The organism is Paraburkholderia podalyriae (assembly GCF_014397785.1).
GTDB classification, from domain to species: Bacteria; Pseudomonadota; Gammaproteobacteria; order Burkholderiales; family Burkholderiaceae; genus Paraburkholderia; species Paraburkholderia podalyriae.
In genome coordinates this window covers 1-56383 of sequence record NZ_VZQQ01000027.1, presented here as the reverse complement: position 1 = coordinate 56383, position 56383 = coordinate 1, and the positions used below count along the sequence as shown (strand labels likewise).

54 protein-coding genes (1 of these 54 cut by a window edge) are annotated in these 56383 nt (G+C 64.0%); 26 read left to right on the top strand and 28 right to left on the bottom strand.

What is annotated here, in order from left to right; translation table 11 throughout:
• Positions 1–241, bottom strand: the start of a protein-coding gene (locus F6X42_RS26560; protein WP_187637047.1) for a DUF2252 domain-containing protein. 1172 nt of this gene lie to the left of the window's left edge; only the first 241 of its 1413 coding nucleotides appear in the window; the start codon lies at positions 239–241; its stop codon lies off the left edge, out of view.
• Positions 242–529: 288 nt separating this feature from the next.
• Between F6X42_RS26560 and F6X42_RS26555 the strand changes: the two genes are divergently transcribed.
• Both F6X42_RS26555 and F6X42_RS26550 read left to right on the top strand, forming a co-directional pair.
• Complete coding sequence (locus F6X42_RS26555) at positions 530–1213, top strand: Pr6Pr family membrane protein (protein WP_187637046.1); 684 nt, start codon at positions 530–532, stop codon at positions 1211–1213.
• 181 nt (positions 1214–1394) lie between these two features.
• Positions 1395–1661, top strand: coding sequence for a CsbD family protein (locus F6X42_RS26550; RefSeq protein WP_187637045.1), 267 nt, complete (start codon positions 1395–1397; stop codon positions 1659–1661).
• Positions 1662–1767: 106 nt separating this feature from the next.
• Here the strand turns inward: F6X42_RS26550 and F6X42_RS26545 are convergent, their stop codons facing one another.
• Positions 1768–2577 carry an exodeoxyribonuclease III gene (locus F6X42_RS26545; protein ID WP_187637044.1) on the bottom strand — a complete coding sequence of 270 codons (810 nt, stop codon included), beginning with the start codon at positions 2575–2577 and terminating at the stop codon, positions 1768–1770.
• 42 nt (positions 2578–2619) lie between these two features.
• The gene (locus tag F6X42_RS26540; protein WP_187637043.1) at positions 2620–2847 is read right to left on the bottom strand and encodes a hypothetical protein; all 228 of its coding nucleotides are present in this window, start codon (positions 2845–2847) and stop codon (positions 2620–2622) included.
• 294 nt (positions 2848–3141) lie between these two features.
• Between F6X42_RS26540 and F6X42_RS26535 the strand changes: the two genes are divergently transcribed.
• The 8 genes from F6X42_RS26535 to F6X42_RS26500 all read left to right on the top strand — a co-directional run bounded on the left by F6X42_RS26535 (position 3142) and on the right by F6X42_RS26500 (position 12793).
• Positions 3142–3861 carry a 2Fe-2S iron-sulfur cluster-binding protein gene (locus F6X42_RS26535; protein ID WP_187637042.1) on the top strand — a complete coding sequence of 240 codons (720 nt, stop codon included), beginning with the start codon at positions 3142–3144 and terminating at the stop codon, positions 3859–3861.
• Positions 3862–3872: 11 nt separating this feature from the next.
• Entirely contained in the window at positions 3873–4841 is a 969-nt protein-coding gene (locus F6X42_RS26530; RefSeq protein WP_187637041.1) for an FAD binding domain-containing protein, read from the top strand.
• Entirely contained in the window at positions 4838–7051 is a 2214-nt protein-coding gene (locus F6X42_RS26525; protein ID WP_187637040.1) for a xanthine dehydrogenase family protein molybdopterin-binding subunit, read from the top strand. Before F6X42_RS26530 ends, F6X42_RS26525 begins: the two co-directional genes overlap by 4 nt.
• An 88-nt stretch (positions 7052–7139) precedes the next feature.
• Positions 7140–7727, top strand: a complete 588-nt coding sequence (locus tag F6X42_RS26520; RefSeq protein ID WP_187637039.1) for a nucleotidyltransferase family protein — start codon at positions 7140–7142, stop codon at positions 7725–7727.
• 142 nt (positions 7728–7869) lie between these two features.
• Entirely contained in the window at positions 7870–8577 is a 708-nt protein-coding gene (locus F6X42_RS26515; RefSeq protein WP_187637038.1) for a PIG-L deacetylase family protein, read from the top strand.
• A 128-nt stretch (positions 8578–8705) separates the two neighbouring features.
• The gene (locus F6X42_RS26510) at positions 8706–8858 is read left to right on the top strand and encodes a hypothetical protein (protein WP_187637037.1); all 153 of its coding nucleotides are present in this window, start codon (positions 8706–8708) and stop codon (positions 8856–8858) included.
• A 323-nt stretch (positions 8859–9181) separates the two neighbouring features.
• Positions 9182–10723 carry a methyl-accepting chemotaxis protein gene (locus F6X42_RS26505; RefSeq protein WP_187637036.1) on the top strand — a complete coding sequence of 514 codons (1542 nt, stop codon included), beginning with the start codon at positions 9182–9184 and terminating at the stop codon, positions 10721–10723.
• 330 nt (positions 10724–11053) lie between these two features.
• Positions 11054–12793, top strand: coding sequence for a peptidoglycan D,D-transpeptidase FtsI family protein (locus tag F6X42_RS26500; protein WP_187637035.1), 1740 nt, complete (start codon positions 11054–11056; stop codon positions 12791–12793).
• Positions 12794–12825: 32 nt separating this feature from the next.
• On the opposite strand, the gene F6X42_RS26495 is transcribed toward F6X42_RS26500, so the two are convergent.
• Positions 12826–13932 (bottom strand): GGDEF domain-containing protein, encoded by a 1107-nt coding sequence (locus F6X42_RS26495; RefSeq protein ID WP_187637034.1) that lies wholly within the window; start codon positions 13930–13932, stop codon positions 12826–12828.
• 347 nt (positions 13933–14279) lie between these two features.
• Here F6X42_RS26495 and F6X42_RS26490 point away from each other — a divergent pair, with 347 nt between their 5' ends.
• A complete protein-coding gene (locus F6X42_RS26490) occupies positions 14280–14534 on the top strand; it encodes a DUF2866 domain-containing protein (protein ID WP_187637033.1) in 255 nt (84 codons plus the stop codon).
• 26 nt (positions 14535–14560) lie between these two features.
• Here F6X42_RS26490 and F6X42_RS26485 read toward each other — a convergent pair whose 3' ends face one another.
• Positions 14561–15190: a 2-hydroxychromene-2-carboxylate isomerase gene (locus F6X42_RS26485; RefSeq protein WP_187637032.1), complete on the bottom strand. Its 630-nt coding sequence runs from the start codon at positions 15188–15190 to the stop codon at positions 14561–14563.
• Between the two features lie 16 nt (positions 15191–15206).
• Positions 15207–15833: a LysE family translocator gene (locus F6X42_RS26480; protein WP_187637031.1), complete on the bottom strand. Its 627-nt coding sequence runs from the start codon at positions 15831–15833 to the stop codon at positions 15207–15209.
• A gap of 169 nt (positions 15834–16002) precedes the next feature.
• Between F6X42_RS26480 and F6X42_RS26475 the strand changes: the two genes are divergently transcribed.
• The 4 genes from F6X42_RS26475 to F6X42_RS26460 all read left to right on the top strand — a co-directional run bounded on the left by F6X42_RS26475 (position 16003) and on the right by F6X42_RS26460 (position 19294).
• A complete protein-coding gene (locus tag F6X42_RS26475) occupies positions 16003–16587 on the top strand; it encodes an IMPACT family protein (RefSeq protein WP_512699629.1) in 585 nt (194 codons plus the stop codon).
• 228 nt (positions 16588–16815) lie between these two features.
• A complete protein-coding gene (locus F6X42_RS26470) occupies positions 16816–17397 on the top strand; it encodes a hypothetical protein (RefSeq protein ID WP_187637029.1) in 582 nt (193 codons plus the stop codon).
• 108 nt (positions 17398–17505) lie between these two features.
• Positions 17506–18126 (top strand): LysE family translocator, encoded by a 621-nt coding sequence (locus tag F6X42_RS26465; protein WP_187637028.1) that lies wholly within the window; start codon positions 17506–17508, stop codon positions 18124–18126.
• 190 nt (positions 18127–18316) lie between these two features.
• Positions 18317–19294: a 2-dehydropantoate 2-reductase gene (locus F6X42_RS26460; protein ID WP_187637027.1), complete on the top strand. Its 978-nt coding sequence runs from the start codon at positions 18317–18319 to the stop codon at positions 19292–19294.
• Between the two features lie 84 nt (positions 19295–19378).
• Here the strand turns inward: F6X42_RS26460 and F6X42_RS26455 are convergent, their stop codons facing one another.
• From F6X42_RS26455 to oxlT, 3 genes are read right to left on the bottom strand one after another with little or no spacing between them, the layout of a single operon-like run.
• Positions 19379–20830, bottom strand: coding sequence for an aldehyde dehydrogenase family protein (locus tag F6X42_RS26455; protein ID WP_187637026.1), 1452 nt, complete (start codon positions 20828–20830; stop codon positions 19379–19381).
• Between the two features lie 20 nt (positions 20831–20850).
• Positions 20851–21831 (bottom strand): LysR family transcriptional regulator, encoded by a 981-nt coding sequence (locus F6X42_RS26450; RefSeq protein ID WP_187637025.1) that lies wholly within the window; start codon positions 21829–21831, stop codon positions 20851–20853.
• A 33-nt stretch (positions 21832–21864) separates the two neighbouring features.
• Complete coding sequence (oxlT, locus tag F6X42_RS26445; protein ID WP_187637024.1) at positions 21865–23214, bottom strand: oxalate/formate MFS antiporter; 1350 nt, start codon at positions 23212–23214, stop codon at positions 21865–21867.
• Between the two features lie 378 nt (positions 23215–23592).
• On the opposite strand from oxlT, the gene F6X42_RS26440 reads away from it, so the two are divergent.
• A complete protein-coding gene (locus tag F6X42_RS26440) occupies positions 23593–24540 on the top strand; it encodes a LysR family transcriptional regulator (protein ID WP_187637023.1) in 948 nt (315 codons plus the stop codon).
• 96 nt (positions 24541–24636) lie between these two features.
• Positions 24637–24966 (top strand): HAD family hydrolase, encoded by a 330-nt coding sequence (locus F6X42_RS26435; protein ID WP_187637022.1) that lies wholly within the window; start codon positions 24637–24639, stop codon positions 24964–24966.
• Positions 24967–25118: 152 nt separating this feature from the next.
• On the opposite strand, the gene F6X42_RS26430 is transcribed toward F6X42_RS26435, so the two are convergent.
• From F6X42_RS26430 to F6X42_RS26410, 5 genes are all read right to left on the bottom strand, one after another.
• Positions 25119–25934 carry a fumarylacetoacetate hydrolase family protein gene (locus F6X42_RS26430; RefSeq protein WP_187637021.1) on the bottom strand — a complete coding sequence of 272 codons (816 nt, stop codon included), beginning with the start codon at positions 25932–25934 and terminating at the stop codon, positions 25119–25121.
• A gap of 9 nt (positions 25935–25943) precedes the next feature.
• Positions 25944–27191: a formyl-CoA transferase gene (gene frc / locus F6X42_RS26425; protein ID WP_187637020.1), complete on the bottom strand. Its 1248-nt coding sequence runs from the start codon at positions 27189–27191 to the stop codon at positions 25944–25946.
• A gap of 24 nt (positions 27192–27215) precedes the next feature.
• The gene (locus tag F6X42_RS26420) at positions 27216–28979 is read right to left on the bottom strand and encodes a thiamine pyrophosphate-binding protein (RefSeq protein ID WP_187637019.1); all 1764 of its coding nucleotides are present in this window, start codon (positions 28977–28979) and stop codon (positions 27216–27218) included.
• A gap of 458 nt (positions 28980–29437) precedes the next feature.
• Positions 29438–30157 carry a GntR family transcriptional regulator gene (locus tag F6X42_RS26415; RefSeq protein WP_187637018.1) on the bottom strand — a complete coding sequence of 240 codons (720 nt, stop codon included), beginning with the start codon at positions 30155–30157 and terminating at the stop codon, positions 29438–29440.
• Positions 30135–30353: a hypothetical protein gene (locus F6X42_RS26410; RefSeq protein ID WP_187637017.1), complete on the bottom strand. Its 219-nt coding sequence runs from the start codon at positions 30351–30353 to the stop codon at positions 30135–30137. The genes F6X42_RS26415 and F6X42_RS26410 overlap by 23 nt, the downstream gene beginning before the upstream one ends.
• A gap of 370 nt (positions 30354–30723) precedes the next feature.
• Here F6X42_RS26410 and shiA point away from each other — a divergent pair, with 370 nt between their 5' ends.
• The 3 genes from shiA (at position 30724) to F6X42_RS26395 (ending at position 33950) form a co-directional block, all read left to right on the top strand.
• Positions 30724–32043 (top strand): shikimate transporter, encoded by a 1320-nt coding sequence (gene shiA, locus F6X42_RS26405; protein WP_187637016.1) that lies wholly within the window; start codon positions 30724–30726, stop codon positions 32041–32043.
• Between the two features lie 364 nt (positions 32044–32407).
• Entirely contained in the window at positions 32408–33811 is a 1404-nt protein-coding gene (locus F6X42_RS26400; RefSeq protein WP_187637015.1) for an L-lactate MFS transporter, read from the top strand.
• Positions 33812–33821: 10 nt separating this feature from the next.
• The gene (locus F6X42_RS26395) at positions 33822–33950 is read left to right on the top strand and encodes an MFS transporter small subunit (protein WP_187637014.1); all 129 of its coding nucleotides are present in this window, start codon (positions 33822–33824) and stop codon (positions 33948–33950) included.
• A 104-nt stretch (positions 33951–34054) separates the two neighbouring features.
• Here F6X42_RS26395 and F6X42_RS26390 read toward each other — a convergent pair whose 3' ends face one another.
• The 3 genes from F6X42_RS26390 to F6X42_RS26380 form a co-directional block, all read right to left on the bottom strand.
• Positions 34055–35089, bottom strand: coding sequence for an SGNH/GDSL hydrolase family protein (locus F6X42_RS26390; RefSeq protein WP_187637013.1), 1035 nt, complete (start codon positions 35087–35089; stop codon positions 34055–34057).
• Positions 35090–35211: 122 nt separating this feature from the next.
• Positions 35212–35637, bottom strand: a complete 426-nt coding sequence (locus F6X42_RS26385) for a DUF3830 family protein (protein WP_187637012.1) — start codon at positions 35635–35637, stop codon at positions 35212–35214.
• Between the two features lie 301 nt (positions 35638–35938).
• Entirely contained in the window at positions 35939–36850 is a 912-nt protein-coding gene (locus F6X42_RS26380; RefSeq protein ID WP_187637011.1) for a helix-turn-helix domain-containing protein, read from the bottom strand.
• A gap of 182 nt (positions 36851–37032) precedes the next feature.
• Here F6X42_RS26380 and F6X42_RS26375 point away from each other — a divergent pair, with 182 nt between their 5' ends.
• Positions 37033–38034, top strand: coding sequence for a helix-turn-helix transcriptional regulator (locus F6X42_RS26375; protein WP_187637010.1), 1002 nt, complete (start codon positions 37033–37035; stop codon positions 38032–38034).
• Positions 38035–38110: 76 nt separating this feature from the next.
• On the opposite strand, the gene F6X42_RS26370 is transcribed toward F6X42_RS26375, so the two are convergent.
• Both F6X42_RS26370 and F6X42_RS26365 read right to left on the bottom strand, forming a co-directional pair.
• A complete protein-coding gene (locus F6X42_RS26370) occupies positions 38111–38872 on the bottom strand; it encodes an ABC transporter permease (protein WP_187637009.1) in 762 nt (253 codons plus the stop codon).
• Positions 38869–39795, bottom strand: a complete 927-nt coding sequence (locus tag F6X42_RS26365; protein ID WP_187637008.1) for an ABC transporter ATP-binding protein — start codon at positions 39793–39795, stop codon at positions 38869–38871. The genes F6X42_RS26370 and F6X42_RS26365 overlap by 4 nt, the downstream gene beginning before the upstream one ends.
• A gap of 279 nt (positions 39796–40074) precedes the next feature.
• Between F6X42_RS26365 and F6X42_RS26360 the strand changes: the two genes are divergently transcribed.
• Positions 40075–40509, top strand: a complete 435-nt coding sequence (locus F6X42_RS26360) for a hypothetical protein (RefSeq protein WP_187637007.1) — start codon at positions 40075–40077, stop codon at positions 40507–40509.
• A gap of 101 nt (positions 40510–40610) precedes the next feature.
• Here F6X42_RS26360 and F6X42_RS26355 read toward each other — a convergent pair whose 3' ends face one another.
• Entirely contained in the window at positions 40611–42266 is a 1656-nt protein-coding gene (locus tag F6X42_RS26355) for a tannase/feruloyl esterase family alpha/beta hydrolase (protein WP_187637079.1), read from the bottom strand.
• 35 nt (positions 42267–42301) lie between these two features.
• Positions 42302–43417, bottom strand: a complete 1116-nt coding sequence (locus F6X42_RS26350) for an OpgC domain-containing protein (RefSeq protein WP_187637006.1) — start codon at positions 43415–43417, stop codon at positions 42302–42304.
• 386 nt (positions 43418–43803) lie between these two features.
• Here F6X42_RS26350 and F6X42_RS26345 point away from each other — a divergent pair, with 386 nt between their 5' ends.
• Positions 43804–44928, top strand: a complete 1125-nt coding sequence (locus F6X42_RS26345) for an acyltransferase family protein (RefSeq protein WP_187637005.1) — start codon at positions 43804–43806, stop codon at positions 44926–44928.
• Positions 44929–44945: 17 nt separating this feature from the next.
• Here the strand turns inward: F6X42_RS26345 and F6X42_RS26340 are convergent, their stop codons facing one another.
• Entirely contained in the window at positions 44946–46844 is a 1899-nt protein-coding gene (locus F6X42_RS26340; RefSeq protein WP_187637004.1) for an ATP-dependent metallopeptidase FtsH/Yme1/Tma family protein, read from the bottom strand.
• A 543-nt stretch (positions 46845–47387) separates the two neighbouring features.
• Between F6X42_RS26340 and F6X42_RS26335 the strand changes: the two genes are divergently transcribed.
• Both F6X42_RS26335 and F6X42_RS26330 read left to right on the top strand, forming a co-directional pair.
• Positions 47388–48236: a shikimate dehydrogenase family protein gene (locus F6X42_RS26335; RefSeq protein WP_187637003.1), complete on the top strand. Its 849-nt coding sequence runs from the start codon at positions 47388–47390 to the stop codon at positions 48234–48236.
• A 106-nt stretch (positions 48237–48342) separates the two neighbouring features.
• Complete coding sequence (locus F6X42_RS26330) at positions 48343–48966, top strand: ABC transporter ATP-binding protein (RefSeq protein ID WP_187637002.1); 624 nt, start codon at positions 48343–48345, stop codon at positions 48964–48966.
• Between the two features lie 50 nt (positions 48967–49016).
• Here the strand turns inward: F6X42_RS26330 and F6X42_RS26325 are convergent, their stop codons facing one another.
• Together F6X42_RS26325 and hmuQ are read right to left on the bottom strand one after the other, a co-directional pair.
• The gene (locus F6X42_RS26325; protein ID WP_187637001.1) at positions 49017–50024 is read right to left on the bottom strand and encodes a zinc-dependent alcohol dehydrogenase family protein; all 1008 of its coding nucleotides are present in this window, start codon (positions 50022–50024) and stop codon (positions 49017–49019) included.
• A gap of 43 nt (positions 50025–50067) precedes the next feature.
• Positions 50068–50382, bottom strand: a complete 315-nt coding sequence (gene hmuQ / locus F6X42_RS26320; RefSeq protein WP_187637000.1) for a heme-degrading protein HmuQ — start codon at positions 50380–50382, stop codon at positions 50068–50070.
• A 153-nt stretch (positions 50383–50535) separates the two neighbouring features.
• Between hmuQ and copM the strand changes: the two genes are divergently transcribed.
• A complete protein-coding gene (gene copM, locus F6X42_RS26315) occupies positions 50536–50931 on the top strand; it encodes a CopM family metallochaperone (RefSeq protein WP_187636999.1) in 396 nt (131 codons plus the stop codon).
• Positions 50932–50944: 13 nt separating this feature from the next.
• Here copM and F6X42_RS26310 read toward each other — a convergent pair whose 3' ends face one another.
• From F6X42_RS26310 to F6X42_RS26295, 4 genes are all read right to left on the bottom strand, one after another.
• Positions 50945–52186, bottom strand: coding sequence for an MFS transporter (locus F6X42_RS26310; RefSeq protein WP_187636998.1), 1242 nt, complete (start codon positions 52184–52186; stop codon positions 50945–50947).
• A gap of 59 nt (positions 52187–52245) precedes the next feature.
• Positions 52246–53433: a 2-methylaconitate cis-trans isomerase PrpF gene (prpF, locus tag F6X42_RS26305; RefSeq protein ID WP_187636997.1), complete on the bottom strand. Its 1188-nt coding sequence runs from the start codon at positions 53431–53433 to the stop codon at positions 52246–52248.
• 73 nt (positions 53434–53506) lie between these two features.
• On the bottom strand, positions 53507–56104 hold the full coding sequence (gene acnD / locus F6X42_RS26300; RefSeq protein ID WP_187636996.1) for a Fe/S-dependent 2-methylisocitrate dehydratase AcnD: 2598 nt from the start codon (positions 56102–56104) through the stop codon (positions 53507–53509).
• A gap of 112 nt (positions 56105–56216) precedes the next feature.
• Positions 56217–56383 (bottom strand): citrate/2-methylcitrate synthase (locus F6X42_RS26295; protein ID WP_281394045.1); only part of this gene is annotated, 167 nt, incomplete at its 5' end.

The following is a 56383-nucleotide window of genomic DNA, read 5'->3' as shown; positions in this document are numbered from 1 at the left end:
GCACCTTGCTCAGATCGTGCGCCTGCAGAATCGCGCTGCCGCGAAAGAACGCGAACGGCGAGGCCGCCATGCGGCCATAGCGCAGCGGCACCAGATTTTCGACGCGCCCCGCGCTGCTTTGTTTCAGCAGCTCGATCGGGTTGCGGTGCAACTCGCCGAGCGCCCGATGGCTCGAGCGTTTCGAATGCTCGCGCGCGGCGCGGCCGCGCGCTTCCCGTTCGGCAATGGTGCTGGCTTTCATGCTTCTTCTCCGTTTTGCGGTTCTTCAAGCGGCGATGACAGAGACTGCTTCGCGCGCATAGCGTCGTAGGAAATCGGGCGCGCAGTCGCGATCATAGCGGGTCGGTGGCCACGAACGCACGGTCGCCGCGCGGCCCGAGCGTCGTGCAGGGCGACATGCACGGCGAAAAGCCGCCGCAGGCAGACTGCTATCTAGCCCGCTTTCGGCTCCCGTAGTACACCGTAGTATTTTCGCCACCCCGGCTCGCCTGGGCGCGAAAGGCGTGCAGCCGCGCGTAGAATCGAGCGCATGCGCCCTACGCTCGTTCCGCAGCGCGAGCCCGAACTGCCGCTGCATACACCCAGTCTGTCGTCGCTGACGTTGGCGGCGCTGATTGCGCTGATCGCATGGATGGCGATCCTCGGGCAAGCCGACCTGACGATCGATCGCACGCTCGCGCGCGGGCTCACCGTATTCGACGCGCTTGCGCGCATGAGCAGCTACCTGACCAATCTGACGGTGCTCGCCAGCGCGCTCTGCTTCACCTGCATCGCACTGCGGAAGCACCGCTCGCCGCTCGTGCGCTTTCTCCGGCAGCCGACCGTCGTGACCGCGGTGGTCGCGTACATGGTGTTCGTCGGCATTGCGTACAACGTGCTGTTGCGCGGACTGTGGCCGCTGTCGCCCTACCGGCGCCTGCTCAACGAGTCGCTGCACAGTGTGCTGCCCATGCTCGCCGCGCTGTACTGGGTGCTGTTCGTGCCGCGCTTTCATTTGCGGTTGCGCCACGGTCTGCTGTGGCTCGTCTATCCACTCGCCTATCTCGGCATCACGTTCTGGCGCGGCAGCCTGTCGGACTTTTATCCGTATCCGTTCATCGATGTCGACACGCTCGGGCTGCGCCAGGTGCTCGTCAATTCCGCGCTGCTGTTCGGCGGGTTTCTGATGCTGCTGGCCGTGTTCGTCGGCATCAATTTCAGGCGCCGGCGATGATATTCCAGCGCCTTCCGGTCAAGCGAATGCATTGCGCCCCGTCGCCGGGCGCACTTCTTGCACCCCTTTCGTCACTGACGCAGGCCGACGCCGCACCGGCGCGGCTTGCGCAGCGCCCTTGTGCGGGCGCGTTGCAATTGCAGCACGCGCGCACGTAAATATGACAACAGGAGCGAGGCATATGGATACGAATTCAGCGGCAGGCACGGTAAAGGAGGTCGCAGGCAAGGTGCAAAGCGCGGTCGGCGACGCATTGGGCGACACCAGTGAGCAGGTGGCGGGCAAGGCGCGCGAATTGAGCGGCAAAGCACAACAGTTATGCGCGAATGCGACGAGCCTCGTGCGCGACGCGACGGCCGAAAACCCGTTCACGACGCTGGCCGTCGTCGCACTCGCCGGGTTCGTGATGGGCGCGCTGTGGTCGCGCGGCGGTCGCGACTACGACTGATGCAGGCACGGCGCCGGATCGAAGGCGCCGATTCGAAGCGCGAAGCGATCGCGCGAGCAGTCGCATGAGCGGGCGATCGGCCGCAAGCGGATCGCCCGCTGCTTCGCTAGCCACTCTTCCTCTTGCGGTCCGCGCCCATCTGCAGGTCGATCCACGTCGGCGCATGGTCGCTCGCATGCGGTTCGCCACGCACCCAGCGGTCGACGCCCGCATCGCGCAGGCGCGGCGCGAGATCGGCGCTCAGCAGTAGATGATCGATGCGCAGCCCCGAATTCGTGTCCCAATGACGGCGGAAATAATCCCAGAACGTGTACACGCGCTCGTCGCCGAAATGCGTGCGCAGCGCATCGGTCCAGCCTTGCGCGAGTAGCTTGCGATAACGCTCGCGGCTCTCCGGCTGCAGCAGCGCGTCCTTCAACCACGAGCGCGGGTTGTAGATGTCTTCGTCGGTCGGCACGACGTTGAAGTCGCCCGCGATCACGACCGGGTGGCCGCTCTGGTAGAGCTGCGCCGCGTGCGCGATCAGGTGATCGAACCACGCTAGCTTGTAGTCGAACTTGGGGCCGGGCTGCGGATTGCCGTTCGGCAAGTACAGACACACGATCAACAGGCCGCCGACCGCGGCCTCGATGTACCGGCTATGCGTGTCGTCTTCGAAACCGGGCAGACATCGCCGCCGCTCCAGCGGCGCATCGCCTTTGGCGAGAATCGCCACGCCGTTCCATGCGCTCTGGCCTTGCCACACGGCGCCATAACCGGCCTCGCGCAATGCGTCGACTGGAAACGCGCTATCGACCGCCTTCAGTTCCTGCAGGCAGACGACGTCCGGCGCCTCGCGCTCGAGCCATTGCAACAGCGCCGCGAGGCGCGAGCGGATACCGTTGATGTTGAACGTCGCAATGCGCAGTTTCGCCATGATCCCGTCTCCCTGGCGGTTCGGTTCGGTTCGGGTTCGCGCCTATCGCGCCGCGACGTCGCACCACTCGATGGCCCACGAGCGCGCGCAGCAGATCGCATCGGCTTCGTTCGCGAAGCCGTCGATATCACCCGAATCGTGCGACACGAAAGCCTCGAAAGCCTCATTACGCCGCGGCACGCGCGTGATCTTCGCGCGCGCGTAATAGACGCCGTCTTGCGCGTGACGCGCGCGGCAATCGATATGGAAATGCCTGTAGTCGAATTGCATCGGCTCTCCGGTCAAAATGCAACGGTTGGCCATGTTGGCGGCGTTCCAGCCAGCTCCGGGCGCCGCAGCAAACGACGCTAGCAGCGCCCATACCCGCCCCGCTCCGTTCCGGCTTTCATTGCGAATATTAGCGTGCCGTTATTGCGCAGATGGGCTTTGCGCTTGCAGCGAGTTTTTCGTTGTAGCTGCAACGGCATCGAAATTGCTGCGCAGTTGTTCTGTTTCAACGCGATGCGTTGGGCATCGACGCATCGCCAGCCTGCATTGACCTTTCAATGGAGTCAACGGTTCGTCATGACCACGCCCACAGACTGTCAGCATTGCGGGGACGCCCCCGCTTCAGAGTCCACCGCTGAGCCCACTCTCAAGGCTTCACAACCTTCACGGCGCCGCTTCCTGCAATCGGCGGCGGCTGCCGCGACGATCGGTGCGGCGCCGCATCTGCGCGCGCAAACGCAAGCGCCGGCCGCCTCATCCGCGCCGCAAAGCAATCCGGTGGTGCCGCCGCGCCCCGTCACATTGACCGTCAACGGCCGCGCGTACACGCTGCAGCTCGAACCGCGCGTGACGCTGCTCGACGCATTGCGCGAATACGTCGGACTGATGGGCACGAAGAAAGGCTGCGACCGCGGTCAATGCGGTGCCTGCACGGTGCTCGTCGACGGCCGCCGCATCAACTCGTGTCTGACGCTCGCGGTCATGCATGAGGGCGAGAACATCACGACCGTCGAGGGACTCGCGAGCAACGGCGCGTTGAGTCCGATCCAGCGCGCGTTCATCGAACACGATGCGTTCCAGTGCGGCTACTGTACGCCCGGGCAGTTGTGCTCGGCGACCGCCGTGCTCAGCGAATTCCGCGATGGCGCCGCGAGCACCGTGAGCGCCGACGTGCGCGCGCGTCCCGCCGCGCTGACCGACGACGAAATCCGCGAACGCATGAGCGGCAACATCTGCCGCTGCGGCGCATACGCGAACATCGTCGCCGCGGTGCGCGCCGCGCACGACAACGCCTGACGGAGACCGACATGGATGCGATCTCCTACGAACGCGCTGGCGACGTCGCTGGGGCGGTACGCGCCGCGCAACAGCCGGGCGCGGTGTTCATCGGCGGCGGCACGAATCTGCTCGATCTGATGAAGGGCGGCGTCGCGCGGCCGGTGCGACTCATCGATATCACGCACATCGGCGGCCTCGATTCAGTGGCGTCGCTGCCCGGCGGCGGCATCCGCATCGGCGCGCTGGTGCGCGAGCAGTACCCGCTGCTGTCGCAGGCGCTGCTCGCGGGCGCGTCCGCGCAGTTGCGCAATATGGCGACGGTCGGCGGCAATTTGTTGCAACGCACCCGCTGCGGCTATTTCTACGACCCTGCGTTCACGCAGTGCAACAAGCGCATGCCCGGCAGCGGCTGCGCTGCGCTCGACGGCCACAACCGCATGCACGCGATCCTCGGCGCGAGCCCGCAATGCATCGCGGTCAATCCATCGGACATGAGCGTGGCGCTGGCCGCGCTCGATGCGCTGGTACTCGTAAGCGGCCCCAGCGGCGAGCGCACGATCGCGTTCGCCGATTTCCACCGCCTCCCCGGCGACCGGCCCGACGTCGATACCACCTTGGAGCCCGGCGAGCTGATCACGGCCGTCGATCTGCCGCCGCCGCTTTTCAGCGCGCATTCGCACTATCTGAAGGTGCGCGACCGCGCCAGCTATGCGTTCGCGCTGGTATCGGTCGCGGCGGCATTGCAGATGGACGGCGAGCGCGTGCAGAGCGCGCGCATCGCGCTCGGCGGCGTCGCGCACAAACCGTGGCGCGCGAACGCGGCCGAGCAGATGCTGAGCGGCCAGCCGCTCAGCCAGGCCACGCTGAAGAAGGCCGCCGCGGCCGCGTTGAGCGGCGCGCAGCCGCGCCACGACAACGCCTTCAAGGTGCGGCTCGCGCAACGCGCGATCGTGCGTGCGGTCAACCGGGCCGCCGGTTACACGGGAGGTGTCGCATGAATCTGATCGGACAACCGCTCGATCGCGTCGACGGTATGCTGAAAGTGACCGGCGACGCGCGTTATGCAGCCGAATTCCCCAAGGCGCGACTCGCGCATGGGGTGCTCGTGACCAGCACGATCGCGGCCGGCACGATTGCGTCGATCGATGCGAGCCGCGCCGAGGCCGTGCCTGGCGTGCTGCTCGTGATGACGTACCAGAACGCGCCGCGCCTGCCGAATGGCGGCCGGCCCGCGCTCGCGCCGCCGGCCGGCCGGCGTCTGTCGCTTCTGCAGGACAACGAAGTGCACTACAGCAACGAGCCGGTCGCGGTGGTCGTCGCCGATACGCTCGAACATGCGGCCGATGCCGCGCGCCAACTGCGCATTGTCTATCGGCCGGGCGCCGCGGCGCTCGACTTCGCGCAGGCCAAGGCGCACGCGCACGCGCCGGACAAGCCGCAGGGCCGCCAGACCGACACGCAGCGCGGCAGCTTCGAAGACGGCATGCAAAGCGGCGACGTGCATATCGACGCCATCTACACGACGCCGTTCGAGCATCACAACCCGATGGAGCCGCACGCGACGATGGCGCATTGGGATGGCCCGCAACTGACGCTCTACGATTCGACCCAGGGCGTGAGCGGCACCGCGCAGGTGCTCGCGAAGACGTTCGCCATCCCTGTGTCCGACGTGCGCGTGATCTCGCCGCTGATCGGCGGCGGCTTCGGCTGCAAGGGCTCGTCGTGGTCGCACGTGTCGCTGTGCGCGATGGCCGCGCGGCAAACCGGGCGGCCCGTGCGGCTCGCGCTCGAACGGCCGCAGATGTTCGGGCCGGTCGGCGCGCGGCCGCGCACCGAGCAGCACTTCGTGATCGCCGCCCGCCATGACGGCACGCTGACCGCGATGCGCCACGACAGCATCTCGACCACGTCGACGATCGAAGACTGGACCGAGACCTGCTGCATGGTCACGCGCATGCTGTACGCGGTGCCCAACCAGGTGACGACGCATCGGCTCGCGCAGCTCAATGTCGGCACGCCGACCTTCATGCGCGCGCCGGGCGAGACCACCGGCTCGTTCGCGCTCGAATCGGCGATGGACGAACTCGCCGTCGCGCTGAAGATGGACCCGCTCGCGCTGCGCCTGAAGAACTACGCGGACAGCGACCCGCAGGAGCACAAGCCGTGGTCGGGCAAGTCGCTGCGCGAGTGCTATCAGATCGGCGCCGAGAAGTTCGGCTGGTCGCGCCGCCCGCACGCGCCACGTTCGATGCGCGAGGGCAACACGCTGATCGGCATGGGGATGGCGACCGCGACCTATCCGGCCAACCGCAGCGAGGCGTCCGCGCTTGCGCAGATTCTGCCGGACGGCACCGCGGTAGTCGCATCGGGCACGCAGGACATCGGCACCGGCACCTACACGGTGATGACCCAGGTCGCCGCCGATGCGCTCGGCTTCACGCCCGAGCAGATCCACTTCGCGCTCGGCGATTCGTCGCTGCCGCGCGCGCCGGTCTCGGGCGGCTCGCAGTCGGCGGCGAGCGTGACGCCCGCGGTGCGCGACGCGGCGAGCCAGGCGCGCAGCCAGCTGATCGCGCTGGCGCTCGCCGACGCGGCGTCACCCGTGCATGGCCTGCCGCTCGACGACGTCACCGTCGAAAGCGGCTGGGTCGTGAGCCGCTCGCAACCCAACAAACGCGATCCGGCCGCGGCGATCATCGCGCGCTCGGGCGGCAAGCCGATCGAGGCGACCGCGACCGTGAAGCCCGGCGACGAGAAACAGAAGTACTCGTTCCACTCGTTCGGCGCGGTGTTCGTCGAGGTTCATGTGGATGCGGAGCTCGGCACGATCCGCGTGCCGCGCGTGGTCGCGGTGTACGACGTCGGCCGCGTGCTGAACCTGAAGACCGCGCGCAGCCAGATGATGGGCGGCATCGTGTGGGGCATCGGCGCGGCGCTGCAGGAGGAAAGCACGCTCGATGCGCGCTACGGACGCTTCACGAACGCGAACCTCGCCGAGTATCACGTGCCGGTGAACGCCGATATCGGCATGTTCGACATCACGTTCATCGACCGGCCCGATCCGTATATCAACTCGCTCGGCGTGCGCGGTATCGGCGAGATCGGCATCACGGCCGTCGTAGCCGCGATCGCGAACGCGGTGTATCACGCGACCGGCGTGCGGGTGCGCGATCTGCCGATCACGCTGGACAAGGTGGCGCGGACGTGAACGGGCCGGGAGACGGCTCGATTGTCGCTTGCCTCCCGCCCCGTTGCATCGCACAATCGGAGGCATTCCCGTCTACCGGTTTCCGCCGATGGCCTACGCCTCGCTCGCCACCGGCGTGTTGCTCGCCGCCGGTGTCGGCTCGCGCTTCGATTCGCACGGGCTGCACAATAAACTGCTCGCGCGACTGCCCGACGGCAAGCCGGTTGCGCATGAAGCCGCGCATCGGCTGCTGCGGGTCGTGACGCGGGTGATCGCCGTGGTGCGGCCGGGTTCCGACGCGCTCGCCCGCGTGCTGAACGATGCCGGCTGCGACGTCGTGTTTGCGGCAAGCGCCGAGCGCGGCATGGGCTCGAGCCTCGCCGCGGGCATCGAAGCGAGCGACGACGCCGAGGGCTGGATCGTCGCGCTCGCCGACATGCCGCGCATCGCGCTGCCGACCATCGAAGCGGTAGCCCGCGCGCTCGACAACGGCGCGCCGCTCGTCGCCCCGTTCTACGACGGCCAGCGCGGTCATCCGGTCGGCTTCGGCAGCGAGCATCGCGACGCGCTGCTCGCGCTGGACGGCGACACCGGTGCGAAAGCGCTGCTGGGCTCCCAGCCGCTGACGCGCATCGACGTCGACGATCCCGGCATTTTGCGCGACGTGGATACGCCGGACGATTTGCGCACGCTCTAGGGCCTGTTTGCAAGTTTCGCGCGCAAGCCTGGCCGATTGCGCCTAAGCTGAGGTGACGCCATGTTTTATTTCGCGCGCGGCGCCTTGACGACCGGTAGCTTCGACGCTTCATGCGCCCGCCTCGAACTCCACACGCAAGCCCATGAGCGAAACCGACCCACGCCTTTTCATCGTCTCGCCCCATTTCGACGACGCCGTCTTCAGCTGCGGCGCCTTGCTCGCCGCCCATCCCGACGCCGCCGTCTGCACGGTGTTCGCCGCCCCACCCGAACACGACATGCACACGGAGTGGGACGAAAAAGCGGGCTTCGCGAACGCCCATGAAGCGGTCCGCGAACGCACGGTCGAAGACAACCGCGCGCTCGAAGTGCTCGACGCGATCCCGCTGCGGATGCCGTTTCGCGACAGCCAGTACGCCGATTCGCCGTCGATCGGCCAGATGGCGGCGGCGCTGGAGGAAACGATTTACCGCACGACCGCGAACACGCTGCTGATGCCGCTCGGCCTGTATCACGACGATCACGCGCGCGTGTTCGAAGCGTGCTGCGAGATCCTGCCGCGGCTCACGCATCTGAACTGGTTCGGTTACGAGGAAGCGATTCACCGGCTCACGCCGGGCGCGGTGCAGGCGCGGCTCGCCGATCTCGCGCAACGCGGCATCGTCGCGACGCCGGCAACGCCGAGCGCGGGCCACACGATCGACGTGCAGCGCCGTGCGCATCTGAAACGCGAAGCGGTCAACGCGTACGCGAGCCAGTTGCGCGCGTTCGGCGCCGGCAATTACGACGACGTGTTCGCGACCGAGCGCTACTGGCAGCTCAGCGTGGGCCGCAAACGCGCGAGAAAATAGCAATAAGTAGCGAGCAGGAAGCGCGCCGAACGCCTACGCTTGAATACGGACAACCGACGCGGCGGCACGCATCGACGGTAAAAGCCGCCCACGCCGAACTCGCGCATTTCAACCGCAAGAGTGACGCAATGAGCTACGACATGCACACCAGCCCGATTCCCGACCCGAACGCCGATCCGAATCGCGACCCGGAAGCCGACCCTCTCGTGCCGCCGTCGCCGGGGCATCATGTCGAGGAGCCGCAGCGGCCCGAAGGGCCGCCGGACAAGGATCCGGTGTAAGGAGCCGCGGGGCGGTGCGACGTCGGCGCCGCGCGGCCGAATCAACGCATCAAGTCGCTAAAGCCCCGCAGCAGGGCTGATTGGCGTTCTTCTATGCCCGGCTGGCAACTGAAAAAGCGCGACTATAGCGGAATTTTTTATAACAAGGCGCATGAGCGCCGCTAAAAACACGCAATAAACCCGCTCGTTGATCAGATGGATAGCGATGCCAGACAGCGGGTTTCCCCTGCCTCGATCAACGCCATTTCGCGCCGTAAACACAGCGAGCGGCACCCGCTCGCAATTCACTGGACCCTACTGGCCAAAAGCCTATTCCCATCGCTATGACTCTGAACCGAAAACTGGCGTCGATGATCGCCGTTCTGTGGGTCGGCCTGATCCTGATCGGCGCGTTCGGCGCGTGGCAGAACCGCGCATCGATGATCTCGGACCGGCGCGAACAATTGCGCTCGCTGATCGAAGAAGCAAACCACGTCGCCGGACACTATTACACGCTTGCCCAGCAACATGCGCTGTCCGAGGACGACGCCAAAAAACAGGCGCTCGCGACGCTTGGGGCGCTTCGCTACGGCAAGGACGGCTATCTGTCGATCAACGACTCGCAGCCGGTCATGCTGATGCACGCGATCAAGCCCGAACTCATCGGCAAGAACCTCGCGAAGTTCACCGATCCGGCCGGCAATCATCTGTTCGTCGACATCGTCAACGCGGGCAATCACGACGGCGGCGGCTTCGTCGATTATCTGTGGTCCAAGCCCGGCAGCGAGCGGCCCGTCGCGAAGACCAGCTACTCGATGCACTTCGCGCCGTGGGACTGGTACCTGGTGACCGGCATGTATATGGACGACGTACAAAGCGCGTTCTACCGCAACCTGCTGCGCTGGCTCGCGATCACGGTGACGCTCGGTGCGCTCTCTACGGTCGTGATGCTGGTCGTGCTGCGCAGCATCCGCCGCTCGCTCGGCGGCGAACTCGAAGTGGCCGTCGAGCACGCGCGGCTCATGGCGCAAGGCAACCTCGCGACGCCGGTGCCGGTCGAGCCGCACGACGACCGCAGCCTGCTGCATGCGCTGCGCACGATGCAGGCGGGACTCGTCGACACGGTCTCGCGGGTGCGTCAGGGCACCGAGAACATCAACGTCGGCGCGAGCGAAATCGCGGCGGGCAACACCGACCTGTCGCAGCGCACCGAGGAGCAGGCGGCGGCGCTCGTCCAAACCGCGTCGAGCATGGATCAGATGACGGTCAACGTGAAACAGAACGCGGACAGCGCAACCCAGGCCGCGCAACTCGCGAGCGACGCCGCCAACGTCGCGACGCGCGGCAGCCGCGTGGTCGACGACGTGGTGCGCACGATGGGCGAGATCACCGCGAGCTCGCGGCAGATCGGCGACATCATCGGTGTGATCGACGGCATCGCATTCCAGACCAACATCCTCGCGCTGAACGCAGCCGTCGAGGCGGCCCGCGCCGGCGAGCAGGGCCGTGGCTTCGCGGTGGTCGCGGCCGAAGTGCGCAGCCTCGCGCAGCGCTCGGCGACGGCCGCCAAGGAGATCAAGGCGCTGATCGAAACCTCGACCGATACCGTCGAGACCGGCGCGTCGCTGGTCGCCAACGCGGGCGCGACGATGGGCGAGATCGTGCAGTCGGTGCGGCGCGTCAACGAGATTCTCGAAGAAATCAGCCACGCGTCGCGCGAGCAGAGCGCGGGTATCGAGCAGGTCAATCGCGCGGTCGGCGAGATGGATCAGGTCACGCAGCAGAATGCGGCACTGGTCGAGGAGGCCGCCGCCGCCGCGCATTCGCTGAAGGACCAGGTCGGCGTGTTGCGCGACGCGATTGCGAGTTTCGCGTTGCCGGCTTGAGCTTGACGCACCGCGCCCGCAACGGGCGCGCAAAAAAAGAAGGCGCTCCACAGGCAGGGAGCGCCTCTTCAACACGCCGCGTCGGAGTCGACGCATCAATCGAACGAATCAGCCGCGCGGATTTTGCAAGTCCGCGCGGCCTTTCGCTTTCAGCTTCGCTTCGGCTCGACTTTGCTCCAGCTCGAACGCGACGCCTTTCACAATCCTCGCATTTAAATTACGAGTTGTTTACAATCAGCCCGGCGATAGTCGGAGCCGCCAGGCCTCGTCGTTCTGGCGGCCTCGTTCAATCGAAGGTCTATCGTCCGCACCGCTCGCTGCCCGCCGCCCATGATCCGCCAGAAGAAACCGCCGTCGCAAGATCCGTACGCTGTTGCCGCGAAGAACCCGCTGCTCGACGCGCGACTGCCCGCGTGGCGCTCGAAGCTCGTCGTGCTGCTCGTGTTCGTCGCGTTCGCGACGCTCGCGCTCCGCGCGTTCTGGGTGCAGGTCGTGAATCAGGACTTCTACGTCGACCAGGGGCAGAAGCGCTATCAGCGCGTGCTCGAACTCGACGCGACGCGCGGCCGGATCGTCGATCGCAATGGTTCGCTGCTCGCGGTCAGCCTCGCGACCTACGAAATCTGGGCCTCGCCGAAGCTCGTCGACGAAAGCGCGTTTGCGCCGCTCGCGAAGCTGCTCGATCTGCCGCTCGCGGAACTGCGCCGGCGTCTGAGCGGTGAGCGCAGCTTCGTGCTGCTCAAGCGCCAGCTCGATGCCGACTCCGCCGCGCATCTGTCGCGCCTCGGACTCGCCGGCATCACGCAGATCGCCGACACGAAACGCTTTTATCCCGAGGGCGAGTCGGCCGCGCACGTGGTCGGCTTCACCGACATCGAGGACCACGGCCAGGAGGGTGTCGAACTGGCCGCCAACGCGCAACTGCAAGGCACGCCCGGCCAGCGCGAGGTGATCCGCGACCGGCTCGGTCGCGTGATCTCGGAGACCCGGCCCCTCGTGCCCGCGCGCAACGGCGCGACGATTCAGCTGACGATCGACCGGCGCACCCAGCAACTCGCGTACACGCAACTCAAAGCCGCGATCGCGCAGCACCGCGCCGAAGCGGGCAGCGTGGTCGTGCTCGATGCGCGCAACGGCGAGATCCTCGCGCTCGCCAACTACCCGAGCTTCGATCCGAACGACCGCACGCGCCTGTCCGGCCGGCAACTGCGCAATCGCGCGGTGATCGACACGTTCGAACCGGGCTCGACGATCAAGCCGCTGGTCGTCGCATTGTCGATCGACGAAGGCAAGGTGCGGCCGCAAAGCATCATCGATACCGCGCCAGGCTCGTATCGGATCGGCCCGGCCGTGATTCACGACACGTCGAATCACGGTGCGATGACGGTCGCCGAGGCGGTGCAGAAGTCGAGCAATATCGCGCTCGCGAAGCTAGCGCTGAACCTGCCGGCCGAGACGATCTGGACCAAGTATCGACAATACGGGCTCGGTACGAAGCCCGAGCTGCCCTTCCCGGGCGTGGCCGCCGGCAAGCTGCGGCCGTATAAGCGTTGGCGCCCGATCGAGCAGGCGACGATGGCGTACGGCTACGGGCTGTCGGTCTCGTTGCTGCAGATCGCGCAGGTCTATACCGCCTACGCGGGCGACGGCGCGCTGCAACGAGTGAGCCTGCTGCGCGAACCGCTGGATGCGGACGACCCGGCGTCGTTCGTCGATCGCAGCTTGCCGGTCACGACGCCCGGCACCGCGCGCGCGATCCGCCACATGCTGGAAATGGCCACGGGCATTGGCGGCACCGGACGCGCGGCGACGGTGGCGGGCTATCGCGTCGGCGGCAAGACCGGCACCGCGCGCAAGCAGATCGGCGCGGGCTACGCGAAGAATCGCTATCGCGCGTTGTTCGTCGGCATGGCGCCGATGAGCAATCCGAGCCTGATCGTCGCCGTGATGATCGACGACCCGGCCGGCAAGTCGTTCTATGGCGGTACGGTCGCGGGGCCGGTGTTCAGCGGCGTGATGGGTGGCGCGTTGCAACTGCTTGGCGTGCCGCCGGATGCGGCGGAAAGGTGACGCGTAGTGCCCGTTGCGAGCGATCAGTCCAGCTAATCGCCCGCATCGACCTGCGCTTCGATACGATTGCGGCCGTTGCGCTTGGCCCGATACATCGCGCGATCGGCCTCGTCCAGCAGCGTCCGACCGAGCGACATCGCCTCGGCGGGGGTGCCGGCGACCACGCGCGCGGCCACGCCGATCGACACGGTCAATGCAATGCGCTCGCCGTACTCGTCGCGCACGTCGAGATTCTGAACCGCAAGCCGCACGCGTTCGGCGACGGTCAACGCATCGCTGCGATCGCCTTGCAGCAGCGCGGCAAATTCCTCGCCGCCGTAGCGCGCGACGGTATCGCCAAGCCGCACCTGCCGTCGCATGCAGGCCGCCACCGCCGCGAGCGCGCGGTCGCCGGTCTGATGGCCGTGGCTATCGTTGATGCGCTTGAAACCGTCGATATCGATGAAAAGGCACGCGACAGGCGCGCGATAACGGACCGCGCGCATCAACTCCTCGCGCACGCGCTCGTCAAAATAGCGGCGATTCGCGAGGCCGGTCAGCGAATCGGTCATGCCGAGCTGCTTGAGTCGCTCGCGATGTGCGACATTGTCGAGACTCGCGGTGACGATACTCGCGAAGCGCTCGAGAATGTCGGTGGCCATGCCCGCGCCAAAGCGCGCGGAGTCGTCGCTGCCGAGGCATAGATAGCCGCTGACGCTCGTGCCCGAGGCGAGCGGCAACAGGAGCGCGCTGGCCGGCACATCGGTTGGCGCGGCGCCGAAGAACGCGCGCCGCGCGTCGTCGTCGAGTTGGCCGGGGCGGCCGAGCCACGGCCGACTGTCCTCGCACAATGATTGCGCGACGAGACCGCCTTCGCGCGATGTCTTTAGCTGCGCGTAATCGAGCGCGTGCAGGTTGCCCGGCTCGAGCAGTTCGAGCAGGATCGGCGCGCGGTCGTCGAGCCACAGCACCACCTTGGCGAGAGCGAACTGCTGGGGTAGATGGCTGAACAACGTATCGAGAAACGACGCGAAATCCTGCGCGCCGATCAAGCGCAACTCGACGTTCTGGAAGCGACGCAACGTGCGCTCATTGTGCTGAACGGTGTCGACGAGCGAGCGAAGGCGCTCGGAAAGCGGCGTTGGGGCGAGATTCGTCACGGTATCAGTCGGGCGGGCCCTGCAGGCGAAGCGGGGGCGACGCCCCGACTCTACTGATAACGGCCGATCCACCGAGGTCTTGAGGACGGGTTCGCGACGTGTTGACCGCGACGCGAGCGTTCGTGCGCACTTTGGTCGGCTCGCGCTTGCATTCACTTGCACTTGCTTACAGGCAGTGAGATCGGTTTGCGTAATGATTGCGGTTCTTAAGTTTCGCTTAATTGTTCCCTGCAACCATTGGCGCTCATCCCCTGTTGAGCCGCCGGAACATCGGCGGCGCTTTTTCTTAAGGGATGCCAAAAACGCGGCCAGAAACGGGCAGGCGCACGAGAAGAATGAGGTCAATCATGGTTGAAGAGATGGTAGTCGAACACCTGCGTGCGATGCCCGGCCATGAATGGACTCGCCAGATTCATTCCTGCAAGGTCTCCGATCCGCTGCAACCGCCCTGGGGCCGTTCATACCGGCTCGTCGAATGGACGATGAAGCACGCGCCCGAATCGAGCCGTCGCGTCGTTCCCGCCGAAAGTACTCCGCTCGAAATCGCCCAAGCCGTGGCCTCTCATGTGCCCGGCCGGCGCTTCTGTCAGCAAGCTGATTGAGCGCTCGATTTGACGTTCAATGACGTTCAATGGCGCGCCGCGATCGCGTCGCAGTAGTCCAGCGCGTCCTCCAGCCTGTCATTACCCCAGAACATCTCAGCGCCGACAAAAAACGTCGGCGCACCGAAGATCCCCTTATTGATGGCCAGTTCGGTCTGCTCGCGCAAGAGGAGCTTATTCGCGTCGCTTTGCGCGGCGTCGATCACGCTCTGCACAGGTAAGCCGACAGAGTCGAGCGCGTCGCTGACGACATCGATTGCACCGATGTCGCGGTCGTCGACGAAATTCAGCTGCATGATCTTGCGGCACCAGGCACCGATCCACGGCTCGTTCGCCCCCAGCAGCGCGACGCGCATCGCGACAAGCGCCGCGCGCGGAAACGTGCTGGGACGCGTAAGCGCAATGCCGTATTTGCGGCATTGGCGCTCCATGTCTTTCCACACGTACGCGCCTTTCTCTTTTTGCAGTACGAAGGGCGAGTTCTCGAAACCGAGCTGACGAAATACCGGGCCGAGCAGAAACGGCCGCCACACGATCGTCACGTTGCGCGCCGCTGCCAACGCTTCGATACGCATCATGCTCAGATAGCTGTAGTTGCTGCCGAAGTCGAACCAGAACTCGATGGCGCGCGCCGTCGAATTGGTGTCTTCACGCATCGCTGGCTCCCGGAACTCAGCGTGTCTGCACCGCCACGCGCAGGCCGAGCGATATGAACAGCACGCCGATGATCTTGTTCTGCCAGCGCGTCAACCACGTCAAACGCTTCACGACTCTGCCCAACGGCCGCATCGTCAGGACGATCAGCGTCGTATAGAGCGCGCTCATGGCGACGAAAATCAGCCCGAGCGTCGCGAACTGCGCAAACGTCGAACCATATTCGGGGCGCACGAATTGCGGCAGAAACGCAAGGAAAAACAGCGCGGTCTTCGGGTTCAGCACTTCGGCGGGAATCGCCTGCAAGAACGCCTTCGAACCCGACACCGGCGCGACGACCGGCAGATGCGCACTCGCCTGCTTTTCGCGCAATGCGCGAATGCCCAGATAGACGAGATACGCGGCACCGACGATTTTCACCGCATTGAAGGCCAGCGCGGACGTCATCAGCAGCGCGGAGAGGCCAACCGCGGCGCCCAGTGTATGCACGAAATCGCCGGCTGCGATACCGAGACCGGTCAGAATGCCGGCTTTGCGTCCGCCGTGCATGGTGCGCGTCAAAACCAGCAGCACGGCCGGACCGGGAATCAGGAACAGCCCGAGCACGACGGCAACGAACGTCCCCAGCGTGGATAGATCAAGCATGTCGTCTCCTTGCGCCGCGCGGCATCGAAATCGTGGACGCGCATTCAGCGGACCATTGTAGACGAACCCGCGAAGCTTCTGCGCGCCTGGCTGGCACGGACGATCCGTTACCATGACGGACATCGCGCCGCGTACCGCGTGCTTCCTTTCATCCACCGACGTTCCCGCCTTGCCCACCTATACCCTGCCCGCGCCGTTGAGCGCGGAACTCGAGATTCGCAAGAGCCGCTTCATCGCGTATGCGATCCCGGTCGCCGATCGCGATGCCGCGATGGCCGAATTACAGCGTCTGCGCGGCGAACATTCCACTGCGACGCATGTGTGCTGGGCGCTGCTCGCGGGCGGCCAATCCGGCATGTCCGATGACGGCGAGCCGTCCGGTACCGCGGGCCGGCCCATTCTCGAAGTGCTGCGGCATCACGATCTGGATGGCGTGCTCGCGGCCGTCGTGCGCTACTACGGCGGTGTGAAGCTCGGCGCGGGCGGACTGGTGCGCGCGTACACCGATGCGATCGCGTCCGCGCTGCTCGACGCGCCGCGCGTCGAGAGGATTGCTCAGGTTTCGCTGGGCGTCGAAGTGAGTTATGCCGACGAAGCCAAAGTACGCCGATGGATGGACGCCGAAGGCTATGCGCTCGTGCACAGCGCCTACGGCATGCTGGTGAAGATGACGATGCGCGTGCCGGCCAATGCACTCGACGATGCCAGGCGAACGCTGACCGATATCACGCAGGGAAAAGCCGGCTTTTTCTGAGCGGCTGAGCGCGCTTCCGGGGTAGCCCCGAGGTCCATCGCTACGGCGGCCCGTTATGATGAGGGCCCAGCCAGCCATGATGCGAGGCTCGCTGGCCGGATCGGCAAGGTACGCCCGGAGCACGCCTGAAGGTCGAGGGTCCGGTTCACTGCTACCATGCTGTTCTCCCACCGGGATGACTCCACTTAAAAGGCAACTCCTCTGACTTCGACCGCCACTTTCTCACGCATGACTGCTGCGCGTTCGCCGTTGAGAGCCGTCGTGCTCAAGGGCTGCGGCGCTGTACTGCTGCCCATGCTGCTGTCCGGGTGCTCGTGGTCATGGTTCGGCCTCAACAGCAACGCCAGCGCGACGCACGCGAAGATGTACGGCACCGGATCGCTCACCGTCGCCCCCGCGCGCGACTTCGCGTATCTGCCCGCGCGCGACGGTCATATCTCGCCGAACCGCATCGAAAATACCGCGATGACCGGGCTCGTGCTGAAGGACGACATCAGCCTCGTCGTGCGCAATGGCGTCGCGCATAGCCTGCGAGCGGCCGGTTTTCGTATCGACGACAACAAACGCGTGCTCAAGGGCAGTATCGAAACTTTCACGGTGGACGACACGCGCTCGCCGGCGCTGTGGACGCTGCAGATGCACTACGTGGTCATCGATGCGGCGACCCAGAAAGTCATGTACACGACCACGCGCACTGTGAAGCAGAAATCACCGAAATTCACCAGCAATACGATTGCGATCGAAGATACGGTCAAGCTCAGCGTCGATGCATTGATCGGGGAACCCGGCTTTATCAAGGCGGTGAACTGAACACGCGGCCAGCCGACGCGCGGCGCGGTTTCGCTACAATCCGGGTAACGCATCGCGCGCACCCTCCGCGCGATGCATCGTGATCCTCCGCCCGGAATCCAAGCCGTCATGTCCGTCACCGCCTGGCTATTCTTTTTGCCCGCCTGCTTTGCGATCAATCTCGCACCCGGGCCCAATAACCTGCTTTCGATCAACGTGGCCGCGCGTCACGGCTTCACGAAGGCATTCGTCGGCGGCACCGGCCGGCTGCTCGCCTTCGCGATGATGCTCACGCTCGCCGCGACCGGTCTGGCCGTCGTGCTGCATGCGTCCGAGTGGATCTTTCTCGCGATCAAACTCGCGGGCGCCGCTTATCTGATCTGGCTCGCCATCCAGTTGTGGCGCAGCGACGCACCCGCTATCGATACGTCGCAACCCCAGCAGGCCGCGCTCTCGCGAATTGCACGGCACGAGTTCTTCGTGGCGGCGGGCAATCCGAAGGCGATTCTGGTCTTCACCGCGTTCCTGCCGCAATTCGTCGACGTCGCGCAGCCGATCCTGCCGCAATTCGCCGTGCTCGGCGCGAGCTTTCTGTTGCTCGAATGGGTCGCGATTGCACTGTATTCGTTGGCTGGCGTGTATCTCGGCAAATGGCTGATGCGCGCGAAGATCCGCCGCTGGTTCAATCGCTGCTGCGGCGGCTTTCTGGCGGCGATCGGCGTGAGCTTTCTGCTGGTTCGGCGCGGCTAAGGTAGCGCCGCTCTTGCGCAGCTGAAGTATTCGCGTCGTGACCTGTTCATAACGAATAGCGAATACATCGACGGAGAAACTTTAACTATCAGCATTCGTCGCTCCACCTTATGCTCGAACCGTGACCGGCCGCCAAGTACTGCAATGCGGCATTGGGCAAAGGGCTTTTTCATCGTCACGGAGCGACATCATGAAGATCTGCATCTTCGGAGCGGGAGCGATTGGCGGTTTAATGGGCGTGCAATTGGCGCGCGCCGGCGCGGACGTCAGTTTCATCGCGCGCGGTCCGCATCTGGCGGCCATGCGCGAACACGGCGCGCGCCTGATCATGGATGGCGAAACCTTCAGCGCGCCGGTGCGCTGCACGTCCGATCCGCGCGAACTCGGCGTCCAGGACTTCGTGATCGTCACGCTCAAGGCGCATTCGCTGCCTGGCGTGGTCGATACGATGCAGCCGCTGCTCGGCAAGCACACGGCCATCGTTACCGGCGTCAACGGCATTCCGTATTGGTACTTCTATCAACATGGCGGACGCTTTGCCGGCACTCGCCTCGCGAGCGTCGACCCCGACGGTTCGCAATGGACGAAGCTCGGACCCGAGCGCGCAATCGGCTGCGTACTCTATCCGGCCGCGGAAATCGTCGAACCGGGAGTCATCAAGCACGTGTACGGCAAGAAGTTTCCCATTGGCGAACCGAGTGGCGAGCGTACTTCACGCATTCAGCAATTGCACGAGGTCATGCAGGCGGCCGGATTCGAAGCACCGATCCGCGACAATATCCGCGACGAGATCTGGCTCAAGCTATGGGGCAATCTGTGCTTCAACCCGATTAGCGCGTTGACGCACGCAACGCTCGATGTCCTCACGAGCGACCCTGGCACACGCGCGGTTTCTCGCACGATGATGCTCGAGGCGAAGCGAATTGCGGATCAGTTCGGTGTGCACTTTCGCGTCGACGTGGAAAGGCGTATTGATGGCGCGGGTGCGGTCGGTGCGCACAAGACATCGACGCTCGTCGATCTCGAGAACCGTCGGCCGATGGAAATCGATCCTCTGTTGACCGTCGTGCAGGAAATGGGCCGACTCGTTGCGGAACCGACGCCGACCATCGACGTCGTGCTCGCACTAATCAAACTGCGCGAGAAGATGGCTTTACAGGGCAATTGACCGATACTCGATCATTCCTTTTCGTGTTGCAACACGACCCAAAGGATCGGATGCCATGCATCCGATCCTTTTTCGCATTGGACGTTACTGATCAATCGCCACCCACACCGCCTTCGGTTCCGTAAAGTTCTCGATCGCGACGTCGCCATGCTCGCGACCAAAGCCCGAATCGCCAGCACCACCCCATGGCAAACGCACGTCCGTGTAGCCGTAGGTGTTGATCCACACCGTGCCCGCCTTCAGGTCGCGCGCCACGCGATGCACGCGGCTCAGGTCCGCGCTCCACACACCGGCCGCGAGACTATACGAAGTGCCATTGGCGATTCGGATCGCGTCCGCTTCGTCGTTGAAACGGATCACGCTCGCCACCGGCCCGAAGATTTCTTCCTGCGAAATACGCATCTCGTGCTCGACATTCGCGAACACGGTCGGCTCGACGAAAAAGCCGCGATTGCCGACGCGCGCGCCGCCGGTCACGAGCGACGCGCCTTCCGAGCGCCCCGTCTCGACATAACTCAATACGGTCTTCATCTGCGCGGCGGAAATCAGCGGTCCCATCGACGTTTCACGCAGCGACGGATCGCCAACCTTGATCGACTTCGCGCGCGTGGCCAGACGCTCGACCACTTCGTCATACACGTCACGATGCGCGAGTATCCGCGATCCAGCGGAGCACACTTGCCCCGTATTGAAGAACACGCCGGACGCCGCGGCTCGCACCGCATTGTCGAGATTCGCGTCGGCGAAGATCACGTTGGCCGACTTGCCGCCGAGCTCCAGCGTCACGCGTTTGAAATTGCCCGCCGCGCCCTGCAGGATGCCTCGTCCGACCGAGGGCGACCCGGTGAACGTGACCTTGTCGATACCGGGATGCGTGACCAGCGCGTCGCCCACCACGCTGCCCTTGCCGGTGACGATATTGAGTACGCCCGGCGGCACGCCCGCTTCGAGCGCCAGCTCGCCGATGCGCAACGCGGTGAGCGGCGTGATCTCGGCAGGCTTGACGATCAGCGTGCAACCGCATGCGAGCGCGGGCGCGATCTTCCACATGCCGATCATCAGCGGAAAATTCCAGGGCACGATTGCGGCGACCACGCCGACCGGTTCGCGCAACGTATAGGTCAATGCATCGGGACGTGTCGGCACGACCTGACCGTTGATCTTGTCGCACCATCCTGCGTAGTATTCGACGGTATCGATCGCGGCGGGCACGTCCTGACGCATCACCGCGGCAATCGGCTTGCCGCCGTCGACACTTTCGAGCGCGGCGAGTTCTTCCATGTTCTCGCGCATCAGGCCCGCGAGCCGTTGCAGGATGCGGCCGCGTTCAGCGGCCCGAATCGAATTCCATACTTTCAATGCGCCGCGCGCGGCGCGCACCGCGGCATCGACGTCAGCGGCGCTGCCTTGCGCGACCAGTGCAATGGGCTCCTCGGTCGCGGGATTGATATCGACGGAATATTCGCCGGTGCCTGGCGGCACGCGCTTGCCGTCGATCAGCAGGTCATGTTGCCCGAGGTCGGTCTGGATTTCCATCATGAAGCTCCTTGAGTAGTCTAGGGTTCCTGCAACACGCTTCGCGCCACGGACGGCCTGAAAGTGTGGGTCGCGCCAACGATAGGCCCTGCTTCCGCGATCCGCGCATGCTCGGTCGTCGACGCGACGAACTGCGCCCACGCAGCAGCCGCATTGGGACGAAGCGAGCGATTCCTGCGGTGCACGAGTACCGTCGTCAATGTCGTTTCGGGTACCAACGGACGACTCACCAACGAAGCGCCCGGCGAAGACCAATGCGGATCGACAGGCAATATTCCGACACCAAGACCCAATTCGACCATGCGCTCTACCGCCGCGATGTGTCCCAGTTCCTGCAACGGCCGGCGTTTCAATTCGTTCGCGGCGAGTACCGGTCCGAGCGCGGCGCGCACCCCCGTATCGGCATTCAGCGTTATCAGCGGACATTCGCGCAACGCATGCCAGCCAATGCTGTCGTGGCGCGCCAGCGGATGAATGGATGGAAGCACCGCATGCAGTGGCGTAGTGAAAAGTACCTGAGCATGTAATAGAGGACTATCAACGGGCCCGGTCACGCAGACCGCGCCGAAATCCACTTCGCCCTGCTCGACACTGGCCAGCACGCCGCTTTGAGGTTGATCCCTGACCGACACGATCAGCTCGGGCAAGACCGACGCACACTGCGCCAAAGCCCGCGGCACCCAACCGGACGACAACACCGGACTACTCGCGAATACGACGACGCCCGTGTGTCCGTCGTAAGCAGCGCGCTCCTCCAGCAGCGTCAATTCGATTTCGTCGAGCAGCCGGCCAATTCTTCTCTCGAGACTCGCGCCCGCATTCGTCAGCTCGACATGGCGTGTCGTGCGATCAAACAGTTTCAATTCGACCGCATCTTCCAGTTCACGCACGCAACGGCTCACGGCCGACTGCGTCAGATCGAACTCGCGCGCCGCACGCGTGAAACTGCGCTCGCGCGCGACCGCGACGAATACCTTTAGCTGCTGCAGCGAAACGTTCATGACATCGGTTCCGGGCGCGCGACGCTTGTTACGTTATTCGCCGGTCTGTTCGGGCCAGTGACTCATTCGCGACGCGTTGCCATTGCCGGGAGCCGCGACGGCCAGCGCGCCCTGAGGTTGATTGTGCGATTCGATCCAGCGCGCACGCATCGGCTCGAGTATGAACTTCGCGGAAACGCCGGCTGCGATCGTGACGACGGCCGCGACGACGAAGACAAGGCTCCAGCCGCCTGTCGCCGCAAGCACCGACGCGATTGGCACCAGCAACGAAGCCGTGCCCTTTGCGGTGTACAAGGTGCCGGCATTGGCGGTCGCGTACTTGCTGCCGAACGTATCGGCGCAAATCGCGGGGAAGATCGAGAAGATCTCGCCCCAGAACAGGAAGATCAGCGCGGCGAAGACCATGAACGCATAGGGATTGCTGCCGAACTGCATCATGCCGAGCAACGCGAGCCCTTCGCCGATGAAGATCACGAACATCGTGTTTTCACGGCCGATCTTGTCGGATATGAAGCCGCATAGCGGACGCGTCAAGCCGTTGAAGATATTGTCGATCGACAGCGTGACGGTCAGCAGCGGCAACGTCATGCCGAGGAACGACATCGGAATGCGCGCGATGCCCCAGTCTTTCGCAATCGGGCCGATCTGTGCGGTCGCCATCAAACCGCCCGCCGCAACCGCGACGAACGACGCATAGATCACCCAGAACACCGGCGTTCTGATCATCTGGCGCGCGGTGAAATCGACTTTCGATACCGCGAAGCGGCTCTTGCGTACGCCCTGCTGCCGCAAGATCGGCCGCGTCAACAGCATCGCGAGCAGCAGGATGCTGACGCCTTGCAGGATGCCGAAAAACAGGAACGTCTCTTCATAGCCGCGGCGGGTAATCATGTTCGCAATCGGAATCACCGTGAGCGCCGCGCCGGCCCCAAAACCCGCGGCCGTCAAACCCGCCGCGAGACCGCGCCGATCGGGAAACCATTTGAGCGCATTGCCGACGCACGTTCCATAGACGCCGCCCGCGCCTATCCCTCCGATCACGGCGGCCAGGTACAACACGCCGAGCGTCGTCGCATGCGAATTGAGAATCCATGACAAACCCGCGCATACGGCGCCGGCTGCCACCACCGGGCGCGGCCCGAATCGATCGACGAGCCAGCCCTCGAACGGCACGAGCCAGGTCTCCGTCAGAATGAAGATCGAGAACGCGAGTTGGATCGACGCCTCGCTCCAGTGATGCCGCGCATGCATGGGGGCCACGAATAACGTCCACGCATATTGCAGATTCGCCACCAGCGCCATACACACCATGCCGATGACGAGTTGCCACCAACGGTTGCGCCAGGAATTGCGGGTCGTCGATTGCTGGGTGATATTGTCCATGAGCCTTGTCTCCACTATTTATTTAGTGCAGCCGGCTTACGCGCCGTGCTGGATGCGTCCCGCCTTATCGTTATGGCCCGAGAACTTCGCCATTCGGGAAAATGGAACTTGATGCTTCTGGTGCGTTTCCACGGAGCCCCCGAATTCGTCCTTCGATAAACTTCTTGCTTTATTCCGACCAGAACTATGCTTCACGCGGTAAGCATTGCAGCTTATTCACCACTAGTTTCGTCCGCCACACCGCATATCTATGCGTTAACCCGCGTATTGGTGCAGTGGCTATTCGGCTCCTTATACGATTCATGCTAGGGTCATTGCTGAATTACTCATAATTAAAGTTTGTTATTATGTTGATTCACGTTTCCTTATACATCGACCATGACGATGCGCAATGCAACTCTGCGGCAACTGAAGGTCTTTGAAACGGTGGCGCGCCATCTGAGTTTTTCGCGCGCCGCCGAGGAATTGCATCTGACTCAGCCGGCCGTCTCCACCCAGGTCCGGCAACTCGAGGAACATGCGGGGCTGCCTCTGTTCGAGCAACTCGGCAAAAAGATCTACCTGACGCCGGCCGGCACCGAAATGCTCCACTACAGCCGCGCGATCATGCAGCAGTTCCATGAAGTCGACGAAGCGATGAGTCAGTTGAAGGGCGTCTCCGGCGGCAAGCTGAATGTCGCGGTGATCAGCGCCGGCGACTATTTCTTTCCGCGGCTTCTCGCCGAATTCACGCGTCGCTATTCGGGCGTGGATCTGAACCTCGCCGTGCACAACCGCGAAGAATTGCTGCATCAACTGGCGACCAATCAGACCGACCTCGCGGTCATGGTGCGTCCTCCGCACGAAACCGACGCGACCAATGAACCGTTCGCGCCGCATCCCTACGTGATCGTCGCGGCGCCCAACCATCCGCTTGCGCACAAGCGCAATATCCGCTTCAGTCAACTCGCGAACGAAGCGTTCATCGTGCGCGAACGCGGCTCGGATACGTGGAATTCGATGGAAGAAGGTTTCGCCGGCCGTCTGTCCAATCTGAAGATTGCCATGGAGATCAAGAGCACCGAGACCATCAAGCAGGCCGTCATTGCCGGAATGGGCATCGCGTTTCTGTCTGCCCATACGATCAGCCTCGAATTGCAATTGGGACATCTGGTCGTGCTCGACGTCGAGAGCTTTCCGGTCATGCTGAATTGGTACGTCGTGCATAGGAAGAACAAACGTCTGCCGCCGGTTGCCGTCGCCTTCAAACGCTTCCTGATGGAGGAAGGCGCGGATCTGATCGAAAAGATCACGCGCGTGAAGGAATTGAGCGTGCATAAGCCTTAGTCTATGGAAAGCCAATAAAACTTTAACTATTGCAAATCCATCGCGGCTTCTATGCTGCAAGGGAGTTGTTTCACTTGCAAGCCGAGGAGGCCGATCATGAACCACGCTCCGGTTGAATCCCGTATCGGTACACGCAACGCTCGTACAGCGGCGGCGGACCACGAAGACCATCCCGACGATGCGCATCTGAGCGCCTACAATGCCGCGTTCAGCGACCTTGGGCTGCGGTTTCGCTGGGACCGCGCGACACTCGACATGCTGAAAGAGTTCAACGGCGAGTTGGCGCGAATCACCGCTTATATCGAGCGCTATCACAGCCACCTGCATCGCGCGTACGATGCCGACTTTCTCGCGCAGCTGATTCTGCACAGGAAGACGCAGTACTACATCGAATTCGCGGTGGCAGTTGGCGAACAGAAGCATTGAAGAAGACTCCGGCGGCGGGTTCATCGTCCCGCCGTCTTCGCGATTGGCAATCAGGTCCATCCACACGGCACTCCCACAAGCTTGCGGCATGGGTGATCCTCCGTGATGCGATGTAACGGCAACAGCCGCACGGCTGCGCGGCCCGGCCCTCGTCAAACTATGTTCGCGGTATCGCCCAATCGCTGTGGCTCGTCGCGCTGCGCCGCGCTCAAGGTATTGGTCAGCGTGCCGATCCCATCGATCGTGATCGACACCGTTGCACCGTCCCTGATCGACCCCACGCCCACCGAGGTGCCACACGCGATCACGTCGCCGGGTTCGAGCGTCAGATCCTGCGAAATCAGACTCACCTGCTCGGCCGGGGAAAAGACCATATCGGCGAGCGGATAGTTCTGACGCTCGACACCATCGAGCGTCGTCAGCAGGCGCGCGGCCCGCCAGTCGAAACCGGTGACGATGGCCGGACCCACGCAGCAGAACGTATCGAAACCCTTCGCGCGACACCACTGCGGAAAATGCGGATTCTCGTTGAGCAGATCGGCGGCGGTGACGTCGTTGACGAGCGTATAGCCGAAGATCGCCGCCTCCGCCTGCTGCGCATCCACATCGCGACAACGCTTGCCGATCACGATGCCTAGCTCGCCTTCGTAGACGATCTTGCCCGCGTAGTGACGCGGCCGGCGGATCGGCTCGCCCGAGCCGATCACCGACGCCGCCGGCTTCAGCAGAAACAGCGGATGCGTAGGCACGGGCTTATCGAGCTTCGCCACGAGCGCGTGATAGTTATTCCACAGCGCGACGATCTTGCCGGGCGCGCACGGCGCCAGTGGAGTCAATGCGCGCAGCGACAGTACCGCGCCGGTCGGCACCGGCTGCGCGAGACTTTCGTACTCGTGCAGATAGGCGCCTTCGACACAGCCGAACACGATGCCACCGTCGCCCGACATGAACCGCATCCACGTCTGCATGCCTCGCTCCTAGATCGCGCCAGCCGTTCGCAGCGCCATGATCTGCTCGGCCGAATAACCGAGATCCGCCATCACTTCATCGGTATGTTCGCCAAGCAGCGGCGAGCGTTTGACGTCGGTCGGGCTGTCGGACAGCTTGATAGGATTGCCCACTGTCAGATACTTGCCGCGCTTCGGATGATCGACTTCGACGATCGTGCCGGTCTTGCGCAGCGAGGGCTCCTCGGCAATTTCCTTCATCGACAGGATCGGGCCGCACGGAATGTCGTATTTATTCAGGATCTGCATCGCCTCGAACTTGCTCTTCGTCATCGTCCAGCGTTCGATCTCGGCGAAGATCTCCTTCAGTCGCGGTAGGCGCGCGGGCGCCGTCGCATAGTCGGGGTCCGTGGCCCATTCCTCCTTGCCGATCACATTGCAGATCTTCGCCCACACGGGCGCCTGCGTGATGAAGTAGATATAGGCGTTAGGGTCCGTCTCCCACCCCTTGCACTTCAGAATCCAGCCAGGCTGCCCACCGCCCGACGCATTGCCCGCGCGCGGCACCGCCTCGCCGAACGTTCCGTTCGGGTATTGCGGATACTCTTTCATCACGCCGGTACGCTCGAGCCGCTGCTGATCGCGCAGCTTGACCCGGCACAGATTGAGCACGCCGTCCTGCATGGCCGCGAGCACGCGTTGGCCGCGTCCGGTATGCGTGCGTTGATAGAGCGCGGTGACGATACCCAGCGCGAGATGCAGACCGGTGCCGCTATCGCCGATCTGAGCGCCGGTCACGACCGGCGGCCCGTCGTCGAAGCCGGTGGTCGACGCCGCGCCGCCCGCGCATTGCGCGACGTTTTCATACACTTTGCAGTCCTCGTAAGGTCCCGGGCCGAAACCCTTCACCGACGCGACGATCATGCGCGGATTCAATTCCTGAATCCGCTCCCAGCCGAACCCCATCCGGTCGAGCGCGCCCGGTGCGAAATTCTCGACCAGTACATCGCATTTCTGGATCAACGCTTCGAGCACCTGCTTGCCCTCCGGGTGCTTGGTATCGATCGTGACCGAGCGCTTGTTGTGATTGAGCATCGTGAAGTACAGGCTATCCACGTCGGGAATGTCGCGCAGCTGCTCGCGCGTGATGTCGCCCGCGCCTGCCCGTTCCACCTTGATCACGTCCGCGCCGAACCATGCGAGCAATTGCGTGCAAGTCGGCCCCGATTGCACATGCGTGAAATCGAGGATGCGCACACCGTCGAGTGCCTTGGCCATGTCGTATCTCCTGAACGATGAGGGTTATTTGTACATGGTCTGGTTCTTCGTGCCCGGCGCGTATTCACGCGGGTCGACCCAGATGTTGACCACCGCCGAGCGGCCGGTGCGATGAATCGCTTCGCGCGCACGCTGTAGCGCACTCGCGATCTGCGCGGGATCGCGCACTTCCTCGCCATAGCCGCCGAGCATTTCGGCAAATTTGCTGAACGGCACGTCGCCGAGCAGATTGCCGACGTTGCCGCGTTCTTCACCGTACTTGGCAAGCTGGCCGTAGCGGATCTGGTTCATCGCCGAGTTGTTGCCGATCACCGCGAGATACGGTGCGCCGAAGCGGTTCGCGGTTTCCATGTCGAACGCGGTCATGCCGAACGAGCCGTCGCCGTAATAGCAGAGCACTTCCTTGTGCGGGTGCGCGAGCTTCGCCGCGAGCGCGAAGCCGGTGCCGACGCCGAGCGAGCCGAGCGCGCCGGGGTCCATCCACTGACCGGGGCGGCGCGGGCGCACCGCTTGCGCGGAGATCGTCACGACGTCGCCGCCGTCGCCGATATAGACGGTGTCGTCGGACAGGAATTCGTTGAGTTCGTACGCGACACGATAGGGATGAATCGGCGTGCTATTCGAGCGGAATAGCGGCATCAGTTTTTCGGTTGCGGTCGCTTCGGCGTCGCGCAACTGCGCCATCCATTTGCGACGCGCCTGACGCTTGTCGTCCTTGATACGACCGCTCGCGGCCTGCAGCACCGCGGCGAGGATCGCGCCCGGATCGCCGACGAGACCGAGGTCGATATCGCGATTCTTGCCGACCGTCCGATAGTCCATATCGATCTGGACGAGCGTCAATTCCTTGCTGATACGTCGGCCGTAACCCATGCGGAAATCGAACGGCGTGCCGACCACGATCAGCACGTCGGCATTCGCAAACGCCTGCGAACGCGTGCGATCGAAGTGATGTGGATCGCCCGGCGGCAGCAGCCCGCGGCTCGCGCCGTTGAAATAGCCGGGAATCTCGACGCCGCGCAGCAGCGCGATCGCTTCCTCGTGACCGCGCGCGGTCCACACCTGCTGACCGTACAGGATCGCGGGGCGCTCTGCATCGACGAGTAGGTCCGCGAATTTCTCGATGTCGCGCGGATCGCCGATCGATTTCGTCGACGCGCGATAGTGGCCCGGCTGCGGCACGATCGCGCGCGCCGCGTCGACTTCGCGGTCGAGCACGTCGCGCGGAATTTCCAGGTAGGCGGGACCGGGCGCGCCGTTGAAGCACTCGCGCGCGGCCATCGAAATCATGTCCGCAACGCGCTCGGTGCTCGACACGCTCGCGGCGAACTTCGTGATCGGCGACATGATGTCGACGTGCGGCAGGTCCTGCAGCGAGCCCATTTTGTGCTGCGTGAGCGCACCCTGCCCGCCGATGTGCAGGATCGGGCTTTCCGAGCGGAACGCGGTGGCGATGCCGGTCACCGCGTTCGTGCACCCGGGACCCGCGGTCGTCACCACGCAGCCGAGCTTGCCGGTCTGGCGTGCGTAGCCGTCGGCCGCATGCGCGGCGACCTGCTCGTGGCGCACGTCGATGATGCGGATGCCTTCGTCGACGCAGCCGTCGTAGATATCGATGATGTGGCCGCCGCACAGCGTGAAGATCGTGTCGACCCCCTCGTTTTTCAGCGCCTTCGCGACCAGATGGCCGCCTGACACGACGCCCGCGTCGCGGGTCTTGTGCTTCAGCGTGTCGTCGGCGGTCGTGGTGGCCGTGGCCGGACTCAGGGATGAAAAAACTGCGGACATGGTCGTCTCCTCAACAGTCAGGGGTGCAACGGATATCGACGGACGCGTCCGCTTCGGAATACGTCCGGCTGCACCGACGTCTCACGGCTTCGAACATACGGTATGTGATATATCACATTCATTCAAGGCCAATTTCGACAGTTAAACGGCGCGAAGTTTATGTTGCTCAGGCTTGGCCGACGCAGCTTTGCGCCGGATTTCCATGCATTGCGGGAATCGTTTCAAGGGAAAACACTGAGTCGCGGAAGCGGCGATGTTTGTTGATATATCACATACCATATTTCTCCGACCGTCAAGCGCGGTTTATCCCGTAGTGCGGCGATCGTCGCTTTTGTCTGCCACTCGCCGTCGCGGCTGCGATACGCCACATTTGCGTGCGGGCACGCAAAAAAGCCCGCGGTGCGTGCACACCGCGGGCTTTCCGAAAACGGCAAGGCGATCAGGCGTCTACGGCCCCCTCAATCGAGGAAATCGCAATTGGCTTCGACGAACGCCGCGAGATCGAGCGAATGCTGGCGCGTGAGCCGCTCGGCGAGTTCGGTATCGCGCTTTTCGAGCGCCTCGATGATGCGCAGATGATCGACGATCGAGCGCGCGGCCCGGTCGCTCTGCGAGATGGTCATGCGCCGGATCGCGCGCACGTGGATGAAGATGTTCTTGATCGTGTCGAGGATGATCTGCGACTTCGATAATTCGACGATCGCCTGATGAAACGCGATATTCGCGTCCGAATACTCGGCGATATGCTCGGCCGGCGTCGTATCGCGGAAATTGTCGAACATATGGCGCAAGCGGCCGATTTCCTCGTCGGTCGCGTGCAGCGTGGCGAGCCGCGCGGCCATGCTTTCGAGCGCCGCCCACATCTGGATCATCTCGACGATTTCGCGCTTGCTCTTGCGCACGATGTAGATGCCGCGCCGCGGCACCATGCGCAGGAAACCCTCCTGCTCCAGCAGCGTCATCGCCTCGCGCACCGGCGTGCGGCTCACGCCGAGCGATTCGCTGAGCACGCGCTCGTCGAGACGGATTTCGTCGCGACTCTGGTAGATATCCGCGTCGGCGATTGCCTGACGCAGCATCGCATACGCCTGATCGCGCAAGCTCACGCTCGCGCCAATAGGCTGCAACGACAGGGTCAACGGGGTGGCCACTGTTTCAGTTGGAAGTTCTGACGACATTCATCGCCTCTGCTTGAACACACGCGCGATTCGGCGCCGCTGCCTTGCCGCGCTGCTCGCTCAGACCCACGAAGCGGCCATGTTGCGATGCAAGCGCCGCGACCGATTCGGGAATCCAGTCGGTCAGCAGAACGGTGGCGGCACAACCCAACCCAACGACAGCAACGGCGAACAGCGCGAGAGGCACGAATTCCACGTGTAACTCCGGACGATTGAAAAATGGATTTCTCAATCATATGCTGCAATGCCGCATTTTTCCATAATTCTGTATGTAGTATATCAACGCCTGTTGTTTTAAGACTACTTTCACGGTAGCACGCCGCCGGCTCCGTGGGTTCGTCCATATCACCCGTCGCGATGAGGTGAGAAGTGCTCGGTGTAAACACGGAAAACGCGCGCTATGCGCGCATCCGCGTACGATGATCGCGCATTTTGCCGATCGCGCGGATTGTGAAATTCGTCTCGTGTCATTAATCTTCCGGACATCCCGTTGCGGCTCACTCGCGTCAAACGCCCTGCCGGCGCGGCCCGATCCGTTCGCGTACCCGCAAGACTGAGGAGACATGATGAGCACTACCCACCCACAGGCCGCCGTGGCCACTCACCGCAATGCGCGCAGTCAGGCTCGCAAGGCCGCACTCGGCAGCTTTATCGGCGCCGTGGTCGACTGGTACGACTTCCTGCTCTACGGCATCGTCGCCGCGCTGGTGTTCAACGCCGAGTTCTTCCCCAACGTCGGCCCGGCGATGGGCACGCTCGCCGCGTTCGCGACCTTCGGCGTCGGCTTTCTATTCCGACCGCTCGGCGGCTTCGTGTTCGGTCACTACGGCGACCGGCTCGGACGCAAGCGCATGCTCGTGCTCACGGTGATGATGATGGGTCTGTCGACGGCCGCGATCGGTCTGCTGCCGGCGTTTTCGACGATCGGCTGGTTGGCGCCGGTACTGCTCGTCACGCTGCGCGCGATCCAGGGCTTCGCGGTCGGCGGCGAATGGGGCGGCGCGGCGTTGATGGCCGTCGAAAGCGCGCCCGAGAAAAAGAAGGCCTTTTACAGCAGCGGCGTGCAGGTCGGCTACGGCGTCGGGCTCGTGCTGTCGACGGGACTCGTCGCGCTGATCAGCCGCTCGATGGACAACGCCGCGTTCCTCAACTGGGGCTGGCGTCTGCCGTTCCTGTTCAGCGTGGTGCTGGTGCTGATCGCGCTGTGGATCCGCTCGAGCATGGAGGAGTCGCAGGAGTTCGTCGAGAAAGTCGGCCAGCATGGCGAGCGCCGCGTGCGCCTGCCGATCGTCGAAGCGCTGCTGCGCCATCCGAAGGCCTTCCTGCTGATCATCGCGCTGCGGCTCGCCGAGCTGTTCACGATGTACATCGTGACCGCATTCGCGCTGAGCTACTCGACCACGAACCTGCACATGCCGCGCGAGTTTTTCCTGACGATCGGCTTCGTCGTCGGCGCGCTCAGCTGCGTGACGATTCCGTGCTTCGCGTGGCTCGCGGACCGCTTCGGTCGCCGTCGCATCTACATGATTGGCGCACTGGTCGGCGTGTTCAGCGCGGTGCCGTTCTTCGTCGCGCTCGAAGCGCGTTCGACCGTATGGATCGTCGTGTTCGCGGTGATGCTCGCCAACATCGCGCACGACATGGTCGTCAGCGTGCAGCAGCCGATGTTCACCGAGCTGTTCGGCACCGAGTACCGCTATAGCGGCGCGGGTGTCGGCTATCAGGTGGCGAGCGTGGTCGGCGGCGGCTTCACGCCCTTCATCGCGGTTGCGCTGGTCAGCTTCGCGGGCGGCTCGTGGCATCCGGTGGCCGCCTATCTGGCGATCGGCTGTCTGATTTCGGTACTCGTTGCAGCACGCATGAAGACCGGACGCAGCATCGATTGACACGTGCGCAATTCACCGTCGACACACGTCGGGCCGGCGCGGCGAAGAGTCCGCGCCGGCCCGTTGGCTTTTGCGCCGCATTTCTCCGCGCGGCTCGTTTTTTTGCTGGCTTGGCATAGCGCCTTGCGCTTTCATGTTCGCCCCAGCGTTTCCCCAGGATCGCACCTTATGACTGCGCACTTCATATTGCCGAGCCGTCATTCAGGTCCTATTGTCGAGCCAGGCGCGATATCCGGTGTGTGAACACGCGTCATATGAAATAAAAGTACATAGCATGACGAGACGGCCCGGGCGCGTTACACTGCGCCGCCTCATAAATATCCACGACGCGCCGTCGATAGAACGACGAGAAGGAGACCCACCTATGAGCAGTATCAGCGAACCGGGCGGCCAACGAGGCTCAGCCCCATTCTTTTCCAAACAGGCCACGATCGCACAGCCCGGCTTTTCGCGCTGGATGGTCCCGCCCGCCGCGCTCGCCGTGCATCTGTGCATCGGTCAGGCCTATGCGTTCTCGGTATTCAACGGACCGCTGACCAAAGTGATCGGCATCACGCAGTCCGCGCCCGATGACTGGTCGCTGACCGCGCTCGGCTGGATCTTTTCGCTTGCAATCGTGTTCCTCGGTTTATCGGCAGCCTTCGCGGGCAAGTGGCTCGAACACGTCGGTCCGCGCCGCACGATGTTCACGGCCGCGTGCTGTTTTGGCGGCGGCTTCCTCGTGTCCGCGCTCGGTGTGTATCTGCATCAGATCGTGCTGCTATACCTCGGCTACGGGGTGATCGGCGGCATCGGGCTGGGGCTCGGTTATGTGTCGCCGGTGTCGACGCTGATCCGCTGGTTTCCGGACCGCCGCGGCATGGCGACCGGCATGGCGATCATGGGCTTTGGCGGCGGCGCGATGATCGCCGCGCCGTTGTCGGTCGCGCTGATGAACCACTTTCATAGCGCGACCAGCGTGGGCGTCGCGGAGACTTTCGTCGTGCTCGGCATCGTCTACTTCATCTCGATGACGATCGGCGCGCTCGCGATCCGCGTGCCGCCCGCCGACTGGAAGCCGGCCGGCTGGACGCCGCCCGCAGCCACCCAGCACCGGCTGATCACGAGCAACCACGTGCATATCGATCAGGCGCTGAAGACGCCGCAGTTCTATCTGATCTGGCTGGTGCTGTTCCTGAACGTGACGGCTGGCATCGGCATTCTCGGCCAGGCCTCGGTGATGATCCAGGAGAGCTTCAAGAACACAGTGACGCCGGTGGCCGCGGCCGGCTTCGTCGGGCTGCTGTCGCTGTTCAACATGGGTGGGCGTTTCGTGTGGGCGTCGGCGTCTGACTGGGTCGGCCGCAAGAACACCTACTTCATCTTCTTCGTGCTCGGCGCGGTGCTGTACTACCTCGTGCCGAGCTTTGCCGCGAACGGACAGATCGCGCTGTTCGTGCTGACGTACTGCATCATCCTGTCGATGTACGGTGGTGGCTTCGCGACGGTGCCGGCCTATCTCGCCGACATGTTCGGCACGACGTTCGTCGGCGGCATTCATGGGCGTTTGTTGACGGCGTGGGCCGCCGCGGGCGTCGCGGGTCCGGTGCTCGTCAACTACATCCGCGCGTATGAAGTCGCGAACGGTGTCGCGAAAGCGGACGCGTACACGATGACCGTGCACATCATGGCCGTGCTGCTCGTGATCGGCTTTATCTGCAACCTGCTGGTCAAGCGCGTGGATGCGAAGCACCACATGACCGATGCACAAGTCGCCAAGGGCGCGTGAGGAGATCCGTATGTCGACCGTTCAAACCGTCCATCCGACCAACAAGGCGAAGCTCGCGGTGTTCTGGCTGTACGTGATGATTCCGCTTGCGTGGGGCGTGATCAATACGTTGACGCAGGCGATGAAGCTGTTCAAGTGATGCTCTGATGGCGTGCGCACTCCGGCCTGGTTGACGGGCGGGGTGCGCTCAGGGTGCGTTCAGGGTGCGAGCGGCGTGCCGCGCCGGCTAGCCACACCGCCCTTTCACTGCCCCAACCCACTGCGCGCGATCTGCTGCTCGACGAACTGCGCAAACAACGTATGCATATGCGTCGTCGGATGAAGATCATCGGCGAACATGTAAGTCTGATCCGCATTGGCAGTGACATAGGTCGCCGGCGAGCATAGCAGCGCGGTGTCATCGGGCGTTTTCCTGGCATCGCAGGCCTGGCCCGTATTCGACACGGCAAACCCGTTCGCCTGGAAGTTTCCGATGACCTGATTCGTCCAAGTGTACGAATCGACCTCGATCACTTTCGACTGCAACCCATCGGCTTGCAACGCGGTATTCAATGTACCGTTGAAAAGCTGCGACAACTGCGTGAGGTTCGCGCCACCATCGGCCGAAGCGAGCCCCTTCGGCGACAGCCCGATATTCGGCAGATTGATCACCACCACATGCGCGCCGCCGTTCTGCACGATCTGCCCGACGAGCTGGGCGAGCGTCGTGGCCGCCGCCTGCACGATCGGCGCCGCGGCGGGCAGGTTGCCGGCGCGAAGCACATCGTTCGAGCCCGCCCACACGAGCACGAGCTGATTGGCGTTGAAGCTGCCGTGAGCCCTCAGATAGCTCGACAACTGCTGATTGACCGGCATTTCGATGTTGCCGATCACGTCGTTCAGGTATTCGTACTGGTTCGCCGGTGTCGCCACCGTCGAGCCGCCTTCCGCGTAACCGAGGCCGCTCTGCGCACTCAGCTTGTGCGTGAGATCGATCGTGAACGCCGCGCTGAGCGTATCGCCGTAGTACTGCGCGACGTCCTGAGCCCATACCTGACCGGGATTGGTCGTGAAACGCCCGCCGTTCACCGCGCTCGCGAGCGGTGCATAGGTCCCGACGTCCGACAGGCTGTCGCCAAACGACACCACCTGCAGCTTGACGCCGCCGGCCGGCCCGGCCGCCGTACTGCTGCCGCTACCAGTTCCGCCACCGCCGTTGCCGCCCCCGCCACAGGCCGAGAGCAATACGGTTGACATGGCAAAAACTACAGCGCATACCTTGTCACTTATTCCTCGCATTTGCTCCTCCTCGCCGGGCGGGGCCAGACGGTGTCGAGTGCTTCACGCGCGCGATCGGCGCCTGATCGGTACGCGGCTCTTCGACCAGCATTGCCCATGCCCAGCAGGGAAATACCGACCGCTTAAAGCCTCTCGAACACCACCTGCTGCGCGCCGTCCCACAGCACCTTCGTGCCGAGCTCGCGCAACTTCTCCTTGCCTTCGACGATCGTCAGAAAATGATTGCCCGCGAGCTGCCCCAGCTTGCTCGCGAAGCAGCACGAGCCATACGCGAGGATGATCTCGGTCTCGCTATAGCCGCCCGGATAGAACAGGATATCGCCGACCGACGGATGGCTCGTGTGATTCTCGAAGCCGACCGCGACGCCGTCGTTTTCGAGCTTGAACTCGCCGAGCGGCACCCAGCAGCCCTCGCCGCTCCAGCGCACGTGGATCAGCTTCTGCCGATACGGCAGCAGCTTCAGGAACGCGGCCACGGTGCGCGGCGCATCGGGATGGGTTTCGGCGATAAAGGTGTGGCCGCAGGCGGTCATTTTGAGTCGGGTCATCGCGGTTCTTCCGGTGTGTGAGGAGGTTCAAAGGCGATTCGATTCTGTCGTCCGATGCAAGGCTTCGACAGATACAGTTGCCCGTACTCCGGTCAGGCCAGTTAGACCGCGCCAGTCGCGGGCGGCCGGCCCAGCCGCCAGGGCTTGAGCGGCCAGCCATGCCAGCTTCCACGGCGCGCCGCCACGAAAGTTCGTAGTTTGCAAGCCGCGCAATGCAACGCACACTGCGCAAGTGCGTGATTCCGACTGGAAAAAGCTCGCCGTCGCGGCGGGCGCAGGCAGGCTGCGGCCGGCATGCGTCCTAGCCGCGCAGTCGATAGGCGAGCGGCGTCACGCCATAGCCGCGCTTGAACCGCACCGAGAAATGACCGGCATTCTCGAAGCCCACTTCGAGCGCGATTTGCAGCACGGTTCGATCCGTCGCGCGCAGCAGCCTCGCCGCTTCGTCGAGCCGCAAGCGCGTGACGAACTGATGCGGCGTCTCCCCGGTTTCGCGGCGAAACACCCGAGCAAAATGAAAACTGCTTAGGCCAGCCTGCTCGGCCAGTTCGGCGATCGCCAGATCTTCGGCGAGATTGGCGCGGATGTAGTCGGTCACTCGCCAGATCCGGCGCGGCACCAGCCGTTCCGGTCGCGTCGCGCTGCCGCGTCGCGCGTCGTTGCCGCTCGAATAGTGCTGCAGCAGGTGCGCGGCGAGAGCGTGAACCAGCGTATCGACGTACAGACGCGAATCGGCCGGATCGCGGGCGGCGCGATGCAGCGCGGCAAGCATCGCGGCGATCAGCGGATCGTTGAAGCGCATCGCGTCGCCGAGCGACAGTTCGCGCGACGCGTCGAGGCCCATCTGTTGCGCGACGCTGTCGATCAAAGCGCGCTCGATGTGCACGTGCAACGTAGACAACGGCTCGTCGCTGATCGAATGCCAGCGCCACGAGATCGGCGTGGACGGCACGAACCACAGGTCGTTCACGCGCATCTCGGCGCTTTCCCAGCGTCCGCCGAGGTTGCGTTCGAGATGCTCGGCGCCGCTCGCGAGCGTCATCAGCGTGAAGTCGCGCAGACCGGGCGCTTCGAGCAGGTCTTGCCGCACCGGCTCGAGATACGCGCGGAGCACCAGATGCCGCCACTCGCGATCCACGCTCGACACGAGGCGCTGGCCGGCCATGTAGCGGTCGTAGGCGAGCGTCGTCGTGAGCTTGGGAATTCGTGCCATCAGATCCCTTCGAAGGAGGTGCCGTATGGAAGGAGAAGCGCCGCCGTACCCGTATTGCCGGTCCACTGTCAGCGCAAGATCACAAAAATGATAGCAAGGAACCGGCTACCGACATTTCACGAAATCGCTAATCATTGAGGTTGTCGTCTTTCACGCGTTTAGAACGCCGGAGCTACCGTTTCATGGAACATGAATGCGATACGCTGCCGCAATGGCTGACCGGCTCGCCGCAAGGCGAAGCCGGGCACGCGTCGGCAGCAAACCCGAGAGCGGCATCCGCCCAACCGGCTTACCCGGCCGGCGTGCGGCACGCCGCGAAATCAGCCCACGCGGCTGAAGCATCGAAGACGTCTCTGCGCGCCGCGAATGGTGCGACGCGCAGTGGCTTTCTGACTCTGTTCACCGAGGAGGAGATCGGCACGCCGTCGCCCGCGGCGTGCCGGGCCGCGCCGCTGATCAGTCCGCTGGGACGGTTCGGCAGCGCGCAGGACCGCATGGAGTTCGTGCGCCAGCGCATCAGGCAGTTGGGCTTCGACTCGTTCAGCTATACCGCCACGCGCACGTCGTCGCATCACAAGACGATGTTCGTGTTGACGAGCTACGAGTCGCAGGCGTGGCTCACGCGCTATTTCCGCGAACGCTATTTCGAACTCGACCCGCGTGTCTCGCTGGCGTCGCCGACCGGCATGCCGTTTCTGTGGAATACCGCGGATCTGCGCGCCGAGTTGCCGCGCGCGCAGTTGCGCAGCGAGCGGCTCGGCGCTCTGATCGATATGCTCGAAGCGACCGGCCGCAAGAGCGGCATTCTCACGCAGATGCCGCTGCCCGAGCCGGAGCTGAGCGCGAGCCTGTGCTTCAACTCGGAGATCGGCAACCCGCGCTGGATGACCGAATCGATCGTCGCGGAAACGCTGATGTTCGCGCACACGATTCACGAGTTCATCTGGACTCACGCGAAAAGCGTGATCGGCATCGCGCCCGCGCAGCAGCAGCGCGTCGCGCTGAGCAAGCTGCAGCATGCGGTGCTGAAGGCCGTCGTGCAGGGGCAACGTGACAAGGAAATCGCCTATTTCCTCGGGCTATCGCCGCATAACGTCGACTATCATCTGCGACGCTTGCGGCAGCTGTTCAACGTGCGCAACCGCGTGCAGCTGATCAATGTCGCGCAGGCGTATCTGTCGTAGTTGGCGTCGCCGAGTATCGATGAAGAGGGCGCGACAGCTTTTCGCTGTCGCGCCCTATGCTAATCGCGCGGTCTAATCAGCTTTTCAATCGATAGCCGGTCCTGAAGATCCAGCCGACGATCACGAGGAACACGGCGAGAAAAAGCAGTGTCATGCCGAGACTGAGGCCGACGTCGACGTCGCCCAGTTCATAGAAGCTCCAGCGAAAACCGCTGACCAGATAGACGATCGGATTGAACAGCGTGACGCCGTGCCAGAACGGCGGCAGCATGTCCACCGAGTAGAAGGCGCCGCCGAGGAACGTCAGCGGCGTGACGATCAGGAGCGGCACCAGTTGCAGCTTTTCGAAGCTGTCGGCCCAGATGCCGATGATGAAGCCGAGCAGACTGAACGTGACGGCCGTCAGCACGAGAAACAGCACCATCCAGAATGGATGCATGATCTGCAACGGCACGAACAACCCAGCGGTCGCCAGAATGATGAGCCCGAGCAGGATCGACTTGGTGGCCGCCGCGCCCACATAGCTGACGACGATCTCCAGATACGATACCGGCGCCGACAGCAGTTCGTAGATCGTGCCGGTGAAACGCGGAAAATAAATCCCGAACGATGCGTTCGCGATGCTTTGCGACAGCAGCGACAGCATGATCAGCCCCGGCACGATGAACGCGCCATAGCTGATACCCTCCACTTCCTTGATACGCGAGCCGATCGCCGAGCCGAACACGACGAAGTAAAGCGAAGTGGAAATCACCGGCGCGATGATGCTCTGCATCAGCGTGCGCCACGTGCGCGCCATTTCGAAGTTGTAGATCGCGCGCATTGCGTAGATGTTCATTGGTTTCCCCGCAGCAGGCCGACGAAAATGTCTTCGAGCGAACTCTGCGTGGTGTGCAGGTCCTTGAAGCGGATGCCGGTGTCGTCGAGCGATTTCAGCAGCGCGATGATGTCGGTGCGGCCGCCCTCGCCTTCATAGGTGTAGGTCAGTTCGTTGCCGCCGTTCACGACCGCGAGCCCGTAGCCGGCGAGCGAAGCCGGCAGCACGTCGAGTGGGCTCTCCAGTTGCAGCGTCAACTGCTTCTTGCCGAGCTTGCGCATCAGCTCGGTCTTCTCTTCGACCAGCATGATTTCGCCCGCATTGATCACGCCGATGCGCTCGGCCATCTCCTCGGCTTCGTCGATGTAATGCGTGGTCAGGATGATCGTCACGCCGCTCGCCGCGAGCGAGCGCACGAGCTTCCACATGTCGCGCCGCAACTCGACGTCGACGCCGGCGGTCGGTTCGTCGAGAAACAGCACGCGCGGCTCGTGCGACAGCGCCTTCGCGATCAGCACGCGCCGCTTCATGCCGCCCGACAGCGTGATGATCTTGTTGTCGCGCTTCTCCCATAGCGACAGGTCGCGCAGCACTTTCTCGATGTAAGCGGGGTTCTTCGGCTTGCCGAACAGGCCGCGGCTGAACGACACGGTGGCCCAGACGGTTTCGAACGCGTCGGTGGTCAGCTCCTGCGGCACGAGGCCGATCAGCGAGCGGGCCGCGCGGTAGTTGGCGCCGATGTCGTGGCCGTCCACCGTCACGCTGCCTTCGCTCGCGTTAACGATGCCGCAGACGATGCTGATCAGCGTGGTCTTGCCCGCGCCGTTCGGCCCGAGCAGCGCGAAGATCTCTCCACGGTTGATCGCCAGATTGATGTTCTTCAATGCCTGAAAACCGCCGGCATAGGTTTTCGACAGATTCGTGACCGAAACGATTGGCTGCATGGACTCGATGATGGCAGACACCGCTGTTAAATGATGGGAAACGGCGCGAACGGGCGCGCCGCATCCGCAATGTAATGGAAAGTGCGAAAGCGTGCAGCGCACGCAATGGCGCTGGGCGGCGATTTTACCTGGCGGCAATGGCGGCTGAGGTAACTATTGCTCTGCACATATGGGCTCCAAGACGGGATTCGAACGTTTGAGGCACACCCCTTGCGACATTCCGATCATGCGAGCGACCACGCGCTTGCGTGACATCAACCCTTTTCACGGAGGTAAATCATGAAACGCATGACCAGGACGATTTTTGCTTCCGCGCTCGTGATGGCCTTGTCGGGCGGCGTCTACGCGCAGGCCGGTGGCGGCGCGGGTGCCGGTGCTGGCGGTAATGCCGGCGGCATGAGCGGCGATGGCGGGGGCCGGGGCGCCACCGGCGCCGGCGTCGGCGCCGGTGGCGGCACGACGGGCGGCGCGGGCGGCACGGCCACACCGGGCGTCGGCACCAACTCGGTCCGTACTCCGGACAACTCCGGCGCCGGCTACGGCTCGCCGGGTGTGACCGGCACAGGCGGCGGTATGGGCACCGGCACCGGCGCAACGCCGAATGGCGCGACGACCGATCGTTCGACGCGCGGCATGAGCAAAGGCATGAACAACGGCACCCGCAGCGGGACCGGCAACGGCATGAACAACGGCGCGATGGAGGACGGGCAGTAACGGCTGTTGAGCTTCGCCGGGCGACGCGGCATCAGGTTGCCGCGTCGCCGTTTTGATTGCGCGGTTCGCGCGTCCAAACAGGCGCTGCGACGACTCAAACCTTAAGGCTGCGCACAAACAAAGCTACTCGCCAGATTTACATTGCCTTTGCCGACATAGCGCGGGAAGCCGGGATAGCGGCACAGCGGCCGCGAGCGTCCATTCGTCGCCGCGGCGAGATCGGTGGCCGTCAACGTGTCGGGCGCGACGCCGCGCGTGACCCATGCGTCGAGCGCGCCGAGCAGATCGACCGATGGAATGAATACGCCGTTGCCATGCTGAAAACCCGGCACCATGTAGAGCCGCATGAAACCATCGACCTCGTCCTTTCCGAAGCGCGCGATCAGCGCGTCGTGATACGCGATCGTCTGATTCGGGCTGATCACTTCGTCGGCGAGACCTTGGAGTGTGATCAGCTTGCCGCCGTGCGCGATATAGCGTGACAGGTCCGGGTTCATCGAGCCGATCGCGCCCGACAGCGCGAATAGTTGCGCGCGATATTTGCCGGGCCGTTGCGGATCGAACGTCAACGAATCGAAGTGAGCATCGCGCGCGACGAAGTAGCGCAGATAGCCGTCGCCTTGCGAGAACAGATAGCCGTTCGCATAGAAGGTCGGCACCGGTTGACGCCGCGGTTCATGCGCGAGCCCGAGCGCGCCCGTCAGTTGCGTGCCCTGGAACACGTTGTAGCCGCGATAGCCGCTCACGTCCCACGCGAGCCGATAGGGCAGCGATAGCCCGTCACGCATCACCAGCAAGGTGGCCAGTTGCGCATCGGTCAGACACGCATCGGGCGATGAAGCGTGCAGCGCGCAACGCAGCGAATCGATGATTTGCGATTCGTGCGCACGACACGCTTCGACGTCGCTGACGATGCCGTCCGCCGTGCCATCGAGCCGGTCGCACACCTCGAGCGTTCGTTGATAGACGCGCTCGAGCAGCGCCGGCGGCACGAAGCCGCCCGGCTTGCCGTATTCGGCCTGGCCGAGCTTCACGCCGATCAGTCGCACGCCGGAAAAATTCAGCGCGGGTAAATTGGCGATCACGCCGTCGTAGTCGTCGGGGAAGCGCTGCATCACCGTGTAGCCTTCGCGGCCGCCCGTCGAGCCGCCGGCAAAATACATGCGCTGCGGCGGCCTGCCGTACGCGCGCGCGATCAAGGCGAGCGCGACGTCGTGCGTCTTCTTCAGATGCGCGTAGCCGAAGTTCGTCACCGCCTCATCGACGAGACCAAACTCCGCGAGCGACGAATCGCCGACATGCCCCGAGTCGTCGCCGAACGTCGCATAGCCTCGCGCGAGCGGCGCGCGATCCGGCCAGAACGGCATCACGCCGGTGCCGCTGACGATCACGCCGTTGTACCCGCCGCCGCCGATCTGCAACGCTCGGCCGTTCCAGCGACGCGGCAGATTCAGATCGAAGCGGATGTCGGGCGTCGTCGGATTCAGTGCCTTGATGCGGCCCGTGATGCGGCAGTACTCGCCCCCTTGCTGATTGCCCGGCGCGGTCGCGCCGATCATCGCCGCGCTTTCGATCAACGCGCCGGCCGTCGGCATCTCGATCAGGTCGGGCGACAGCACCGCGCCAGCAATCTCCGCGCAGTGCATCGCAAACGACGTTTCTTTGGCCACCGCGGCCGTGCGATGCATCGCCAGCCACGCGAGCACGGCGACGCTCATCACGGTGGCGAGCCCAACGAACCTGCGCGTCGCGCGCATCGTGGTCGTGATGCGCGCGACGCGCTCGCGCCGCGTCATCCGTAACCCGCGCCATTCGCCTGCGCGCCCGATTGTTGCCCCCTCCGCCCGCTCCAGCCGCGTGCGATCATCAGCAGCGCGCCGATCGCGGCGAGGTCGCCGCCGAGCCCGAGCAGCACCCCGCGAAACCCGTGAAACGTGTGCGGAGTCGCCGTGTCGATGATCAGTGACACCAGCGTGCCGGTCACAAAGCATACGAGCCCGGCGCGCCCGACCGTCACCACGGCGGGCAACCGCCTTGCGAGCCACGCGATGCTGCCCCTCCGCACGAACCGGGCGGCGAGCCACGCGATGACGATGAAATTGATCACACGTTCCACGGAAAGATTCTGTTTGTGCGTGCCGGGCAAAGACTGCGTCAGCACGAAAAGTTTGACGATCGCGAACGCAAGCACCGCGATCACCGCGACGCGCGTGAACCACTGCGCGGCGTGGCTCGTATGAAAACACTCGCGCATCGGCCGCACGCGGCACACCATGCCGAGCACGAACATCAGTTGCCACGCAAACGGATTAAAAGCCCAGCCGGCAACATCGTCAATGCTGAATAACGCGGCGAGCGGCCGCGCGCCGGCCCACACCGTGAGGCTGACGGCGAGCGCGAGCGATGCCGAGCGGCGCGCGAGCGGCACCATCACGGGCACACCTAGCGCAAACAGCACGTACATCGGCAGCACGCTGGACAGATACGGTTGCCGGCGAAACAACGCGATATCGAATGCGTCCCGCCACGGCTGCGATGCGAACGGCAGCCAGCCGCTCATTTCTACCATGGGCCGATTCAGATCGAGCCGCGCGAGAATCGCGCCGGACACCAGCGACAGCATCGCCGTCAACAAATACGCGCGATAAATCTCCCAGCAGCGTTTGACGAAGCGCAGTTTCGCCGCGTTTTCGCCGCGATGCGCAAGCACCGCCGTATACGCCGCCGCCGATGCATAGCCGCCGAGAAACACGAACACCTCGGCCGCATCGCACAACGCGTACGCGTGCAGCATCAGGTGCGATAGCGTGCTGCCGGGAATGTGATCGAGCACGATGACGATCAGCACGACACCGCGAAAGAAATCGACTTCGACGGATCGTCCACGACCACGGCTTGGGGTTTCCATTCGTCTTCTCGAAGAATGCGCGCCGACGGCACGCAAGGACGTCAATGGACACGCATCAGCGGCCCAATCTCGTGTGAACCACAACAGACCGGATCGTTCCCATGCCTCGCCTATGCCGCGAGCAAAGGCGCTGACAAGCCGCCTTTGAGGTTCGCTTTCGCAACGGCAATCTGAAATCGAAAAGTTGGCGACTGGTAAGACTCGGTGCTTGTTTAACGATCGCGCGGAAAGTTTTGCGGCTTTTCATGCACGACACAGGGACGCCCGTACTGATGGACGCACGCGAGGCTCGAAAATAAATCATCGAGCACACGCTGCGATTTTTTTCGCTTTTTTTCCCCGTACGATGTTTTCGTGCTTTTCCGCCGCTTTGCGAATAGAGGTTTATGAAAAACAGAATTGCCGGATTCGATGGATTGCGCGCGATCGCCGTGATGATGGTGTTTCTGCAACATCGACTGTTCGGCGACATCGGCGAGATCGGGCATCTCGGCGTATGGATCTTCTTTGCGCTGAGCGGCTTTTTGATCATCGGCATCCTGTCGTCGCAGCGCGCCCGCATCGAATCGGGCGACAGCCGCTTCGGCGCCGAACTCGGGCGCTTTCTGTTTCGTCGCACGATGCGCATCTTTCCGATCTATTACCTGATGCTCGTCGTGATGTGCGTGCTGATGGCATTCGGCCTCGCGAATCCGGAACTCGCGAGCGGCATGCCGTTTCACTTCGTGTATCTGTCGAACTTCTGGATCGGCTCGGTGCTGCGCTACTGGCCGGGCCGCTATTCGCACTTGTGGAGCCTCGCGATCGAGGAGCAGTTCTATCTGGTGGTTGCGCCGCTGTTACTGCTGCTCGCGACGCGGCGACATCGAGCGGCATGTTGGGCGATCGTGGCGCTCGGCCTCGCTGCGTTGTTCGCGATGCGTGCCGCGCATTGGGACGAGATCACCCTCTATACGCACCCGTTGAGCAATGTCTGGTTGCTCGCGTTAGGCGGCGTCGGTGGTGGGATCATCTCGGACGATCGCGGCCGCGTGCGTGCCTGGCTCGGTCATGGCCTGACGCTGTTCACGCTGAGTCTCGTCGTGATCGGTTTATGCGCGGCGGAGCCGAGATGGAACATGCTCGACGATCCGTTGCTGTTTACCGCGATCAGTGCAACGTACGGAATCGGTATCGCGGCGCTGGTGACGTCGATCGCGTGTTGCCGCAATGCAGCCGTGATGGGCCTACTGCAGACACGTTGGCTCGCCGGTCTCGGGCGTATCAGTTACGGCTTTTATCTGTATCACAACCTGATCCCCGATCCGACGCATAACCGTCATGCCGAAGCGTTCTTTGGGGGCACCGTGCCGACGTGGGCACATGCGCTTGGTATCGTCGTGTCCTTTGCGATTTCGCTTGGCATTGCATTGCTGTCGTGGCGGTTGATCGAGGCACCGATTCTGCGGGCGAAGGCGCGAGGCGAATCGGCATTGAAAGCGGCGGAGAACGTGGCTTCCGAGGTCGCCTGAAAAGTCCCAGTGTTCCGTCAAGCCGCCGCGGGCTCGTGCACGATCTCCAGCGTGCTCTTGTGCTCGGCGATGAGCCGATAGACCGTTTCCCCCGGCACGGTCTCGTGCTCGAGCAACTGATCTGAAACGTCGCGCAGTACCGGCTGGTACGCGTGCAGTAACCCGTAGCAAAGTTCGTTGAGTTCCTTGAGCAGCACGTTCGCCTGCTCGATCGCGCTCCTCATTTGCAGGCCCGCGTACTGCGACGGCAGCGCCGCGAGACTGAACAGGTCACCGTCGCTGTTGAAACCGAACTTCGACACCATGTCGAGGCTGATACGTGAGGCCTCCTGCAAGTCCGACGCTGCGCCGCTCGATGCTTCGGAAAACATCAGAATCTCCGCGTTGCGTCCGCCGAGCAGCACCTGGATTTCGTTACGGATTTCCGTTTCGCGGTACAGGTGCTTGTCCTGCGCCTTCGTAATCAGCGCGACGCCCAGCGCGCCGCCACGCGGCAGGATCGTCACTTCCTCGAGCACGCCAGTACCGAGCAGCGCGGCGACCAGACCGTGCCCCGCCTCATGCACCGCGATGCGCTTGCGCTCGTCCTCGGTGAGCGCGCGCTCGGCGCCGCTCACGTCGCCGATGCGCGCGATCTTGATCGCTTCCATGAAGTGCTTCGCGGCGATTTCGTTATCGCCCGCCTTGCGCGCGATCAGTCCCGCCTGATTCACGACCATCGCGACGGTGGCCGGCGACAGTCCAGTCGTCAAACGCGCGAGCTGGTCGTAGTCGATATCCGCCGCTTTCGACTTGAGCCGCTGCGCGTAGAAACGGAAAATCCTGGCGCGGTCTTCGCGATCCGGCAGACGCACCTGCACCGTACGATCGAAACGGCCGGGGCGGCGCAATGCTTCGTCGAGATTGTCGGGATGGTTGGTCGCGGCCACGACGATCACGCCCTCGTTCGATTCGAAACCGTCCATCTCCGCGAGCAGCTGGTTGATGATCCGGTTGCTTTCGGCTTCGACCGGACCGCCGCCGGTGTCGGTGCGCTTCGCGAGACCGTCCGCTTCGTCGATGAAGATCACCGTCGGCGCGTTCTTGCGCGCGAGTTCGAACAGGTGCCGCACCTTCTGGATACCGACGCCGTAGTATTTCGCGCTGAAATAGCTGCCGGTGATCGAAATGAAGTTCGCCCCGCATTCGCCGGCCAGCGCCTGCGCGAGCCGGGTCTTGCCGACGCCGGGCGCGCCGACCATCAGGATGCCGCACGGCGCGCGCACGCCCAGCGACGAGAACTGCTTTGGATCGGACAGGTAACCGCGAATGTCGGCGAGCGCAGCCTTCGCTTCATTCGCGCCGATCACATCGTCGAAACGCAGCGTCGGCGTTTCGCTGAGCAGCTTCGCGCCGCCCTTCATCTCGCGCCTCATGAACCACGCCATGCCGCCGATCAGCGCGAGCGGCAGCAGCACGCTCAACGCGTCGCGCAACTGCCCGAACAGCAGAGTCCAACGCGCGCCGTCGCTGCGAATGTCGACGTCGGGCAGCCACACGAGCTGATACGCGGCGGCATCGGAGCGCTCGCCCAGCAGCAGCGCGTGCGAGAAGGTCGCGTTGTGATCGGTGACGAAGTACTTCGAACCGTCGCGCAGCGACACGAGAATCGCGTTGGGACTCACGCCGACCGCCGCGACGTTCGCTGCGTGAATGTCGCGCAGCATCGTCGAGGCGTCTTTCTCTTCGTGCGTCCACGCGGATGCATCGTGACGCATCTGGCTCGCGACGCCGCTCAGCGCGGACGTCTGCGGCTCGGCGCGATGCTGGAAATACCACACGCCCCAACCGACCAGCACCGCGATCAGCGCCGCCACAGCCGCCACCGCGATTTTGCGTGCGCGTCCTTTCACAAGCGATTTATTTCCCGGCTTCATGAGTCATTTCCAAAATGCGGGCTTGAACAAGCCCTTACTTAATCAAGCTGTCTGTCAAAAATACGTGTCGAAATCGGAAGTGGAGTCTGCGGAAAAATCGGCTGAGGCGAAGCGCCACATGGACGTGGCGTTGAGGACAATCCAGAAGGACGACAACACGTGCGTCCTGGTGATCCGCGTTGGCCGAAGGCAGTATACGGTAGGTACGCGTCTGTCGAATTCGCGGAAAAGGCCTACTCGTACCGCTATCCGGCCGTCGACACGCCGGAAGGGTAACGCGGCGAACGCGCGAAAGGCGTCGCCGCATTGGCTCCGGCGCACAGTTTATCAGCGTAAAAAGCAGTGCGTATTTTTAAATGTCTATATCTAACCGCACCCCAATTAAAATCAGTCAAAGTTACTGAGACAACGGCGAAATGCGGACCGCATAATGATCTGAAAATAGCCCGCCATTGAGTCAGGATGTCCGTGTCGTGGTTCCGATTCAGCGCGATGCCGTCGATCGCGCCGCTCGGGTTGGGCACCCATTGAGGAGATTCGACTATGCAGCAGGCTGAAATCGCTTCGTTCGCGGCGTCGCTCGACACGGGTCTCAGCGGCGCAACGCGCGTGTATTTCATCGTCGGCGATCCGATTGCGCAGGTACGCTCGCCGTCGGGCGTGACCGCCGCGTTGCGCGCGGCCGGCCGCGATGCGCTGGTGGTGCCCGCGCACGTCGCGGCCGCCGATCTGCCCGCGTTCTTCGCGGGCATCACGCCGGTGCGCAACGTCGACGGCGTGATCATCACGGTGCCGCACAAATTCAGCGCCGCGAGCTATTGCGCGACGCTCGCCGAAGAAGCCGCGTTCCTCGGCGCGGTCAACACGCTGCGCCGCAACGCTGAAGGCGGCTGGCACGGCGGCATGTTCGACGGCACCGGCTTCGTCGCCGCGCTCGTCGCCGCGGGCTGCGAGCTACAGGGCAAACGCGCGCTGCTGGTCGGCGCGGGCGGCGCGGGCTCGGCGATCGGCCATGCGCTGATTCTGCGCGGGGTCGGCTCGCTCGACGTACACGACAACGACGTGGCACGCACCGGCTCGCTGACCGCGCGGCTCAATGCGCTCGGCCGTGGCGCGGCGCACGGCACGGGTACTGAACTCGGCTTGACGACATACGACGTGGTCGTCAACGCGTCACCGCTCGGCATGCGCGCGGGCGATCCGTTGCCGATCGACGTCGCTCGCTTGCCCGCCACGACTTTCGTCGGCGACGTCGTCACGAAACCGCCGCTCACGCCGCTGATCGAAGCGGCACGCGCGCGCGGCTGCCGTACCGTGACGGGCGCGCAAATGTTCGATCGCGTGTGCGAACGGATGGTGGAGTTTTTGCTGGAGCCGCGGGCGTCAGCGTAACGGCGCAAAAGAAGCCGGTGCGCGCTGCTACACTGCCGCGAAATGACCCGCATCAAATGCGGCGCGACGTTGCGCCGCGTTCAGATCGCCTTTTGCGCGCCAACCCATGCTTCGATTCGACAACCTCAGCAAGCGCTATAGCGACCGCGTCCTGTTCGAAGGACTGCATTTAGACGTGACGTCCGGATGCGTCGCGTTAAACGATGAATCCGGCAGCGGCAAGTCGACTTTGCTCGGCATCCTCGCCGGCGCGCTGGAAGCCGATACCGGCGACGTATGGCTCGGCGGCCATTCGCTGCGCGCCGCGCCGCATGCCGCGCAAGCACTGCTCACGTACGTGCCGGAAGACAGCATGAGCTGGCTCGAGCAAAGCGGCCGCGATTATCTGCGCGCGGTCGCGGCGGCGCGACACACCGCGCTCAGCGACGACGTGCTCGCGCTCGCCGAACGCTTCGGCCTCGCGCCGCATCTAGACAAACGCTTCGAGCAGATGTCGTATGGCAGCCGCAAAAAGGTGTTTCTGACGGCTGCCGCGCTCGGCGAGACCCGCGTGCTGATCGCCGACGAACCGGCCGGCGGACTCGACGCGTCCGCGCGCGCGGTGCTCGCCGATCTGTTCAGAACGCTCGGCGCAACGCGCGCGGTGTTTTTCACGAGTTACGACGAAGGGTTCACGCAGGCCTGCGAGGCGACCAGTGTCTGTTTCGCGGACCTTGCGACGCGCGCCTGACCTGAAGCCGTCGCGCGCGCCATGCGAGGCGCACCGCGAATGTTCGGTGCTCAGATCGCCACGCAGATCTTGCCGAAATGCGCACCCGATGCCTCGTGCCGGAACGCATCGGCGAGTTTGTCCAGCTCGAACGTGCTGTCGATCACCGGCTTGATGCCGGTCGTCTCCAGCGCGCGCACCATATCGATCTGATCCTGCCGGCTGCCGACGATCAAGCCTTGCAGGCGCTGCTGCCGCGCCATCAGATGCGCGGTCGGCACCGGACCCTCGCGGCCGGTCAGCACGCCGATCAGCGCGATATGTCCGCCGATGCGGCATGCGGTGATCGACTGCGGCAGCGTGCCGGGCCCCCCCACCTCGATCACGTGATCGACGCCGCGCCCATTCGTCAGGTGACGCACCTGTTTGCCCCACTCGGGATTGTCACGATAGTTGATCGCATGATCGGCACCGAGTTCGCGCAGCTTCGCGAGCTTCGCATTCGACGACGACGTCGCGATCACCGACGCCCCCATCGCCTTCGCCATCTGCAAGCCGAAGATCGACACGCCGCCGGTGCCTAGCACGAGCACGCTGCTGCCCGCCTTCAACTGACCATCGACGACCAGCGCGCGCCACGCGGTCAACCCCGCCGTGGTCAGCGTCGCCGCTTCGGCGTGGCTGTAGCCGGCCGGCGCCTGCGTGAAGTAGTGGCTCGGCAGCACGACGACTTCGCGCGCGTAACCGTCGATGCCGTCGCCGGGGGTGGTCGCGAAATCGCCGATCGCCGGCGAACCGTTTTCCCAGTGCGGGAAGAAGCACGACACCACGTGATCGCCGGCCTTGAAATCGCGCACGCCTGCGCCGACTGCTTCGACGACGCCCGCGCCATCGGCCATCGGAATGCGGCCCGCTTCGGCCGGCAGATTGCCGCAGACGACGCCGTAGTCGTGGTAGTTCAACGAACTCGCGCGAATGCGCACGCGAATCTGCCCAGCCTCGGGCTGACCAGGATCGGCGAGATCGACGACCTGCAGGCTATCGACGGTGGCGGGCGAACCAATTCTGACGGCTTTCATGTTTTCGTTCCTTGACGAGTGGCGCGCAAGCGCGAGTACCGCGCTACCTGACGGTCTGGATGACTTCGAAGCCTTCGAATTCCGGATGGCCGAGATACAGCACGCGGTTTTCGTTGCCGGCGCTGCGATGCGCGGCGCGAAACGCGTCGGACTTCGTCCATGCCTCGAACGACGCAAGGTCGCGCCAGATCGTATGGCTCGAATAGAGCACGTGATCGTCCTTGCGCGGTCCCTTCAGCAAATGGAATTCGACGAAGCCCGGCACCTCTTTCAGATGCGTGTCGCGCGTGGTCCACAGATGTTCGAAGGCGTCCTCGGAGCCGGGCGCCACTTTGAAGCGGTTCATCGCGATGTACATGCTGTCAGCCTCGTTGCGGTTGCATTTGATTATAGGCGGGCATTTCTTTGCCTTCACTTGACCTTACCACGGTAGAAAGCTCCACGATGTGCGACGTGCCCGCTAGAATCGCGCGGATCACTTCGCCACCCTCTTCATCAATGGAAAACCAATATGAAAAACCTTCGTGCGCTGCGCGCTCTCTGTGTGTCTGGCGGTCTGGCATTCGCGGCGGCGGCTTTGCCCGCTCACGCGCAACAACAGGGCATGCCCGGCATGGACATGCCGGATTCGGCGCATGCGGACGCGGGCGGATCGACACGAGCCTTCAAGGCGGCCGACGAGCGCATGATGCATGACATGAACGCCCCGGAATACACCGGCGACGCCGACAGGGATTTCGTCGCGCACATGATCCCGCATCATCAGGGTGCGATCGACATGGCGCAGGCGGAATTGAAATACGGCAAAGACCCGGAGATCAAGCGGCTCGCGCGCAATATCGTCAAGGCGCAGCGCGAGGAAATCGCGTTCATGCAGCGCTGGCAAAAAGAGCACGGCGGCAACTAACGCACCGCGAGCCTCACCAGCGTGGCTGCTTGCGCAACAGCGGCGTCATTGCGATCAGACCGATGATCGGCCCTGGCAGCAGCAGCCACGCGACGCGCTCATCGAGCGCATGAAATACGCTCGTCGACCACAGGATCGAGCACGCGGACAGGAAAAAGCCGAAGCTGTTCTGCAGCGTCAACGCGCCGCCGATCTTGTCGGCCGGACACGCCTTGACGGACAGCGCCGAAAACTGCGGCGAATCGGCGATCACGCTGATACCCCACACGAGAAGCAGTGCAAGCTGCGCGGCGGTGCCGAGCGCGCTGGTCAGCGGATAAATCGCGCACAGCGTGCCCGAGATCGTCAACGCGAGGGCGGCGGTACGCGCGCTGCCGACCGATTTGCTGAGCCTGCCGCCGAACAGGCAGCCGAGCGCACCGATCGCGATGATCAGGAACGACCACAACGCGACCGTGCCCGGCGCCGCCGGCGCGCCGCTCGCGAACGCGCGCTGCACGAGTAGCGGCGTCAGCGTCCAGAACGCGTACAACTCCCACATGTGACCGAAATAACCGAGCGCGGCCGCGCGAAACTCGCTGATGCGCACGACCTGCCCAACGCCCGCCGACAAACCGAAACGACGGTTGCCCGAGCGCCGCGCGTGCGGTCCCTCCCCGAGCGCGAGCACCAGCAGCGCGCCGATCACCGCGAGCACCGACGAAGTGAGCACCACGGTTTGCCACGGCACGCTCGACAGCAGCGCGCGAATCGCATGCACCGACGCCGTGCCGAGCGTCAGCATCGCGACCAGCAACGCGAGCGTCTGCGCGGCGCGGCGCGGGTCCCACGTGACGAGCAGCTTCATTCCGAGCGGGTAGATGCCCGCGAGCGCGACGCCCACGCCGAAGCGAAACACGAGCGCCGACGCGAGCCCGCTGCTGCACAGCGCGAACAGCGCATTCAAGGTTGCGCCGAGCACGCCGCAGACCGCGAACACTTTGCTCGCCGACACGCGATCCGCGAGTCCGGTGGTCGCCGACAGCAAGGTCCCGACGATAAAGCCGGCCTGCACCGCATTCGTCAGCCAGCCGAGATCCGACGCGCTCAGTTGCCAGGCGACCTGCAGATCGCGCATCGCGCCGTTTGCGCTGAACCACAACGACGTACCGAGCAATTGCGCAATTGCGATCACGAGCACCGCGCGTTTCGCGCGCGCGAGCTCGCGCGCCCCGTCGCCGGAATTCGTTGCGTCGGCGTCCAGCCCGTTCTGCATCGTGCCTCCTGCGCGTGGGTTTCGAGTCGGCCGCCAGTAGTGGTTATGGGGACAGCGCCTCAGCCCTGCTGCGGCACCCTGATCCACCCCTCCATCAACACGCGCGCGCTTCGGCTCATCATCGCCTTCGTGACGACCCACTCGCCGTCCTTCAGACTCGCCTGCGCGCCGACGCGCAACGTGCCCGACGGATGCCCGAAGCGCACCGACTCCCGCTCGCCGCCGCCCGCCGCCTGATTGACGAGCGTGCCGGCGATCGCCGCCGCGGTGCCGATCGCGACCGCGGCCGTGCCCATCATCGCGTGATGCAGCTTGCCCATCGACATCGCGCGCACCAGCAGATCGACGTCGCCCGCGCGCACCGGCTTGCCGCTCGACGCCACGTAATCGACCGGCTTCGCGACGAACGCGACCTTCGGCGTGTGCTGCCGCGTCGCGATCTCGTCGAGATGTTTGATGAGCCCCATGCGCAGCGCGCCGTGGGCGCGAATCGACTCGAACATCGCGAGCGCCTTCGCGTCGCCATTGATCGCGTCCTGCAACTCGGTACCCTTGTAGCCGACCGCTTCAGCGTCGACGAAGATCGTCGGGATACCCGCGTTGATCATCGTTGCCTTCAACGTGCCGACGCCGGGCACTTCAAGGTCGTCGACGAGGTTGCCGGTCGGGAACATCGCGCCGCCCGCGCCTTCTTCGTCGGCAGCCGGGGCCATGAATTCGAGCGGCACTTCGGCGGCCGGAAAGGTCACGCCGTCCAGTTCGAAGTCGCCGGATTCCTGCACCGCGCCATCGGTCATCGGCACGTGCGCGATGATCGACTTGCCGATATTGGCCTGCCAGATGCGCACGATCGCGACGCCGTCGCGCGGCACGCGGCTCGCATCGATCAGGCCCGTGCCGATCGCGAACGGTCCCACCGCCGCCGACAGATTGCCGCAATTGCCGCTCCAGTCGACGAACGCGTTATCGATCGACACCTGCCCGAACAGATAGTCGACGTCGTGATCTGGCCGGCTGCTGCGCGAAACGATCACGGTCTTGCTGGTGCTCGACGTCGCGCCGCCCATGCCGTCGATCTGCTTGCCGTACGGATCGGGACTGCCGATCACGCGCATCAGCAGCGCGTCGCGCGCGGCGCCCGGTCGTTGCGCGGCCTCGGGCAGATCCTGCAGACGGAAAAACACGCCCTTGCTGGTGCCGCCGCGCATATAGGTGGCCGGAATCTTGATCTGGGGAAGTTGGGCCATGAAAGTGTCCTGAGGTGACGTGTTCCTTGATGAAGGGCGATGCGGCGCGTCGAGCCGCATCGCCCTGCCTTGTTCAGGCCGCTGCCTTGGTCGATTCGAGAAAGTCCTGTGCGAAACGCTGCAGCACGCCGCCGGCTTCGTAGATCGACACTTCTTCGGCCGTATCGAGCCGGCAGGTCACCGGCACCTCGACCCGCTCGCCATTGCGGCGATGAATCACCAGCGTCAGATCGGCGCGCGGCTTGCGCCCGCCGATCACGTCGAACGTCTCGGTGCCGTCGATGCCGAGCGTCAGACGATTCACGCCGGGCTTGAATTCGAGCGGCAACACGCCCATGCCGACGAGGTTCGTGCGGTGAATCCGCTCGAAGCCTTCCGCGACGATCGCTTCGGTGCCCGCCAGCCGCACGCCCTTCGCGGCCCAGTCGCGCGACGAACCCTGGCCATAGTCGGCGCCCGCGATCACGATCAGCGGCTGCTTGCGCTGCATATACGTTTCGATTGCTTCCCACATGCGCGTGACCTTGCCCTCGGGCTCGATGCGGGCGAGCGAACCGGCCTTCACCTGGCCGTTTTCGAGCACCATCTCGTTCTTCAGCGTCGGGTTCGCGAAGGTCGCACGCTGCGCGGTCAAGTGATCGCCGCGGTGCGTCGCATACGAGTTGAAGTCTTCTTCGGGCAGACCCATTTTCGTCAGGTATTCGCCAGCCGCGCTGTCGGGCAGAATCGCGTTCGACGGCGACAGGTGGTCCGTCGTGATGTTGTCGCCGAGTACGGCTAACGCGCGCATGCCCTTCAGCGTGCGCGCGCCGGCGAGCGCGCCTTCCCAGTACGGCGGACGGCGAATATAAGTGCTTTGCGCGCGCCAGTCGTACAGCGGGTCGGCTTGCGCGCCAGTGTCGGCGGAGACCGCGAACATCGGTTCATACACCTTGCGAAACTGCTCCGGCTTCACGCTCGCCGCGACGATCGCATCGATCTCCGCGTCCGACGGCCACAGGTCTTTCAGGGTGACCGCATGACCGTGCGCATCGACGCCGAGCACGTCCTTCTCGATGTCGAAGCGGATCGTGCCCGCAATCGCATAGGCGACCACGAGCGGCGGCGACGCGAGAAAAGCCTGCTTCGCGTAGGGGTGGATCCGGCCGTCGAAGTTGCGGTTGCCCGACAGCACGGCGGTCGCATACAGATCGCGCTCGATCACTTCTTTCTGGATCACCGGGTCCAACGCGCCGGACATGCCGTTGCACGACGTGCACGCATACGCGACCACGCCGAAGCCGAGCCGTTCGAGTTCGGGCAGCAGCCCCGCCTCTTCAAGATACAGCGTGACCGCTTTCGAGCCAGGCGCAAGTGAGCTCTTGACCCACGGCTTACGCACGAGTCCGCGCCGGTTCGCGTTGCGTGCGACCAGGCCCGCCGCGATCATGTTGCGCGGATTGTTCGTGTTGGTGCAGCTCGTGATCGCGGCGATGATCACCGCGCCGTCCGGCATCAGACCCGGCTCGTTCTCGACCTTGCCGCTGACGCCGCGCGCGGCCAGCTCCGACACCGGCAAGCGGCGATGCGGATTCGACGGTCCCGCGAGCGTGCGCACCACGCTCGACAGATCGAACTCGAGCACGCGCTCGTATTCGGCATGCTTCAGCGTATCGGCCCACAAGCCGGTTTGCTTCGCATAGGTTTCGACCAGTGTGACGAGTTCGTCGTCGCGGCCGGTCAGCCTCAGATAGCGGATGGTCTGCTCGTCGATGTAGAACATCGCGGCAGTCGCGCCGAACTCCGGCGCCATGTTCGCGATCGTCGCGCGATCGCCCAAGGTCAGGTTCGCCGCGCCTTCGCCGTAAAACTCGAGGTACGCGCCGACCACCTTCTGGTTGCGCAAAAACTCGGTCAACGACAGCACCACGTCGGTCGCGGTGATGCCCTCGCCCGGCTTGCCGCTCAGCTTCACGCCGACGATATCGGGCAACCGCATATACGACGCGCGGCCGAGCATTACGCTCTCGGCTTCGAGGCCGCCGACACCGACCGCGATCACGCCGAGCGCGTCGACCATCGGCGTATGCGAGTCGGTGCCGACGAGCGTATCGGGAAACGCGACGCCGTCCTTCACCTGCACGACCGGGCTCATGCGTTCGAGGTTGATCTGATGCAGGATGCCGTTGCCCGGCGGAATCACGTCGACGTTGCGAAACGCGCGCTTGGTCCAGTTGATGAAATCGAAGCGGTCTTCGTTGCGGCGATCTTCGATCGCGCGATTCTTCGCGAACGCATCCGGATCGAAACCGCCGCATTCAACGGCCAGCGAGTGATCGACGACGAGCTGCGTCGGCACCACCGGGTTCACGAGCGCCGGATCGCCGCCTTGCGCGGCGATCGCATCGCGCAGACCCGCCAGATCGACGAGCGCGGTCTGGCCGAGAATGTCGTGACACACGACGCGCGCCGGGAACCACGGAAAATCCAGTTCGCGTTTGCGCTCGATGATCTGTTTCAGCGAAGCGGTCAGCGTCACCGGGTCGCAGCGGCGCACCAGGTTTTCGGCGAGCACGCGCGACGTGTACGGCAGCTTGTCGTAGGCGCCGGGCTCGATCGCATCGACCGCGGCACGCGTATCGAAGAAGTCGAGTTCGGTGCCCGGAAGGCGTTTGCGGTTGGCAGTATTCATGACGTAGGGACAGGACGGTGATCGGCCGCCGGACGGTATGCCGGCGGCGTCGGGCGGCGCTTCGCTCGCGCGCCGGCCGGACAGTGCGGGTAGTTTAGCTCGCGGCCTCAGCTCAAACGCGCTTCGCCAGCGGCACGAACGGCAGATCGTCCGGTCCGGTGTAATTCGCGCTCGGCCGGATGATCTTGTTGTCGACGCGCTGCTCGATGATGTGCGCGCTCCATCCTGCCGTGCGCGAGATCACGAACAGCGGCGTGAACATCGCGGTCGGCACGCCCA

Coding starts and splice junctions, on each gene's coding strand:
- F6X42_RS26555 (WP_187637046.1), top strand. CDS start 530: ATGCGCCCTACGCTCGTTCCGCAGCGCGAGCCCGAACTGCCGCTGCAT.
- F6X42_RS26550 (WP_187637045.1), top strand. CDS start 1,395: ATGGATACGAATTCAGCGGCAGGCACGGTAAAGGAGGTCGCAGGCAAG.
- F6X42_RS26545 (WP_187637044.1), bottom strand. CDS start 2,577: ATGGCGAAACTGCGCATTGCGACGTTCAACATCAACGGTATCCGCTCG.
- F6X42_RS26540 (WP_187637043.1), bottom strand. CDS start 2,847: ATGCAATTCGACTACAGGCATTTCCATATCGATTGCCGCGCGCGTCAC.
- F6X42_RS26535 (WP_187637042.1), top strand. CDS start 3,142: ATGACCACGCCCACAGACTGTCAGCATTGCGGGGACGCCCCCGCTTCA.
- F6X42_RS26530 (WP_187637041.1), top strand. CDS start 3,873: ATGGATGCGATCTCCTACGAACGCGCTGGCGACGTCGCTGGGGCGGTA.
- F6X42_RS26525 (WP_187637040.1), top strand. CDS start 4,838: ATGAATCTGATCGGACAACCGCTCGATCGCGTCGACGGTATGCTGAAA.
- F6X42_RS26520 (WP_187637039.1), top strand. CDS start 7,140: ATGGCCTACGCCTCGCTCGCCACCGGCGTGTTGCTCGCCGCCGGTGTC.
- F6X42_RS26515 (WP_187637038.1), top strand. CDS start 7,870: ATGAGCGAAACCGACCCACGCCTTTTCATCGTCTCGCCCCATTTCGAC.
- F6X42_RS26510 (WP_187637037.1), top strand. CDS start 8,706: ATGAGCTACGACATGCACACCAGCCCGATTCCCGACCCGAACGCCGAT.
- F6X42_RS26505 (WP_187637036.1), top strand. CDS start 9,182: ATGACTCTGAACCGAAAACTGGCGTCGATGATCGCCGTTCTGTGGGTC.
- F6X42_RS26500 (WP_187637035.1), top strand. CDS start 11,054: ATGATCCGCCAGAAGAAACCGCCGTCGCAAGATCCGTACGCTGTTGCC.
- F6X42_RS26490 (WP_187637033.1), top strand. CDS start 14,280: ATGGTTGAAGAGATGGTAGTCGAACACCTGCGTGCGATGCCCGGCCAT.
- F6X42_RS26485 (WP_187637032.1), bottom strand. CDS start 15,190: ATGCGTGAAGACACCAATTCGACGGCGCGCGCCATCGAGTTCTGGTTC.
- F6X42_RS26480 (WP_187637031.1), bottom strand. CDS start 15,833: ATGCTTGATCTATCCACGCTGGGGACGTTCGTTGCCGTCGTGCTCGGG.
- F6X42_RS26470 (WP_187637029.1), top strand. CDS start 16,816: ATGACTGCTGCGCGTTCGCCGTTGAGAGCCGTCGTGCTCAAGGGCTGC.
- F6X42_RS26465 (WP_187637028.1), top strand. CDS start 17,506: ATGTCCGTCACCGCCTGGCTATTCTTTTTGCCCGCCTGCTTTGCGATC.
- F6X42_RS26460 (WP_187637027.1), top strand. CDS start 18,317: ATGAAGATCTGCATCTTCGGAGCGGGAGCGATTGGCGGTTTAATGGGC.
- F6X42_RS26455 (WP_187637026.1), bottom strand. CDS start 20,830: ATGGAAATCCAGACCGACCTCGGGCAACATGACCTGCTGATCGACGGC.
- F6X42_RS26450 (WP_187637025.1), bottom strand. CDS start 21,831: ATGAACGTTTCGCTGCAGCAGCTAAAGGTATTCGTCGCGGTCGCGCGC.
- oxlT (WP_187637024.1), bottom strand. CDS start 23,214: ATGGACAATATCACCCAGCAATCGACGACCCGCAATTCCTGGCGCAAC.
- F6X42_RS26440 (WP_187637023.1), top strand. CDS start 23,593: ATGACGATGCGCAATGCAACTCTGCGGCAACTGAAGGTCTTTGAAACG.
- F6X42_RS26435 (WP_187637022.1), top strand. CDS start 24,637: ATGAACCACGCTCCGGTTGAATCCCGTATCGGTACACGCAACGCTCGT.
- F6X42_RS26430 (WP_187637021.1), bottom strand. CDS start 25,934: ATGCAGACGTGGATGCGGTTCATGTCGGGCGACGGTGGCATCGTGTTC.
- frc (WP_187637020.1), bottom strand. CDS start 27,191: ATGGCCAAGGCACTCGACGGTGTGCGCATCCTCGATTTCACGCATGTG.
- F6X42_RS26420 (WP_187637019.1), bottom strand. CDS start 28,979: ATGTCCGCAGTTTTTTCATCCCTGAGTCCGGCCACGGCCACCACGACC.
- F6X42_RS26415 (WP_187637018.1), bottom strand. CDS start 30,157: ATGTCGTCAGAACTTCCAACTGAAACAGTGGCCACCCCGTTGACCCTG.
- shiA (WP_187637016.1), top strand. CDS start 30,724: ATGAGCACTACCCACCCACAGGCCGCCGTGGCCACTCACCGCAATGCG.
- F6X42_RS26400 (WP_187637015.1), top strand. CDS start 32,408: ATGAGCAGTATCAGCGAACCGGGCGGCCAACGAGGCTCAGCCCCATTC.
- F6X42_RS26395 (WP_187637014.1), top strand. CDS start 33,822: ATGTCGACCGTTCAAACCGTCCATCCGACCAACAAGGCGAAGCTCGCG.
- F6X42_RS26390 (WP_187637013.1), bottom strand. CDS start 35,089: ATGCGAGGAATAAGTGACAAGGTATGCGCTGTAGTTTTTGCCATGTCA.
- F6X42_RS26385 (WP_187637012.1), bottom strand. CDS start 35,637: ATGACCCGACTCAAAATGACCGCCTGCGGCCACACCTTTATCGCCGAA.
- F6X42_RS26380 (WP_187637011.1), bottom strand. CDS start 36,850: ATGGCACGAATTCCCAAGCTCACGACGACGCTCGCCTACGACCGCTAC.
- F6X42_RS26375 (WP_187637010.1), top strand. CDS start 37,033: ATGGAACATGAATGCGATACGCTGCCGCAATGGCTGACCGGCTCGCCG.
- F6X42_RS26370 (WP_187637009.1), bottom strand. CDS start 38,872: ATGAACATCTACGCAATGCGCGCGATCTACAACTTCGAAATGGCGCGC.
- F6X42_RS26365 (WP_187637008.1), bottom strand. CDS start 39,795: ATGCAGCCAATCGTTTCGGTCACGAATCTGTCGAAAACCTATGCCGGC.
- F6X42_RS26360 (WP_187637007.1), top strand. CDS start 40,075: ATGAAACGCATGACCAGGACGATTTTTGCTTCCGCGCTCGTGATGGCC.
- F6X42_RS26355 (WP_187637079.1), bottom strand. CDS start 42,266: ATGCGCGCGACGCGCAGGTTCGTTGGGCTCGCCACCGTGATGAGCGTC.
- F6X42_RS26350 (WP_187637006.1), bottom strand. CDS start 43,417: ATGGAAACCCCAAGCCGTGGTCGTGGACGATCCGTCGAAGTCGATTTC.
- F6X42_RS26345 (WP_187637005.1), top strand. CDS start 43,804: ATGAAAAACAGAATTGCCGGATTCGATGGATTGCGCGCGATCGCCGTG.
- F6X42_RS26340 (WP_187637004.1), bottom strand. CDS start 46,844: ATGAAGCCGGGAAATAAATCGCTTGTGAAAGGACGCGCACGCAAAATC.
- F6X42_RS26335 (WP_187637003.1), top strand. CDS start 47,388: ATGCAGCAGGCTGAAATCGCTTCGTTCGCGGCGTCGCTCGACACGGGT.
- F6X42_RS26330 (WP_187637002.1), top strand. CDS start 48,343: ATGCTTCGATTCGACAACCTCAGCAAGCGCTATAGCGACCGCGTCCTG.
- F6X42_RS26325 (WP_187637001.1), bottom strand. CDS start 50,024: ATGAAAGCCGTCAGAATTGGTTCGCCCGCCACCGTCGATAGCCTGCAG.
- hmuQ (WP_187637000.1), bottom strand. CDS start 50,382: ATGTACATCGCGATGAACCGCTTCAAAGTGGCGCCCGGCTCCGAGGAC.
- copM (WP_187636999.1), top strand. CDS start 50,536: ATGAAAAACCTTCGTGCGCTGCGCGCTCTCTGTGTGTCTGGCGGTCTG.
- F6X42_RS26310 (WP_187636998.1), bottom strand. CDS start 52,186: ATGCAGAACGGGCTGGACGCCGACGCAACGAATTCCGGCGACGGGGCG.
- prpF (WP_187636997.1), bottom strand. CDS start 53,433: ATGGCCCAACTTCCCCAGATCAAGATTCCGGCCACCTATATGCGCGGC.
- acnD (WP_187636996.1), bottom strand. CDS start 56,104: ATGAATACTGCCAACCGCAAACGCCTTCCGGGCACCGAACTCGACTTC.